Consider the following 57,671-nt stretch of genomic DNA (forward strand, 5'->3'; position numbering starts at 1 on the left):
TTCCTGGTGGTGCGGGGGATTCGGCCTCGTACTGGACGTACTCGGTCGAATCCCCCGTGCCGCCAGGGGCCGCCTGGGCGCGGAGACCGCGAGCAGACTCACCGGACACGACCTCACGAGCTCCGGGGCGGTCATGCGACCTTGATCCGTGGGTCGATGGCGGCGTACACCACGTCGACGACGATGTTGGCGACGACCACCGCTGTCGCGGCGAGCAGCACCACGCCCATCATCATCGGCAGGTCCGAGGCCAGCACCGAGTTCACCGCGAGCTGCCCGACACCGACCAGCCCGAAGGACTGCTCGGTGATGATGGCGCCCGCGAACAGCACGGCGATGTCGAGTCCGAGGATCGTCGCGATAGGACTCATCGCGCCGCGGAACGCGTGTTTGACGTACACCTGGTTCGTCGTAAGACCTTTGGCGCGAACGGTTCTGATGAAATCCTCGTTGAGCACGTCCACCATGGACGATCGCGTCAATCGTGCGTAGTACGCGGTGTGGATGATCGCCAGGCAGATCCACGGCAGGATCAGGCCCTTGACCCAGTCCAGCGGGCTGACGAAGAACGACGTGTACGACGGCCGCGGCATGAGGTCGGTGCTGTAGACGAAGATGTAGAGGAAAAACGGTGCCATGACGTAGATCTGCATCGACCCGCCGAGCAGCGCGAAGGCCATCGAGATCTTGTCGGCGAGCTTTCCCTTGCGCAGCGCGGCGAGCATGCCGAGCCCGACGCCGAAGACGAGGAACAGCACCACCGCGCCGATAGCGAGCGAGACCGTCACCGGGAGCCTGCTGACGACGGTGTCCCACACGGGCTGCTTGTTGACGAACGAATAACCGAGACAGGGCGCGTTGCAGGCGTTGTCGCCGATGACCCGCCCGCCGAAGATTCCGCCGAGATAGGTCAGGTACTGCTGCCAGACGGGATGGTCCAGGCCGAGGTCGTGCCGGATCCCCTCCATGATCGCCGGCGTGCACGACTTCCCGCACGACAGCGCGGCCACTTCGTTGCCGGGCACGGCGAAGAAGAGCAAGAACGTGACGGCACTGATGATCAGCAGGATCACCACGGCGCCCAACAGCCTGCGTGCGAGGAATGCCAGCATCGGCGGGTTTCTCCAAGGGGGTGTGCCGCGCCGGGGGTCGCCCGGCGCGGCACTGCTAGAACATCAGAACTTCAGGATTTGATGAAGAGGTTGTTCAGGTTCATCACGGTGTGGCTGTCCACCGAACCGCCACCGATGTTCGCGCCGGTCATGAGCTGACGCCGCGTGTAGATGTACGGAATCGCCGGGACCTGCTCCATGATCTTCTGGTCGAGCTTCATGAACTCGGCACCCTGCTCGGTGATGTCGGTGATCTTGAGGATCCGGTCGATCTCCGCGTTCACCGCAGGGTCGTTGAAGTGGCTGTTGTTCGGCCTGCCGTCGCCGATCTTCCGGCCGTCGTAGACCTCGGGGTACACGGTCACACCGGTCGGCCAGTCTGCCGCCCACGAGGACCAGTACAGGTCGAGGTTGTTGTTGACGTTGTCCCGGCTGTCGTTGAACGTCTTGGCCTGCATCGGGATCTTCTCGACCTTGAAGCCGGCCTTCTCGAGGCCGTCCGCGATCGCGAGGCCTTCCTTCTCACCGGCCGGGGTCTGGTTGTAGCCCAGCGAGATCGACTGGCCGAGCTTGCCGGCATCGGTCAGCATCTGCTTGGCCTTCACCGGGTCACCCATCGGGTTGACGTCGGTGATACCGGGAAGGTCGTACTTCTTCCAGCCCGCGTTGACCGGAGAACCGAGGGTGGTGGAGAAGTCACCGGCGTACGGGCCGCCCTTGGTCTTACGCGCCTGCTCCTTGGGGAACGCGACGAGAAGGGCCTTTCGCACGTTGAGATCGGTGATCCGGCTCGTGTTGATCGAGTACACCTCGGAGCCCGCCGTGGCCTGGTCGAGGATCTGCGGCTTGACCTTCGGGTCGTTCATGACCTGGTCGAGCCGCTCGGGCGCGACGGCGGCGTACAGGCTCGTCGAGTTCTTGTCGTCGCCCGCCGACGCCGTGAGCCGGTCGGTCACTTCGGCGATCTGCGGGCCGAACTGGAAGGTGAACCCGTCGACGTACTGGTGCCGGATCGAGTCGGTGTTCGGGTCCCACTGGTCGTTTTTGACCAGCGTCAGGCTCTTGTCGACCTCGTGTGAGGCGATCTTGTACGGGCCAGAGGTGATCGGGTTCTGGTCCAGACCTTCCTTGGTGTCCTTCGCCTGCGGCACCGGGACGGTGGTGCCCAGCGCGGCGGCGAACGGGAGATCCGTGCGGGGCTCGGTGAACTTGAAGATCACGGTCTTGGCGTCGGGCGCCTCGACCTTGTCGTTCGAAAGCTCGCCACCTTCGTACGGGCCGGGGTAGAACTTCGAGAACTCCTCGGTGCCCGCCAGCCAGGTCTGGATGTACGGGAAGCCGCGCGAGTACTTGGTGGAGAACGACCGCGCCACCGCGTACTTGACGTCGGCGGCCACGATCGGCGAACCGTCGGCGTACTTGATGCCGTCCTTGAGGGTGAACTTCCAGGTCTTGCCGCCATCGGTGGTCTCACCGGCGTTGGTGGCGAGGTCGCCGACCAGGACGGTCTTGCCATCGACGTTCTTGTACATCGTCAGCCGTCGCTCGAGCAGCTCGCTGATGGTCTGATCCGGCGAGGTCTGGATCTGCGCGGGGTCGTAGTGCGTCTGGTCCTGGCGCCACAGCGGCGTGATGATGCCGCCCTTGCGTGCGCCGGGAATCTCCGAAGCCGGTCCCTTGGACTGGGAGCCGTCCTTGTCGACGGAGACTTTGCTGACCTCGGCCTTGGGCGCGTCGGCCGACGATGTGTTCTGCCCACCGGCGCTACAGCCGGCGACGACGAGCATCGCGACCGCGCTCACGCCCAGAATGATCTTCGGTTTCATCTGTCTCCTTGGTTCACTGCGAACGCCACCGTCGGACGTCGGCGCCGTGGATGTGGTTCAGCGGTGGGATTTCGGGTCGAGCGCGTCACGCACGGAGTCACCGAGCAGGTTGAACGCGACCACGAAGATGATCAGCGCGATACCCGGGAACGTGAGGTAGGTGATGTCCGTCATCAGGTAGTCGCCACCGTCGTGGATCATGCGGCCCCAGTCCGGGGTCGGCTCGACCATGCCGACACCGAGGTACGACAACGCGGCCTCCGTGGTGACCATCGCCGGCACGTCCAGGGTCGCCACGACCAGGATCGGCGTGAGCAGGTTCGGCAGCAGTTCCTTGAGGATGATCCGCCGCGAGCTCGCCCCGGAAACCCGGGCGGCTTCGACGAATTCCCGCTCCCGTAAGGAAAGCACCTGTCCGCGCAGCAGCCGCGCGATCCGCGTCCAGCCGAACACCGACAGCACCAGTACGAGCGACAACGATCTCAACCACGCCGGAGCTTCCTTGCCCGGCGCGATGAACAGCGCCAGCGCGACCGGCATGAAGGCCAGATAGAACAACGTGGACGGGATCGCGAGCAGGACGTCGATGAGCCGTCCGATGAAGTAGTCGGCCTTGCCGCCGAGGTATCCCGCGGCGATGCCGATGACCGTGCCGAGCGCGGTCACGATCGCCACCACCACGAGCGCGATCAGCAACGACGTCCGGATGCCGTAGACCAGCTGCATCAGCACGTCCCGGCCGAGCTTGGGTTCGAGGCCGAACCAGAACTCGCCGTCGATGCCACCGTTGGGTTTCAACGGGATTCCGGTGTCGCTGAGCAGTCCCGGCCGGTCGGCGCCGTAGTGGGTGTTCGGATCCTTCCCATACAGCAACGAAATCAGCGGCGCGCCGAGGCCGACGAGGAAGAAGAACAGCACCACGGAACCGGAGATGATGCCGGCCTTGTCGCGGCGGAACCGCCGCCAGGCGAGCTGTCCCGGCGATCGCCCCGCCGGCGGTTTCTTCGAGCCGGCCGGATTGGCACCGACTATGCCACCGGCGGTCAACTCGGTCGAAAGCAGCTCGGACACGTAACCCCGCTCAACCAATTGACCCAATGAATGGGCGGAATTTACGTTCCGAACAAAGGTTCCGTCAACCTACGACAGTCTGTTTTATGGTCACGAAACGGAATGCTCGGTAGTCGGCCGATTCCTCACCGTGGCCACTCGCTGGCCGGAAGCTGTCACGGACACCCGATTCTCCCCGGCGCGCCCGACACTGACGATCCGAGAAACCGGCCGAAGCGCGCGAACAGGGAGGCCACAATGGACAGATCGTGGTGCCGTCCGGACGAGTTGACCCTCGACTACGGGAAGATCAGGGACGACCTGCTGGCCGTTCAGGGGAAGCTGGCGGCGGTGGAGGCGTCGGCGGAATCCGGGTCTGGGCTGATCAGCGCGTCCGTCGACGGCCGCGGCGAGCTTCTCGAACTCCGGCTCGATCCCCGGATCTACCGCGACACCGACTCCGCCGCGCTCGCGAAGGCCATCACCGCCACGATCCGCGAAGCCGTCTCCCAGGCCCATGACCAGGTCTTCGAGCTCACCAAGCACACACTGTCGCCGGAAAAGACGCGTGAGGACACCGATCTCGGTTTCGACCGGGTCCTGCATGGACTCGATCGCCAACTCGAAAAGAGCCACTGGTCATGAGCAGTCCAGGTTTCGCGCATATCGAAACGACCATGGCCACCCAGCAGTCTTCGATAATCACCGATACCGGACAAAAGCTCGATTCTGCGTGGCAAAGTCGTAAAAGCGACATTTCCGCCAATGAATCCGGAATCGGGAGCGGGAAACTCGGCGCGGCCTTTCGCGCCGGCTACACCGGCGCCAGCGAAACGGTCCGCTCCACCGCGGATCGGATTCCCGGGCAGTTCCAGGACCTCGGCGGCGCGGGCACGATTTCCGCCGCCGGCTACGAAACCCACGACGGCACCGCCGCCGGCGCCTTCTCTCGCTGACCACCAGGAGTTCCGATCATGGCCGTCGCGGAGCCGCCGAGTGATCTCGGCCTGTGGCCCCGGGTCAAAGCCCTCACGGGCTGGCCCGACACCGATGAAGACAGGATGCGCGTTCTCGCCGAGTCCTGGGAGCTCGCCGCCGCGAGCTTCGGCGAGGCGGGGAAGACCACCCCGGCCGGGCTGAGCGAAAGCTGGCAGGACGCCGCCGGTACCGAGTTCCTGGGCAAAACCCAAGAGCTGGCGGCGTCGGCGGGCCGCAACGAGCAGAGCATGCGCGCCCTCGCCGCCCAGGCGAACAGTTTCGCGGGCGCGGTCGAGCAGACGAAGACCTCCATCAGCGGGTTCATCCAACAGAACATCCCGCTCTACGCCCAGCTTTCGGCGATCCCCGGTGGGGCGCAGGCCGGGCTCCAGGACGACTTCGTCAACCAAGTCGCCGCCGCCGTCACCAAGTTCATCGATTCGACGGCTTCGGCTATCGCCGCGTCGCCGGCCGAAGGCACTCCCGGTGCCACTGATGATGCCGCCCCCGAAGAGGAGGGCAACGACGCGGGCAAGCTGTCCTTGTCGGACGAAACCGAGTTCGGCGACGGTGACAGCCCCGTCAAGGACGAGGACAAGAAGCAGTTCGGTGACCAGGATCCGAAGAAGGACGCGGCCGGGGAGGAAGAAGGCGGTCCGAACCTCGGCCTCGATCTGGGCAAGATCGAAGGCGAGCTCAACGCCTTCGAGCTCAAGGGTGCTTCGGAAGCCGCGCTCGGAGACCTCACGCTGTCGAGCGAAGGTTCGCTGAAGGCGGGAGTGAACGGCGAACTGTCGGCGACCCTCGACAAGAACGGGCTGGAGGTGACGGCCAAAGGCGGAGCCGCGGTGACCGCCGCGGGTGAACTGAAGGCGACGCTGGGTCCGGCCGAACCGAAGCTCGCCGGGACAGCGTCCTTGGGAGCCGAAGCCGAAGCATCCTTGGCTGTCGGCAGGGACGGCGTACACGCGGGTGCCTCGGCCTTCGCCGGGGCACGGGCCGAAGTGGAGGCGTCGGCCGACGTCGCCGGCATCGGCGCGGGCGTCAAGGCCGAAGGCTGGGTCGGGGTCGGGGCCGAGGCGAACGTCGATTTCGGTTTCAAGGACGGCAAGTTCACCATCGGCGGCGAGGCCGGAATCGGGCTGGGTGTCGGCGGCAAGATCGGCGGGGAGATCACCATCGACCCCGCCAAGGTCGTCGAAACCGCGGGCGACGTGGCGGACGCGATCGGCGACGGGGCGACCACGGTCGCGAACGACATCGGCGAAGGCGTGCAACAGGCGGGAGACTGGGCCGCGGACCTGTTCGACTGACCGCCACCACGAACGAAAGGATTACTCCGACATGGCCACACAACTTCCCGTCCGCATCGAGTTCAGCCTGCCGGAGGGCTGGACTGCCGCACCGCCCGACGAGGTCGGTGCCCCCGGCGCGGCGTTCGTCGCACTGCACCCGCCCGCCCACGACGGCTTCACCACCAACATCACGATCAGTGGCGACTATCGGGACGACGACGTCGAACTCGAGACCGTCGCCGGAGAATCGGTCGCCAGGCTCAAGAAATCGGTGGGCGAGGTACGGGTCCTGACCAGCACCGCCGTCGACGCGGGCTTCACCCAGACCCTCGAAATCAAGTCCACAATAGAGGGTCAGCCCCACGACCTCGTGCAGTGTCAGGCCTATCTCTCGATGCACGACGTCGACGAACCGGCGAAGCGCGCGATCATCGATCTCGTGCTCACCACCACGGCCGACCGGTTCGACGAGTTCGTCAAGGACTTCCAGAATTTCGTGCGCAGCGTCAAACCTTCCGAATACTTCCCGTTGTGAAGGGGATCGGTGCCGTACTGGCCGCGACAGCGTTGACAGCGGCCGTCACGCCGGGGGTCGCGCTGGCCGCCCCACCCGCCGGGGCGTGTGGCAACCCCACGCCGGGACACCCGCAGATCACCGAACAGCCGTGGGCGCAACAGATGCTGGCCCCCAAAGCCGTCTGGCCGCACAGCACCGGTGAAGGCGTGCTCGTCGCCGTGGTGGATTCCGGCGTCGACGCCGACCATCCGCAGCTCAGCAGGCCGGGGAAAGTGTTGCCGGGACAGGATTTCCACCTGGTCGGCGACCTGCCGGGGAACTTCGACTGCGCGTCACACGGCACCGCGGTCGCGAGCATCATCGCCGCCGACCCGGTCCCCGGTGTCGGGTTCGCGGGAATCGCGCCGGGAGCGCGGATCCTGCCGGTCCGTGTCACCGAGCGGGACGTCACCGACAACGGCACGTCTGCCGCGCTCGATCCCGCTGTCGTCGCGCGGGGTATCTGGTACGCGGCGGACCAGGGCGCGAAGGTCATCAACCTCTCACTGTCAGGTGACATCGACAACCAGTACGTGCGGGACGCGGTCGCGCACGCGCGCGAGAAGGACGCGCTCGTCATCGCGGCCGTGGGCAACGCACAGCAGGGTTCCACTCCCCGGGTGTCGTTCCCCTCGGCCTACGACGGTGTACTCGGTGTCGGCGCGGCCGACGTCGACGGCGCGCGGCTGTCCGGGTCGCAGATCGGCCCGCAGGTCGACCTCGTCGCCCCGGGCGGCGCGGTGCTGGGCGCGGCACGGGTGAGCGGCCACGATTACTGGCAGGGCACGAGTTTCGCGGCGCCGTTCGTCTCCGCGACAGCCGCGCTGGTGCGGGCGGCCTGGCCAGAACTGACCGCGCCACAGGTCGCCGCGCGCATCCTGGCGACGGTCAACCCGGCCCGCGGTGGCGCGAACAGCCCCGCATACGGCGTCGGGATGGTGGATCCGTACCGCGCGGTGACCGACGGCTTGGCCACAGCCGCGCCCGCTCCCATGGGCGCGGTGACCGTGCCGCCTGTCGACGTCGAGCAGGCTCGGGCCGCGGCTTGGTGGGATCGGGCCGGGCTTGGTGCCCGTCTCGCCGCTGGTGGTGTGGCGGTGGTTGCGCTGCTCGGTGTCGCGCTGGCGCTGGTGCTCACCCGGGGGCGACGCTCTGGCTGGCGTCCGCGTTACGCGGCCGCGCTGCCCGCGTCGCGGGCGCTGGACGAGGTGCCCGACCAGGTCTTCCTGCTGTCGCCCCCTGCCACCGAGCAGTAGAAATACGTGAAGGCCCCCTTCACAGCGTCACACGCTGTGAGGGGGCCTTCACGTACAACTAGATAGACGTGCTGCCGACGCGGGAGACCGCGGAGCTGAGTGCCTGCTGGAGTTCGTTGTTGGAGGTGTCGACCCCACCGCGCAGTGCCTGCAGCATCGCCTGCTGCGCGGTCGAGACCTGCTGCCACGCCGCGCTCACCTCGCCGAACTTGCCACCCGCGCCGTCGAGCCAGTCGGCCGAAGTGGCGCCCGCGGTGGACTGCCAGGTGTCCATCTCCTGCTCCACCTTCTTGACCGTCGCCATGATCTGCGAGGCCAGGTCGGTGAGCTGGCTGAAGTTTCCCCTGATCAACATGGTGTTTCTCCTTTCGTGGCAGGGCACTCAGCCCTGGAGTGCGCCGCCGAACGGGCTGTGACCCTGGACGGCGGTGAGGGCGGAAGCGCTGTTCTCGTCGGCCATCGCGTAGGCGTTCGAGGAGAACCTCGTGTTGTCGCCGAGGTTGCCGAGCGCCGCGACAAGCCGCGTGATCCCGGCCTCCCACTGTTCGTGGGCGGGGAGGAACGCCTTGAACGCGGCGCCTTCCCACTGCCCGCGGAGCGCTTCGACCGCCGGCCGGAGCGCGGAGCGGTGGCCTTCGATGTCGGTCGAGACGGTGCCCGCCATGGAGGCCGCCCGATCGAGGCTGGCCAACTCGCCGTGAAGCTGGTCTTGCATGGACATGAGCTGCTATTCCTTCCGGCCGTGCGGTTTTTCCCTGCTGTCACCGAGCTAACCGCACGCGGGAGCGCCGCGGAGTCGTCGAGTCACCTTCCTGCCACGCCCCTCTCAACAGCGGTTTCTTCGGCGACGATCAAGCTCAAGACAATCCGCAGAAGGGGGTCCATCGTGGCGACCGTGGTCGTGAAGAGGCCGCTGCGCCGGCCCGCACCGGAGCTGCCTTCGGGCGAACTCGTGCTCGAAGCGCCACCGGAGATCCCCACTCCGTCCGGGAAGACGTGGACGCAGGCGCTGATGGCCCTGCCGATGATCGCCATGATGGCGGCGATGGCGCTCAGCTTTTCCGGCAGTGCCAACGGTCCGCTGCGCTACGTCGTCTTCGGGCTGTTCGGGGTGGCGATGCTCGGCATGGGCATCGCGGCTTTCCTCAACGGTGGTGGCCCGAGCAAACGCGAGATGGGCAACGCCCGCCGACTGTACTTGCGCAGGCTCGCGCAGCACCGTGTCCGTCTACTCAGGACAGTGAGCAAACAGCGCGACGCGTTGTGCTACCTCCATCCCGAGCCGGACGCGCTGACGTCGATGGCCGCCAGCTTCCGGTTGTGGGAAAGGCGTCCCGACGACGGCGACTTCGCCGTGGCCCGGATCGGCCTCGGCCCGCAGAGCCCGGCCACCGCGCTCATCGCGCCCGACACGCTGCCGCTCGAACAGCTCGAACCGTTGTCGGCACTGGCTTTGCGGCGGTTCATCTCCACGTACACCTCGATCCCCGGCCTGCCACTGGCCGTCGCGATCACCGGATTCGGCCGGATCCACCTCCGCGGTCACCAGGATCGGGCGAAGGGACTCGTGCGGGCGATCCTCGCTCAGCTCGCGACCCTGCAGGCGCCGGACGACCTGCGCATCGCGGTCTGCGCGGGCACGGCGTCCCGGGCGGATTGGGAATGGGTCAAGTGGCTGCCGCACGCGCTGCATCCCCACAAGACGGACGCGCTCGGCCCGCTGCGGCTCGTCGCGCCCGCGGTGACCGCGATCGAGGCGATGCTCGACGACGTCCTCGCGCACCGGCCGCGCTTCGATCCCGGCGGTTCCCGCGGCGCGACCCCGCATCTGGTGGTCGTGCTCGACGGCGGCACCATCGCGGGCTCGGACCATCTCATGACCGGCGGCGGCGTCGAAGGGGTGACGATCCTCGACCTCACCACCGTTCCGCCCCGCGCGCTCGACCGCGCCACCTTGGTGCTCGACGTCGATACCGAAGGCACGCTCAGCGCGCTCACCCTCGACGGCGAAACCAAGCTCGGCCAGGCGGATTCCATGGACCTGATGTCCGCCGAAGGCTTGGCCCGCCAGCTCGCGCCGCTCCGGCTCACCGAAGGCAGCCGGGGCGAACAGCCGCTCAGCGCGGAACTCGGCCTCGCGGAGCTGCTCAACCTCGGCGACCCGTACGCCTTCGATCCCACCGAGGGCTGGGTCCAGCGCCCGAACCGCGACCGGCTGCGGGTCATGTTCGGCATCCAGCCCGACGGCTCACCGATCGAAATCGACCTCAAGGAGTCGGCCCAGGACGGTATGGGGCCGCACGGGCTGCTCATCGGCGCGACCGGCTCGGGCAAGAGCGAGCTGCTGCGGACGCTGGTGCTCGCGCTGGCCGTCACCCATCCCCCGAACTCGCTCAACTTCGCGCTGATCGACTTCAAGGGTGGCGCGACCTTCACCCGGCTCGACAAGCTTCCCCACACCAGCGCGGTGATCACGAACCTCGCCGAGGAGCTGCCGCTGGTCGACCGGATGACCGACGCCATCAACGGCGAGCTGATCCGGCGGCAAGAACTGTTGCGGGCAGCGGGAAACTTCTCCTCGTTGCGGGACTACGAGAAAGCACGGGCGGCCGGAGCTCCGCTGCCGGAAGTGCCGACTCTGCTGGTCATCTGTGACGAGTTCAGCGAGCTGCTCACCGCCAAGCCGGATTTCATCGACATGTTCGTCCAAATAGGACGCGTCGGCCGCTCGCTCGGTGTGCACTTGCTGCTCGCGAGCCAGCGGTTGGAGGAAGGCCGTCTGCGCGGTCTCGACACCCATCTGTCGTACCGCGTCGGCCTGCGGACGTTCTCGGCCATGGAAAGCCGGGCCGTGCTCGGCGCGGGAGACGCCTACGAACTCCCCCGCGCGCCGGGCCACGGCTTCCTGAAGTCCGGCACGGAACCCATGGCGCGCTTCCGATCCGCGTACGTTTCTGGCGTGCACCGCCGTCCCGAAGCCGGGCCACGGCAGATCCGGCCTGAGGACGCGCCCTCGCTCCTCGAGTACTCGACGTCGTACCTCGCGCCACCGGCCGACGATTCCGAAGTGGACGAAGCCGCCAAGGATCTCGACGACGCCATCGGGGAAAGCCTGCTGGACATCCTGGTCGACCGGTTCGAGGGCCGCGGTACGCCCGCGCACCAGGTGTGGCTGCCCCCGCTCGCCGATCCGCCGACGCTCGACGGCCTGCTGGGCAAGTTCCGCGAAGACCCGGCGCGGGGCCTGACCTCAGGCCCGGGCTCGGGTAATCTCTGCGCTGTCGCGGGGATCGTCGACCGCCCGCTCGATCAGCGGCGCGACCCGCTCGTCTTCGACCTCTCCGCCGCGGCCGGGCACCTGCTGGTGATGGGCGCACCCCGCAGCGGCAAGAGCACGGCGTTGCGCACGATCATCACCAGTCTCGCGCTGACACACACACCTCGCGAAGTCCAGTTCTACTGCATCGACTTCGGGGGCGGCTCGCTCTCGGCGTTGCGTGGACTGCCGCATGTCGGCGGCGTGGCCGGGCGGCAGAACACGGCGGCCGTGCGGCGCACGATCGCCGAGACGATGAACCTCCTGTCGGAGCGGGAACGCCGGTTCGCCGAGTACGAGATCGACGGCATCACCTCCTACCGCCGGGCACGCGTCCGCGGCGAGTTCGGCGAAGACCCGCACGGTGACGTCTTCCTGGTCATCGACGGCTGGTCCACGCTGCGCAAGGAGTACGAGGATCTCGAAGCCACGGTGTCCGATATCGCCGCGCGCGGGCTGGCGTACGGCGTCCACGTGATCGCCGCGAGCTCCCGCTGGTTCGACCTGCGGCCGGCGATCCGGGATCTGTTCGGCAGCAAGATAGAACTGCGACTCGGTGATCCGATCGATTCCACTGTGGACCGGGTTTCGGCGTTGAACGTCCCGGAAGGCGCGCCTGGCCGGGGCATCACGACGTCGAAGCACCAGCTGCTCATGGCGCTTCCCCGCGCCGACGGCGTGGAGTCCGATGTGGACCTTTCGCAGGCGTCGGCCGCACTGGTGGAGGCCATCGCCGGAGCCTGGGCGGGCGAACGGGCCCCGGGGATCCGGCTGCTGCCGCCGACCTTGCCCTACGCGGAACTCGCGGTGCGTGATGATCCGGCCGAGGCCGGGCATCGGCTCACCGTCGGCATCGCCGAGCACGATCTCGGACCGGTGCGACTCGACTTCACCACCGACCCGCATTTCCTGCTGCTGGGCGATTCCGAGTCCGGCAAGACGGCGTTCTTGCGCGTGCTGGCCAGGAGAATCGTCGACAGTTACGCCCCGAGCGAGGCCAGGGTGCTCCTGATCGACCACCGGCGCGGGTTGCTCGGCGAGGTCACCTCCGAGCACCTCATCGGCTACGGAACCGACAGCACCACCACGAAAAGCCTCATCGCCGAGGCGGCGCTCGGGATGGCGCAACGAATGCCGGGCAAGGACGTCACCCCCGACCAGCTCCGCAAACGGAATTGGTGGCGCGGGCCGGAGCTGTTCATCCTGGTCGACGACTACGACATGGTGGCCGTCCCGCTCGACAACCCGTTGCAGCCCTTGCTCGAATACCTGCCGCAGGCCCGCGACATCGGGCTGCACGTCGTCCTCACGCGGCGCACGGGCGGTGCCGGGCGGGCGTTGTTCGAGCCGTTCATCTCGCGGCTGCGCGACGTCGGCACGCCGGGTCTGCTGCTCTCCGGCGACAAGGACGAAGGTCCGCTGCTGGGCGGGCTCAAAGCGGAACCGCTGCCCGCCGGGCGTGGCCGGCTCGTCACGCGCAAACAGGCGCCACGGCTCGTGCAGCTGGCGTGGCTGCCGCCCGAAGAATGACGTCGTGGCCGGTTGCTGTCGCGGACGTCCGCGCCCGGCGTCCGGCTGGTTGGCTTGAGCGAAACGCACACACCTGTTGGGGAGGAACGAAATGAGCGTACCGATCGGCGACGGTGTCGACATCGAGACCGATGCGCTGACCACTTTCACCGAACGGCTCATCGGACCCGATGTGGGGGCGGTGACCAAGGCGCAACCGATGGCCTGCGGCGGTGGGATGGCGGAGTGTTCGACCTTCGGCGAAGCGGAAGCCCTGGCCGACGCGGAGACCACGAAATTCCTCACCGAGGAAGCCCAGGGATTCGACGCCTACCGGCAGATCGTCGCCGCCTGCCGGGACGAGTACCTCGACCGTGACTTCACCAGCGCGGCGGCGATCGCCCAGTCCTTCGACGCACGGGAGCGGTGACCACAATGGACTACACGACACTGGACATCGTCGAGCTGCTGCGCCTGGCGACCGTCGAAAACGGGCACGCCGGACGGATCCAGCCGAGCATCGACCGCTGGATCGCCTACGAGGTGGAACTGCAGAACTCCGGGAGGAGCCTGGAGAACGAGTCGTCCAGCGCCGGTTCGCAATGGCCGGACGCCGCTGGAAAACTGTTTCTCCAGCGGACCGGCAAGAGCGTCGCCGCGATCCGGCAGAAGCAAGCCGCGGTGGCGTCTTCGAACGTCGTGGGCAGACTGGGTCTGCTTCGAGACGGCATCGGCACGGCGTATACCGAGGTACTGGATGCCTACAACCAGTACGCGAACCAGACCTATCCCGACCAGGCCGCCATGGACGCCGCCGCAAAACAGGCGGCCCAGGTCGCGGGTGGGGCGCTGAACAAGGTGGCGACGTTGTTCGTCGCCGCCGGGGCCGCGACAAACAAGGCGTCCGGACCGGGGATCGTTTGGGACGGGCCGAAGACCGGGTCGAGCCCGGCACCGGGCGGGCCTGCGGGTGGAGCTGCTCCCGCTGGTGGTACCGCTCCTGCTAGCGCACCTACTGCGGCTCCTGCCGGCGGCCCGGCCGGTGGTGCCCCTGCCGGCGGTGCCAGCCCGGCGGGCGCTCCTGGTGGTGCTGCTGCGGCTCCCTCACCGACAGGTTCCCTCTCCCCCGCGGGCGCAGGACCATCGTTGGCCGGACTCACCGCGCCGACTCCCATCGGCAGCCTGCCCCCAACAGTTGCCCCGATCTCACCGAATCTGCCGACTCCCACGCCGATGTCAGCCACCTTGATTCCCACGGTCTCGGGCCTCGGCGCCATCCGTCCCACAGGCGGGCTCACCCCCGGCGCCATCCGTCCGACCGGCGGCCTCGGCTCGGCCGGGGTGACGTCGATTCCCAAGGCGGGCACGACCGTCGCCGCGTCGGCCACCCCCGCGGCGGGCCAAGCGCCCGTCCGAGCCGAGACCGCCGGCGCACAGACCGCGAACCGCCCATTGGGCACGAGCGGGAGTACGCCGATGATGCCGCCGATGGCGGGCGGACTGGGCGGGGCGGGTGCCGCCGGCGGTGCCCCGAGGGCTGGTACCGCCTCCCCGGCCGCCGGCCGGGGGCGCCCGCTCCGCACGGTCCCCGGTGTCCCGCCGAAACTGCGAGGCCGAGCCGGGAAACTGGACGGGAAGTCGACGTTCCTCACTCCGGCAGGCCGCTCGACGTCCGGCCGTCGCGACGAAGACTCCGAAGCGACCACCGTCCAACTCCTCGACGAAGACCTCTGGCACGTCGAAACCCCCCACCGCCCCCTACCCAGCTAACAACCGCCGCCATCTGTCGACATAACGCGGTCTCTTAGTTCGTAAGAGATCACGTTATGTCGACATCTCGCGGGCACCCGAAACGCCATGAACGGACCCTTCCTCTCGTTTTTTGAGAGGAAGGGTCCGTTCATGGCGTTGGGGGGGGTGACGCTGACCGCGATGGGGGTGGCGCGGTCAGCGGCTAGCGCGAAAGCGCGGCTTGCGGGTCGAGGCCACTGCCCTGCGGCAGGCGTGCGACGAGTGAAGCGGGTATCCGGACCGGAGTCAGGTCGCCGTACCCCAGGATCCCGAGCACCTCCGGACCCGCCATCGCGTACCCGCGCCCCTGGTCGGTGACGATCATCGGTGTGCCCACCGGCGAGACCTCGATCAGTGCGGCCCAGCCCGGCGGGACGACGACCTGGTCGGCGAGCGGGGTGCCGAGTTGCGTGCGCTGCGGGGTCGCCTCCATCGGGTCGGCAGCGGGCATCCGCGGATCGAAGCTGAGGCGCGGGACGGGCGAACCGGGGTCGTAGGTGGCGCAGATCGCCATCTCGTCCCCACTGGTGCCCGCGAATTCGGGACGCACCACGGGAGCGGAGTCCGGACCGGCCAGCACAACAGGATCCTGGCGGGCTTCGGCGACTCCCAGCAGTCCCAGCGGGATCCCCATCGGCTCACCGCCACCATAGGCCGACGCCGTCGGCTTGTAGGCGCGCTGGATGTCGTACTGGAACTCGGAAATCGGCCGCAGACGGTCGGTTTCCGCCAAATAGTACTGTTTCCCGCCTCCGGAGATCTCGGAGACGAGCACCTGCCCGGCCCGCAGATCCGTCCGCCCCGGCACGGCCGTGGACGGGTTCCCGATACCGAAGACGGCGATGGGCGCGATCGGCTGTCCGGCGGGGAGGACGTCCATCATCGCGAAGTCGACACGCGCCCGGGGTTCGGATCGCAGGGCGAGGCCAACGGTGACGGCGTCAGGCTGTTTGATGCGGTGCCGATAGCCACGCCAGATCAGGGACTGCTCCCCCGTTTCCGGTACCTCGACGAGCAGCGCGGTGTCACCGAGAGGATGTCCACCCTCCGGTTCTTCGCCGACCATGAGCACGGATCTGTCCACAGTGGACCCGGTCGCGTCGGCCGCCGGTGCCGAGCACAGCGACCAGGCGCCGGTGAGCATCCTGTCCTTGCCCGGCAAGGCGTCCGGTGCGTCGGCGATGCCGATCCGCGGCCCACGCGGAACGTCCACCAAGGAGTTACTCGACACCGAAACGGTTTCGCCGTGCTCACCGAGGGCGAGCAGAGCCGACGCGTAGTTCATCACCGGATGCAGCCGCCCGTCGAGATAGACGTACCGCGTGCCGGTCTCCTTCTCGACGATGACCGCTTTCCCGCTCTGCCATGATTTGTTGCCACCCGGTACGACGAGCCCGTAGACGCCGACGGCGATCAGCGCGATCACCGCGAGGGCGACACTGGCGAACGCGGCCGTCGACGGGCGGCGGAACGGCGGCTGTTCCGGGTCGGTCTCCCGGCCGACCACCGCGGAGATCACGCGCTGGACGAGGAACTGGTGTGCCTGCAACTGGTCGCGTTTGGACGCCATGTCAGCCGCCCAGCCCGCGCACGAAACCGAACAGGCCGACGATCCCGCAGACGACCGGCACACAGGCGAGCACGATCAGCACCTCCAGCGTTTCGGCATACCGGCCGAGGTAGGCGTTCGGCGTCTTCCTGCTGTACACGAGTCCGATGAGGACGATCAGTCCCGCGCCGACGAGCAGCACGGGTCCGACCATGACGATCAAGTGCGCGGAGTCGGCCATCAGCGGTCCGGCGGCCAAACAAGCGGCGCCGGTCAACCCGGTGGCCAGCATCGGCATTCGATGGCGTATCGCCGGATACAACCGCGCCCGTAGACAGAAACCCAGGCACAGCAAGACAAGCAGCACGACCGCGGTCGTGCTGCCAGCCAAGGCCAACACGATCTGGCACACCACGGTCACGAGCGCGGAACCCGAAATCATGCCGGTGAGCAAGGCGTCCGCGCGCAGCACTGCCGCGTAGACGGCGTGCCGCGGCGGCTGCGGGTCGTCGCGTACGAGGTCGGCCGCGGTGCGCGGGAGGACCGGCATCGGCACACGGCTCAGCCGGATCGCGAGCGGGGTGAACAGCGGCGAGAACACGAGCGTCACCCCGGCCACGATCGCCGCGGCGCCGGCGGCGTCCACCGGTTCGGTGGACGCGGCCCAGGCGCCCAGCGCGCCGAACAGCCCGGCCGTGGCACCGGTCGCGAAGACCGCGGCCCGGTCCGCGACGCCGAGGTACCCCAGCACCGCGACGAGCAGCAACGCCGAACACCCGCCCAGCACCTGGGGCGCGCCGAACTCGGTGAGCGCCAACCCGCCACCGGGCAGCAACGCCCCGCCGGCGAACGCGTGCGGGAGGGCGAGCGCGGCCAGTACCGACCCGGCGCCCGCGTCCCCCATCGCCCGCGACAACGCCGTCCCCGCGGCCAGCAAGGCCAGGGCGAACCCCAGCGCGACATACCCCGGACCCGGCCATGGCGGCCCCGCCCGCAGCACGGCGACCAGCGCGAGCAGCACCCCGATCGCCCCGGCCGCGAGACCGGCTTGGCGGGTTTGGAGCGGCCCCCACAGGCGCCCGGTCCGGCCGGCGCCGGTCGCGATGGCGTCGACGAGGTCGTCGTACTCGAGCTCCGGCCATTCCGTGCGCCGCGAAACCAGGTGCAGCACCTCACCGTCGTGGACGCGGTGCGCGCCCAGCGAACGCGCGCTGTCGAGCGCGGTGCCGTCGGCCCGCCGGAGCAGCCACCCGCCGTCGGCGGCACCGTCGTCGGCCAGGCTCTCACCGCCGTGTCTCAGCAGGGCGGGCAGGATTTCGGCCACCGGCGAGCGCTCCGGCAACGCCATGTCGATCCGCCGTCGCGGCGCCGCGACGGTCACTCTGACCAGGCCTGTGGTCTTCATCCGGGCCTTCCCTCTCGGCGGCAGCAACCTGCCGCGCGGCTCCTGCCTGTTGGCGCGTTTTCTACGATGGGGTAGTCCGCGCGGTCACGGAACCGGGTCGGCAGCTAGATGACACACTCAGTCCCGGACCGACCCCGACGAAGACGAGCACCGATGGCGACGAATCCCGATCACGGCGAACTGGTTCCGCTCGCCCAAGGCCCAGTGGCGAGCGTGTTCGCCTCGGTGCGCCCGGAATCCGGCGACGCCGTCGCGTTCAAGGTCTTTCCCGAGCGGCTCGCGAAGCGGACCCGCACCGAGCTGGATCGCGAGCTGTCCCGGCTGACACCCCTGCGCGCGCAGGCGCCGATCCTGGTCGCCGACGGCGTCGAGGAGCTGCCCGGCGGACGCTCCGCGCTGCGGATGGAGCTGTGCTCGCAGTCGCTGCCGGAGCTGATCGGCGTGTTCGGCCCGCTTTCCGCCGCCGACGCCGTCGCACTGGGCCAGTCCGTGGCGACGGCATTGGCCGCCGCGCACAAGGCGGGTGTCCGGCACGGTGGCGTCACCCCCGGCAACGTGCTGTTCCGGCCGTCCGGCGAACCCGTGTTGTCCGACTTCGGCCGCGCGTTGCGTGATGCGTTCCCCCGCGACCCGATGTACAACGTCGACTACCTGCCGCCGGAGACCGTGCGCGACGGGACCTCGGACGAGCGTTCGGACCTCTACGGCCTCGGCGGCATCCTCCACCTGGCGCTGACCGGCGTCGCGCCGCATCCGCCGAACCGCGGTGAACAGCCTGGCGAGCACGTGCTGCGCGTCCTCGGGACCCCGGTCGCGCCGCTGAGCCGCCCGGACCTGCCCCGTGGACTCGCCGAGCTCGTCGGCGCACTGCTGGCCAAGGACCCCGCCGCGCGGCCCGCCGACGCGGGTGCCGTCGCCGCGCAGCTGGGCGCCATGTTCGCCGCACCGTCCATTGTGGAAAGGCCCGAGGGCTTCGACGATTTCGCCAGTGCGCCCCCACCATCGCCGGCACCGCGCAACCTGGGTCAGCCGCTGGCCGTTTCCGGCCCCCGCAAGCCCGAACGGACCACCACCGGCCGTACCGGGCTCGTGCTCGCCGTCGCCGGGACGGTGGCGGTGCTCGCCGTCGCCGCGGTGCTCCTGATCCGGAACGACCCGGCCGAGATGGCCATCCCACCGGCCTCGGTGAACACCGCGCCCCCGGTTCCGGTGCCGACGTCGTCAGCCGCGCCCGTGGTGCAGATCGAGCTCATGGAGCCCGCCGATCGGGGCAACTCCGTCGATCTGGCTTGGCGCAGCAGCGACGACCAGATGGACTACGCCGTGATCGTCGCCGGGGACGAGATCCCGCAGAAAACGTTGCTGGCGCAGCGGAACCACACACTGAGCGTCCCGGTGGACCCGCTGCGAAAGTACTGCTTCTCGGTCCAGGCGACCAACGGCCTCACCCTCGCCGAAAGCTCGCCGAAGCCCATCCGCGGCGCGACCTGCCGAGGCTAGTAACGACCGCAACTACCGCCATCTGTCGACAGATGGCGAAGGTTGCGCCCTCTCTAGGAGCGCGGCGGGAGCAGGGGGCGCGGGTTGACGGCGGCGCGCAGGCGGGCGCGCAGGCCGCGGTGGGCGAGGCCACGCCGGACGGTCCGCACGGCGGCCCAGGCATCGGCGGCGGCGTAGGCGGACGGATCCTTCCCCGACCACAGCGCCGCGTCCACAGTGGACCCCAACGTACGCAGGCCGTCCGTGGTGGACTTCCCGCCGAGATCCCCGGCCGCGACGGCGAGGTCCCGCACGGTCATCCCGATGGTCACCGGCACGTGGTGCTCCCGCAGCCGGTCACGCGCCTCATGCCACGCGCCGAGCACCGCCCCCAGACCGGGCCGACGACGGCGTCGCCGCGAGCGGGCCAGCTTGAGCAGCGGAATTCCGCAGAACCACAACAGGACCAACGCCGTCACCACGATCGCCACCGTTTCCCACGGGAACGGGCCGTCGTCGCCATCGTCGCCGCCCCTCGCCCCACCGGGGCCGGGCTTCGACACGGGCGCGTCCTTCAGCTGTCCCGCCGGCGGCAACTGCGCACGGGCCTGCGCGGTGGCCGCGGCCAGACCGCCGGCCCCCGCGGCGCCGCCCGCACTGGCCTCACCACTGGGATCCATCGGCACCCAGCCGACACCGGCGACGGCGACTTCGGGCCACGCCAGGACATCGCCGTTGCGGACGGAGTACGAACCGTCAGGACCGGGTGCCGTGGGCGCGCGGTAGCCGACGGCGAGCCGGGCGGGGATGCCCACGATCCGGGCCATCGCCACATAAGCCGCGGCGAACTGCTCGCTCGTGCCTTGTCGGGTTTCGAGCAGGAACTTGCTGAGCTGCGGCCAACTGTGCCCGCTCGGCAGGCCGGAACCCGTTGTCAGGCGGTAGTTGTCGTTGAAGAACTGTTCCAGCAGCAGCGCGGTCTGGAAGCTGGCGCGCAGCCCGTTCACCGACTTCCGCGCGAGCTCACCGACGCCCGGCGGCACCTCGCCGACACTTCCCAAGCCGCCCGGCGCGTACGAGTCGACCGTGGCATCGCGGAGGGCTTTCGGGTCGACCTGCGGTTCCCACCAAGTCAGCGTGTAATCGGCGTCAGCCCGTGGCCGGTTCTGCAGGACCAGCGTGCCCTGCGCCTCCTCGACGAGCGGATCGAGCCCGGTCACCCCGGCGGGCCAGGTCTGGCTGGGCAGCCAGGGTCCGCCGACGTCTTGGGCGCTGACGGTCGCGGTCCGCTGCCGGCTCGGCACTGTGACGGAAGGACCCGGCGCCAATTCGGTGCCCAGACGGCGATAGCTGCCGCCCGGCGTCCAGTTGACGCCGTCGAAGGAGTCGAGGACGACCAGTGGCCAGCGGTCGACCTTGGTGGCGGACCGGAAGCTGAACACCTCGGTTCCCGGATGTTCGAGCCGGTAAGCGATCTCGTTCAACGGGCTGGTCACCCGCGCGGAGTTCAGCGGCGCCGCCTGGTCGTCCTTGAGCGAGTACGCGGGCCCGGAGACGAGCAGCCCGGCCGCGATCGCCGCGGCCAAACCCAGTACCACCGCGGGAACGGCCGTCGCGAACGCCAGTTTCCGCGCCGCGGCGCCATCCGGCCGATCGTGGTCCGAAGCCGGGCGCGTCACGGCCAGCAAAGTCCCGGCGACGACCGCGTAGCCGAACGCGGATCCGAGCGCGGTCGTATCGGACAGCGACGAGTAGAGCTGGCTCAGGATCACGACGGCGAAGCTCGGCGCCAACGCCGGCAGCGGCTTACGAAGTCGTTGCAGCAGCTCGATTCCCAGTGCGATCGCCACCAGCACCAGCAGCGGGACGAACAGCAGCAACGCCGGTTCGGGCCGCGCGGGCCAGGTCGACTGCAGGGTCGACTGCCAAGAATCGGTGACCCCGGACGCCAGTGCCGCGAACGTTTCACCGGTGGGCAGCCCGCCCACGGTCGTCGGGAAGAGCACCGTCTCGGTGATCCCCAAGAGCCCGGCAACCACTACGAGCAGCGGACGCCACGGGACGAGCGATTCCTTGTGCGCACACAGTTCTGTCACGCCGTACGCGAGCAGAACGGTCACGCCGATCGGCAAGAGCAACGGCCCCAAGCCGAACACCGGGCTGAAGAACAGGCCGGCGACGGCGGCGGCGAGCAGGACGCACGCCCAGGACAAGCGGTTCATCCGGCCATCTCGTTCCACTTGCGTACCGCGAGTCCGGCGCCCTCGGCCCGCAGCACCCGCGCGCCGCGGACGGCCGGAGCCGCTCCGCCCGGCGCGATGTCGACGATCACGAGCGAGGAGTACCGCCCCCGCAAACCCGCGAGCGCCCCGAGCTCCGCCGACCCCGAAGTCACCACCGTGAGGCAGCCACCGCCGTTCCGGGTGGCGGACAGGACCTGCGGCACGAGCAAGTCGCCTTTGCCTTGGGCCACTTGGCAAAGCTCGTCGAGCAGACGCCGAGAGGCCAGCGCACCACCGGAAGTCGGCAAGTCGGCACCGCTGGAGGTGACGAGCCGGGTGTGATGCCCGGCGAGTGCCGAAGCCGTGATCAGCGAGCCGGCGAAATCCACGGCCTCTTCGAAGGCCTCGGGTTTGAGCGCGTCTCCGCGGGTGTCAAGCAGGAGGGTGAAGCGCGGTTGCTCGGGATCGGCGTAGTCGCGGACCATGAGCTTCCCGGTCCGCGCACTGGCTTTCCAGTGCAGGTGCCGGACTTCGTCGCCGATGACGTACTCGCGCACGTCCCGAAGGTCGATCGAGCCCCGCAGCGACTCATCGGTGGTGGTGCCTTCGTGGTGGTGACGCGGATGACCGCCGACGAGCGCCCGTGCCGCGTACTTGCGCGGATGGACCCACAGCGTGCCTGTTTCCCCGGTGGACAACCGGTTGCTCGCCAGCCCGAACGGGTCGACGCGGTGCAGGGTGAGCGGCCCGACCGTCATCCGGCCACGCACCTCCGTCGGCAGTTCGTAGTGATAGGTCGCTTTCCCGCCCGGCGCGAGGGCCCGCACGCGCACGGTCCGCGAACCGCGTCCAGCACGGTCGTTGGCCAGCCGGTCATTGGCCAGCCGGTCATTGGCCAAAAATCCACCATGCCGCTTGACTCCCGGATTCTTGACGAGCAGCTTCGCGAGCGCCGGACGGCCGCGTTCCACCCTGTCCGGGTACACCTCACGGCTCACCGTGACGTGCAGCCCGCGCGCGGTGACGAGCACCGCGGCGACGACCGCGCCGAGCAGGATTCCGCCCAGCGCGAGGAAAAGCGGGTAGCTGCCCCAGAACCCACCAGCCAGCAGTCCCGCGGAGACGACGAGCAGGGCGATTCCGCGCGGGGTCAACCGCATGCTCAGCGGCCCAGTGCGTTGGCGGCGGGCGCCGGTGTCGCGGCGAGCACCTCACCGATGATCTCGTCGGTGCCACGCTGGTTGAGCTCGGCCTCGGGCGTCAGGACGAGCCGGTGCGCGAGCACCGGGACGGCGACGTCCTTGATATCGTCGGGCGTGACGAAGTGGCGGCCGTCGGTCGCGGCGAGCGCCTGGGCGGCCCGCACCAGCGCGATGCTCCCGCGGGGGCTCGCGCCGAACCGCACGGCGGAATGCTCACGGGTCGCGCCGGCGAGCCGGGCCGCGTACACGCACACCTCACGGTCCAAATAGGACCCGCGTACTTCGGCGATCGCGTTCTGCAGCGTGGGAATGTCGACTACGGGCGACAGATCGTCCGCGGACACCCCGGCGCAGTCGCTCATGATGACGAACACTTCGGAATCGACGTCCGGATAGCCGACGGACAACCGCATCAGGAACCTGTCGAGCTGGGCTTCGGGCAGCCGGTAGGTGCCCTCCATCTCGATCGGGTTCTGCGTGGCCACCACCAGGAACGGCCGTGGTACCTCGCGCCCGACGGAATCCACCGTGACCCGCCGCTCCGCCATCACTTCGAGCAGCGCGGACTGCGTTTTGGGCGTACCACGGTTGATCTCGTCCGCCACCACGATGTTCGCGAAGATCCCACCGGGGTGGAAGGCGAACCGCTCGTCCTTCTGGTGGTAGACCGTCACTCCCGTGATGTCGCCCGGCAGGAGGTCCGGCGTGAACTGGATCCGGGTCATCTTGCCGCCGATACTGCGGGAGAGACACCGTGCCAACGTCGTCTTACCGAGCCCCGGGACGTCCTCGATGAGCAGATGCCCCTCCGCGAACAGCGCCGCGATGGCCAGCCGCACGACCTCCGGCTTACCGCGGATCACCCGCTGGACGTTGTCCGAGATCAGTTTGTAGACCTCGCCAGCGTTGGACATGCTCATCCGGTCCCCCGAGTCCACGTGATGCGATTGGATGTCATTCCGTCGACGACGACCCAGACCTGCGAGCCGACGATGCCGTAATGGAAGGCTTCAAAGGTGAGGTCACCCTTTTCGTCGGTGTCCAGCGTCTTGCCGGGGTTGCCGTAATCGGTGTTGGTGGAGCGCGGATCGACGTGATAGCTGGTGTTGGGCTTGAAACCCTTCATCATCACTTTGATCAACGCGCAGTTCGCCCCGGTACAGCCTTCGGCGGGATAGGTTTCGGCCCGGCCGCGAGCGATGGTGACGGTCTTGGTCGACGTCGGTGTGATCCGGACGGAACCGGCCGATCCCTGCCCGGCGCTGTTCTCCGCCACCACGGTCACCTGGTACGCCACGCCGCCGGTCAGGCCGGTCAGCACGCGGCTGCGCGTCCCACCGTCCACAGTGGCCGAACCACCGGTGCCGGACGTGGGTTTCCACGTGACGTGATAGGCCGTGACAGCTGCACCGTTCGCGGGAGCCGCACCCCAGTTGATCGTCGCGGTTCCGGGGCCCGCTTTGGCGGTGACGTTCGCGGGCGCGCCCGGCACGCTCGCCGGTTGTTCCTTGGGCGGGGCAGGCGGATCCGGCGGCGGTTTCGGTGTCGACGTCGGTGTCGGCTTGGGTTTGGTCGGCGGTTTCGGCTGAACAGGGGGCTTCGCGCCCTGGTTGCCTTGGGATTCCTGCCCGGGCTGGTTCGCCGGCTGGCCGGTCGGCGTATCGGGTTTCTCGACGGGCGGTGCCACCGGTGAGCGGGATTCCACCGGCTTTTCGGGGCCCACCACGGGAACCTGACTGACAGAACCGTCGGGATCGACGACCACGACGTGCTTGCCCTCGGCGCCGTCGACGTAGACGCGCTCGTCCTCGCCCCGGGTCAGCCGCGGGTCACCGGACTCGACGGGGATCGCCGTCTCTTTGCGGTCCTTGCCGTCGCTGCCGTAGGTCAGCAAGGAGTTCTTCCCGCGGTCGAGCAGGACGACCGACGATCCGGCGGCGGCCGGGCCCGAGTACTCCCCGGCCGGGAGGTCGATGGTCACCGGAGCGACGCGGGGGCGGTCCTTCGACAGCCCGGCGGTGTCGATGAGGTGCATGCGATGCGCCGCGGGGTCGAGGATCGCGACCCGGCCGGCCACGTCCGAAGACGCGAGCTTGGCCGTCGGCGGCACGTCGAGGCCGATGTCGGCGGAGTCACCGAGCCCGGCCGCCCCGATGCTGATGAGCTTGTCCGCGGCGGTGTCCACGAAGACCGGCTTGTCGCCGACGATGGTGAGGCCACCGGTGTGGCCCTGCGGCGCGACGGCCGGGCACGAGAACGCCTCGGCGTCCTTCGGCAGCTGGCACAGTGAGCCGGTGTCGAGCCGGTTCACCCACAGCGTGCCGTCACGGGAGGCGACCGGATCGCCGAGGCTGCCGCTCGCGGAGATGGTGGCGCCGTGCTCGCCGAGGCGGACGACCCGGCCCGCCTGGCGGAAGACCAGGTACGGCCCGCCCGCCACCTCGATGGCCACGGGGAGTTCGCCCGTCGGCAGCTCGGTGGACTTCTCCACCGCCAGGCTCGACTTGCCGAACTCGAGCACCTTCGCGCCGCCGACGACGTAGCCGTTGGTGTCCCCCTGGACGACCTGGCTGCCCGGTTCGAGACCGGGCACCGTCGCTTGGACGTCGACGTCCTTGCTCGCGCCGTTGATGTGGAAAAGCAGCCCGAGCGCGGGATTGGCGATCCAATGGCCGGCTTGGCTGAATTCGATTCCGCGGACCGGGGCGGCCGCGCCGGACAAGGCGACCGTGACGGCCGCCACACAAGAAGCGACCAACAGCACCAGCGGTAAGCGCGCGAAGCGCGAACCCGTCCCGGTGCCGCCGGATCGTGGAAGAATGGCCGTCCATTTCACGTGATCAGCGTAAAGTACGGCATACAATTTCGGTTCATTATCCGTACACAGGAGGTCGGCGGTGCTCCGTTCACGCCGGGCTTCGCTGGTCGTCGGCCTGCTCGCGATCCCGGTCCTGATCGCCGCGTTATGGTTCGCCGTCACTCGAACGGGTGAACCGGAATTGCTGGAACCCACCGCGAACGGGCCGTTGACCATTCTTGGTTCCCTCGCGATAGAGCCCAAAGCACCTGTCGCGGGACAAGTCGTGACAGCGCGAGCGCGAATCTCCGCCGACCGGCCGGTGCGCCTGGAAACCCTGGTGGTCAAGGTGCGCGACGAACTCGGCGCCTTTCACGACTTTCAGCCGTCGATGAATTACGACCTCGGCACCGCGGACCAGGATTTCGTGGTGACCCAGCAGTTCACCCGGCCCGGGCTCTACTCCTACTACCTGTCCTACCGGACGGCGTCGGGCTGGACGAGTCTGCCGCCGTGGCAGGGTTTCACGGTCCGCTGACGGGCAGCACCAGTTCGAAGATCGCGCCGCCGTCCTCGGCGTTGTAGACCCGCAGCACCCCGCCGTGGGCCTGGGCCACCCACCGGACGATCGAAAGGCCCAGACCACTGGACCCGCCACTGCCACTGAACCGGTCGAAGGCCTGCTCGGCGAGCGCCGCGTCGATCCCCGGCCCGTGGTCGGCCACGGTGACCCGGCCGCCCGCCACGGTGATGTGCACGATGGCGTCAGCGCCGGGCTGGCGCCCGTAGCGCAGGGCGTTGTCCAGCAGATTGGCGATGGCGCGCTGCACCAGCACCGGGTCGGCGTCGACCTTGGTCGGGGCCGCGGTCAGCGTCACCTGGGCACCTTCGGTCTGGGTGTCCTCGACGACCCCGGCGACGAGCTGGTCGAGCCACACCGGCTGGATCGCGAGCTGTTCGACACCCGCCGCGAGCCGGGCGCGCACGAGCAGGCCGTCGATGATGCTGCCCATCCGGGAGGCGAGCCGGACCGTCCGCGGCAGGAGATCCGCGCGCTGGGCGGGGTTGCGCAACGCCGTCTCGGCCAGTGCCCGCAGCGCGGCGACCGGCGTGCGGAGGTCGTGCGCGGTCTCGGCGAGCAGCACTTCCTGTTGTTCCAGTGCGGCGACCGCGGGCCGGATCGCGCGGCCGGAGATCACGTGCCCGGCCGCGGCGACCACGCCGATCAGCACCACGCACGCGCCGACGATCAGCAGCGACCGCTCGTCGTGCCGGGACTCCTCCGGCCCCGCGTCACTCGTCGCGACCACCGCGCCGATGTACTGCAGCGCCGGGTTCCGGAACGGCTCCGCGTACACCCGCACGAACTCACCGCCGGTCCCCCTGATGAAGCCGTTGACGAGGTTCCCGCTGCTCACGGCCATGCTCGCGATCCGGGTGAGCTCCGAATTGTCCACCGCCACACAGCGATTCGCGCTGACGTGGCCTTTGAACGGCGTGGCCCCGCCGGGGAGGATCGCGAACTGCGGGCACTGGCCGTTGAGTTCGTCCTCGCTGACGCGCGCGGTCACGATCGCACCGCTGTCGTATTCGATCAGCCGCTGGACCGTGGAGGTCACCGTGCGCAGGTCGGCGTCGAGCCGCTGCTCCCCCTGCCGGGCGTCGTCGCGGATCACGAGCCAGGCGAACAGGATCAGCCCGGCCGCGTTCATCGCGGTGAACAACAGCGTCAGCAGCAGCCTGAGCCGGCGCAGGCCGTCCGCGGAGGAGCCCTTCACGAAGCCGCCAGCCGGTAGCCCCGGCCGCGGACGGTGTGGATCAGCTCGGGCTCGCGCAGTTTCTTGCGGAGTCGTTTGACCACGACGTCGACCACATTGGACATCGGATCGGTCTGGGTGTCCCAGCAGTGCTCGATCAGGTCGGTGCGCGCGATGGCCTCACCAGGCCGCGCGATCAGGCACTCCAGCACCGCGAACTCCTTGTCGCTCAAGGTGAGCAGCACGCCCGCGCGGCGAACTTCCCGGCGCGCGCAGTCGACTTCGAGGTCGGCGTGGCGGAGCACGGACGGGCGCCCGCTGCCCGCCCGGCGGCACAGCGCGAGCACGCGGGCGGTCATCTCCGCGACGGCGAACGGCTTCACGAGGTAGTCGTCGCCGCCGTGGTCGAACCCGGCGACGCGGTCGGCCAGGCTGTCGCGCGCGGTCAGGAACAGTACCGGGACGGCCCAGCCGGATTGGCGGCGCTGGTGGACGTAGGTGATGGCGTCGCCGTCCGGCAGCATCCTGTCGAAGACCACGCAGTCGTAGTGCTCGCGCGCGAACGCCGTGTCGGCCGCCGCGATGCTCTCCGCGCCGTCGACCACGAGCCCCGCCGAGCCGAGTTCGGCCGTGACGGCGACACGCAGATCTTCGTCGTCCTCCACCACCATCACCCGCACGGGCGTCCTCATCCCGGTCATGTCATCAAAACCTCATATGTCGGGAGGGATGGTAGGCGCAAGCAAGGGGACGGCGCCGCGCGAGCGGCTCGACGACGGGGGTGTGGACAAGGTGCTCTTCCACGTTCTGGGACCGCTCGAGGCACGCGGCCACGAAGGCGCGGTACTCGAACTCGGCGCCGGCAAGCCCGCCACGGTGCTCGCGACCTTGCTCCTGCACCCTAACGCGTGGGTGCGCGCGGATCAGCTGATCGAGGCGACATGGCATGAACAGGTCGCGCCGGCCTCGGCGGAGGCGAACCTGAAGACGTACGTGTCGAACCTGCGCCGGGTGCTGCCGACGCCGATCGACAGCCGTCCTGGCGCGTATCGCCTGCGGGTGGAGCCCGCTGAGCTCGACGCGCGCTGGGTGGAGGAGCAGGCCGTGGTGGCGCGGCGCGCGATCGCGCGGGGCTCGTGGGCGGCGGCGGTGCCGGTGCTGGAGGAGTCCCTCGCGCTGTGGCGTGGCAAGCCGTATGAAGGTCTCGCCGGTGAGACGGCTTGGGCCGCCGCCGATCGGCTCGGTGAGCTGCACCGGGAACTGCGGGAGATGCTCGCCGAAGCCCGGTTGGCGCTGGGGCAGCCGCTCGAGGCGATCGACGCCTTGCGGGAGCTGACCACCGAGGACCCGTTGCGCGAGGACGCGTGGACTCAGCTGGTCACGGCCTTGCAGCTGGCTGGACGTCGTAGCGAAGCGCTCGCGGCCTACCGGCGGGCCCGGTCGGTGCTGGCCGAGGAGCTCGGCGTCGAACCCGGTCCGGCGCTCGTCGAGGCGCATCGGAAGGCGCTTGCCGGTGCGCCTCGGTTCGTGGCTCAGCGGGAATTGCCGCGCGAGGTAACCGAGTTCGTCGGCAGGGCAAGGGAGATGGCGGTCCTGCGGTCGGCGCCGGTAGTGGTGATCGACGGGATGACGGGCGTCGGGAAGACCGCGCTCGCCGTGCACGCGGCCTACCAGCTCGCTCCACGGTTCCCGGACGGGCAGTTCTTCGTGGACCTGCGGACGTCGCCGGAGCCCGGCGAGGTGCTCGGCCGGCTGCTGCGCGGGATCGGGGTCGCGAGTGTTCCATCCGATGTGGACGAACGTGCCGCGCGGTGGCGCTCGGAGCTGACCCGGCGGCGGGTGCTGCTGGTGCTCGACGACGCCGTGGACGACCGCCAGGTGCGGCCGCTGCTTCCCGGGGCTTCCGCGAGCTCGATGCTGATCACGACCCGGAACCGGGGCTGGCGTCTGGAGTGCGCCGAGCAGATCTCCCTTGCGCCCCTTGATGACCACGATTCCGCTGAGCTGCTTGGTATGGATGCCCGGAGCTGCGTTGACGACGTCGTGCGCGCGTGCGGCGGGCTTCCGGGTGCGTTGCGCGCGGCGGCGACCCGACTCCAGACTCGTCCTTTGTGGACCGGAGCCGATCTTGCCGAGTGGGTCGCCGAACTCGGCCTGTTCGAAGAAGTGAGTGCCCAGCTCAGCCCGGCGGAGCTGAACGCGTTCCGCGCGCTCGGTGAATTGCCTGCCGAGTTCGACGTCCGGCTCGCGGCGAGAACGCTCGGTCTCGGTCACGCGGAAACGCGCCGGCTGCTGGAGAGTCTCGTCGACCGGCACCTGCTCGACGTCACCGTCCGGTACCGCACGCATCCGCTGGTCCGGGCGCAGGCCTGTCAGCTCGCGGCGCTGCCGCGGGTGGTGAGGATCGCGTGATGACCCAGGAATCAGCGGTGTACACCCTGTCCCAGGCCGCGCCCGCGCCGGCTCCGGCTCTGGCGGCAACCCGGGTGACTCCGGTCGCGACCGTGGTCGCCGCGGCTCCCGCGCAGGCTGCTTCGGCTCCCCGGGCCGCCGCACCATCGCGGATGATCGTCTCCGCCGCGGTGCGGGCGGGCGGGGTCCGGCCGACGCAGACCGTCGAAGCCGCGCCTCGACCGGCCGAGTTCGTCCCACCGGTTCAGGAAACCGTTGCCCGGAGGCGGATCCCGGTGCTGCGGATCGTCTGCTGGCAGCTCGCGCTCGTCGCCGGCGGTCTCGCCGTCGACCGGCCGTGGCCGGTCGCCACCGCGCTCGGTGTGACGGCCGCGGCGCTGATCGGCGTCAGCGCGGTCCGGTTCCGCGGAGAGTGGCTGTCGTCCTGGTTGGCGCGAGGCACCGGGTATTTGCTGCATCGGCGGCGCCACGACCTCGAACAGCGCGAGCAGAACGCGCTGCTGCCGATGTTCGCCCCCGGGGCAATGCTGGGCACCGGTGAGATCGGCGGGATTCCCACCGGACTGCTCAGCCGCCCCGGCGAGGTCATCGCCCTGCTGCGGCCGAGGTCGACGACCTCGGAGTTCGTCGACGCGGCCGCGTCGAACTCCCTGCTGCCCGAACAGGATCCGTCGATGCCGGAGTTCGGCGGGCAGCTGGTGCTGCACGCCGGTCCGCAGCGCGACCGGCCGCCACGGGCGTGGTACGCCGTCCGCGTCCGGCGCGATGTCAGCACCTTCCACGACGACGAGCTGAAAACGGCTCTCGCCAACGCCGTCCGGCGCACGCTGCGCCGGCTTTCCCGCGCCAATCTTCCCGCCGACGCACTGTCCGAAGAGGACTTCCAGACCACGCTGGAGGCGCTCACCCACACCGGTTCCGATCGTGGTGCCATCAGTGAAGATTGGCGGTTCTGGCGGGCCGGGCCGGTGGCACAGGCGGGATTCCGGGTCGTCGGACTCCCGGGAACGGGACACGGCCCGGTGTTCGGACGTCTGCTGTCCGCCGCGCCGGGCACCGCGATCACCATCGGTGTCGCCGGAGCCACCACCGTCCTGCGGATCGCCGCGACCTCGGAACACGCCGTCGACACCGCCGCCGGAGAACTGCAGCGGCTGGGCACGAACTTCGGCCTGCGACTCGAACGACTCGACGGGCAGCACGGTTTCGCCGTCGCCGCCACCTTGCCCATCGGAGGGAATCCACTGTGAACACACTCACCGCTCCTGCCCGCCTTTCCCTGCTGCGTCCCGCCGACGGCACCCAGACGCACTCCGGTATCGACGCGAAACTGGCGTCCGCGACCCGCGAGGTGCTGGTGGCCCGCACGTCGTCGACGGCGTTTCCCGGGCCACTGGCCACGTTCCGCAAGGTCGACCACGACAACCTCCGCCGTGGCGTGCGATACCGGGTCGTCGTCCCGGACCGGGCCCGCACCACGCCGGGCCTTTCGACGCAGCTGGGCAGCCTCGCGCTGGCGGGCGCGGACGTCCGCACGATGCCCGAGGTACCGATGGACGCGCTCGTCATCGACGGCACGCTCACCGTGCTGCCGTCGGACCGCTCCGGCGGCGTCGCGATGTTCCGGCTGCCAAGCGTGGTCACGACGACGATCGAGCTTTTCGAGCGCGTGTGGCCCTCGGCCGTACCGCTGATCGCGTCGGAGCTGCCGGACGCGGCCGAGCTGAACCTGCGCGAGCGTGAATTGCTCACCCTGCTTTTCGGGGGCAGCACGGACGAATCCGCCGCCGCACAGCTCGGTATTTCGGTGCGGACCGTGCGCCGGACGGTCGCCGACATCATGAACCGGCTCGGCGCGCGCAGCCGGTTCCAGGCCGGAGCCAAGGCCGCCGACCGCGGTTGGCTGATGGAACGGGCGGGCTGATGCCGTCAGCGGCCACCGGGCGCACGGTGCTCGTCGACGCCCAACGCCACGGCGCTTACCCGACCATTGGCGAAGCGCTGACGGACTGTCCTGATGGGACGGTCGTGTCCATCGCCGCCGGGACCTACGCCGAGACGCTCGAACTCGTCGGGCGTGACCTCACCTTGCGCGCGGCCGAAGGAAGCGAGGTGATCCTCGACGCGACCAGTGGCGACCGGCCCGTGCTGCGCGCTCAAGGTGGTGAGCTGACCCTGCACGGGCTGATCCTGCGTGCCGGGACCGCCGCAGCGGTGTCCACAGAGGACACTTTGCTGGCCGTTTCCCGGTGCACGCTCAGCGCCGCGCTGGGTCCAGGGATCGTCGTGCGCGGCGCGGGGAAGTTCACGATCCGCGGGTGCACGATCGCCGACGCCGAACACGGCATCATCGTCGAGGGCGCGTCCGGAACCATTGAGGACACGAAGATCGACAATGTCGCCGGGGACGGGATCATCGTCGGGCTCGGCGCGGATCCGACGATCCGTTCGTGCCGGATCTCCGGCTGCGGTCAGCGTGGGCTCTACGTCTACCAGTACGCGCGGCCGATCGTCGAACGCTGCTCGATTTCCCATACCGCGCAAGAAGGAATCGCCGTCGCACACCACAGCGCGCCGGCGATCGACCGGACCACGGTGTCCGATGTCCGCGGAGTCGGGATCGCGTTCGGCACCGGCTGTAACGGTTCCGTGCGCGCGTGCCGGCTCGAAAACACCGCCGAGCCAGGGATTTCCGTGGCACCCGGCGCTTCTCCTGAGATCGAAGCCGCTTCGGGTGTCGGAGAAGTCGATGGGCTGCTCGCGGAGCTCGACGGCATGGTCGGGCTGCCCGCCGTGAAGGACGAAGTCCGGGGGCTCGTCGACGAAATCCAGGTCAACACCTGGCGCCGACGAGCAGGCCTGTCGATCGGCTCGGTGAGCCATCACCTCATTTTCGCGGGCGCGCCGGGCACCGGGAAGACGACGGTCGCGCGCACGTACGGCAAGTTGCTCAAGGAACTCGGCGTGCTGCCGCGCGGGGAGTTCCTCGAGGTGTCCCGACGCGACCTCGTCGGGCAGTACATCGGGCACACCGCCGAAAAAACGGCCGGGGTGTTCGAGCGGGCGCGCGGTGGCGTGTTGTTCATCGACGAGGCGTACACACTCTCGCGCGGATCCGGCGGCGACTTCGGTCAGGAAGCCATCGACACGCTCGTGAAGCTGATGGAAGACCATCGCGACGACGTCGCCGTGATCGTCGCGGGCTACACCGACGAAATGCTCGATTTCCTCGCCGCGAACCCCGGTCTGGCGTCCCGTTTTGCGAAAACCGTGCGGTTCGAGGACTACCACCCGGATGAACTCGTCGGCATCATCGGCCGAATGGTCTCCGCAGCCGATTACGAACTCACGCCGGACGCGACGCCGATGTTCATCGAGTTCTTCACCCGGATCTCCGCGCAGCCCCACTTCGGCAACGCCCGCGACGCACGGCGGCTCTTCGAAGCGATCCGCAAGGCGCAATCCCAACGGCTGCGCACGCTCGGCCGTATCCCGGACGTCACGGAATTGCGGACGCTCACCGTCGAGGACGTACTCGCCGCCATCCAGTGAGCTCCGCGGATGCCGGGCTGTTCGCGGCCCGCTACTGTCTGCGTTCGTGCGTGTGTTGGTCACCGAGGACGACGAGAACCTGCGCGTGGCCGTCGAGGCTTCGCTGCGGAGTGCGGGATTCGCCGTCGACGTCGCCGTGGACCTGCCGCAGGCCGACGAGGCGCTGAGCGTCAACACCTACGACTGCGTGGTGTTCGACAGGATGCTGCCGGGCGGGGACTCCCTGGACTACGTCGCCCTGCGACGCCGCGAGGGCTGGGGCGTGCCGGTGCTGTTCCTGACCGCGCGCGACAGCGTCGCCGACCGGATCGCCGGGCTCGCGAGCGGTGGTGACGACTACCTGGTCAAGCCGTTCGCCGTGGTGGAGATGGTCGCGCGGGTGCGCAGCCTGTGCCGCCGCACCGGTACCGCGCCGACGCCCGTGCTGCGGCGATCGGGCCTGGAACTCGACATCAGCCGTCACGAAGCCCGCCGGAGCGGCGTGCTGCTGACGTTGACGCGCAAGGAGTTCGCCGTGCTGCACCGGCTGCTGGCCGCCGACGGCCGCAACGTCACCCGCGCCGAACTGACCGCGGCCGCTTGGGATGAGCTCGTCGCGCCGACGTCGAACGTCCTGGACGTCCTGATCGCCCAACTTCGCCGCAAACTCGGCCCACCCCCTTTGGTCCACACCGTCCGAGGCATCGGCTACGTCCTCCCCTGACCCACCCCGAACTTCCGAACATGTCGACATATTCGGAAGCTTGACGGTCACAAAGGGGGCGACATATCTAGCGCGCGAGCTGGCCGAGGACGAGTTCGACGCTGGCCTGGAGCTCGTCAGCGGCGTCCTCGATGCCCGAAAGGTGCCGGAGCAGGCCCTGCTGGAACAGGCCGTCGAAGACGCCGTACGCCGTCCCCGATCCGACGGCCAGCGGCAAGCCGGACAGCTCGCTGTAGCGGCTGACGATCCGCCAGATCATCCGTTCGAGGCTCTGGTCGATGTCGAGCACGTCCACCCGGAACGCCTCTTCGAACAGGCTCTGGTTCCGCAGGTCGTACCAGAGCCGGTGCAGCGTCGCGTCCTCGCGCAGCGTGCCCGCCATGGCCGCGCCGAAGCCCTTTCGGAGTTCGTCCGCGGTCTTGGCGTCGGCCACGATCTCGTCGTAGCGCTTGACGCATTCGGCCTTGTACTGCCGCACGCAATGCGTGATCAGCTCGACCTTGTCGCGGAAGTAGTAGTGCAGCACCCCGTGGGAGAACTCGGAGTTCTGCGCGATCTCACGCAGGCTCGTCCGGGCATAACCGAGCTCGGACAGGGTCTGGAGCGCGGCCGCGGCGAGCTGGGTCCGCCGTTCGGCGAACTTGTCGACCTGGCGGCGTGAGATCCGGTCTTCGACTTGGGGCACCGGGAGAGTCTACCCGGGACTCACCCGGCTCCGGCAAAAATCTTGACAGTCGTCCAGAAAAGTCTTGACGACTGTCCAAAGAAAGCTATGGTGAGCCATACGTCACAACGGCCGCGTCCGTTCGGCGGAGTGGCGACATCGCGGTCGCCCACGATCTCAAGGAGGAGATGCCCGATGAGCGTGTACGACCTGACCGGCCGGAAGGCCTTAGTGACAGGTGGGGCCCAGGGACTCGGCGCCGGGATGGCCGAAGCATTGGCCCGCGCGGGCGCGTCAGTCGCCATCGGCGACATCCGTGAAGACACCGGCAAAGCGACCGTCGACGCTCTTCGCGAATCCGGCGCGACGGCGGCGTTCGTCCCCCTCGACGTGACCGACGACGCGAGCTGGGAAGCGGCCGTCACCCGCACGGTCGACGAGATCGGCGGGCTGGACATCGTCGTCAACAACGCCGGGATCGAACTGTCCGGCCTGATCGCGGACCTCGATCCGCGGGACATCCGCCGGATGCTCGAAGTGAACATCCTGGGCACCTCGCTCGGCATCAAGCACGCCTTCCGCGCCATGCGTCCCGGCGGCCCGGCCGGCAACGGCGGCGCGGTCGTCAACATCTCCTCGGTGGCCGCGACCATCGCGTTCCCCGGGATCGCGGGCTACTCCGCGACGAAGTCCGCGGTCGATCGGCTGACCCGAGTCGCCGCGATGGAATCCGGCAAGCTCGGTTACGGCGTGCGCGTGAACTGCGTCTATCCCGGCCTGGTCCCCACCGAAATGGGCGCCAAGCTGGCGCAAGACGTCGTGGACCTCGGCCTCTTCCCGACCGTGGAAGACGCCATCGGCGGGGTCGTCGGCCTGACGCCGCTCGGCCGCCTCGGCGAGGTCGCCGACATGGCCGACGTCGTGGTCTTCCTGGCCTCGGACGCCGCCCGCTTCATCACCGGTGCGGGTCTGCCGGTCGACGGCGGCATGGGCATGTGACGGGCTCCTCCCCCTCCTTCAGAAAGGCGTGAACCCTTGAGCACCGACAAACCCGTCGTCGTCTACGGCGCTTCCGGCTACACCGGCCGTCTCGTCTGCGAATACCTCCGCGAGTTCAACATCCCGTTCATCGCCGCCGGCCGCGACAAGGCCCGGATCCAGGAAGTGCTCGACAAGGTCCCCGGGATCGACACCGTGGACCACGAGGTCGTCGAGGTCGCGCATGACGTCGACGAGCTGACGAAACTGTTCAGTGGCGCCAAAGTCGTGAGCAACATGACCGGCCCGTTCATCAAGTACGGCCCCGAGGTCGTGGAAGCCAGCCTCGCGGCCGGGTGCCATTATCTCGATACGACCGGCGAACAGGACTGGGTCCTCGACGCGCAGGCCCGCTGGGGCGCGCAGTATGCCGAAAAGGGCCTGCTGCTGTCACCGGGTATCGCGCAGATGTACACGACCGGGGAAATCGCGGCGAACATCTGCCTGGAGAAGCCCGGCCTCGATACGCTCGACATCTTGGTGCTGTGGAAGGGATTCCCGACCTACGCGTCCACGCAGACGATCTTCACGATCCTCGCCGCGGACTGGCACTACCTCGAGCAGAACGAATACAAGAAGTGGGATCCGATGACCACCTTCGAGGTCGCGGTGCCCGGGCAGCACGAGACGGCGATGGCCGTGCCGTGGGGCGGCACCAGCCACCCGGTGTGGTTCAAGAGCGATCCACGCGTGGCGAACGTCAAGGTCGCGGGCGGGGTCTTCGACCGCACGGTCATGCAGGGCGTGGTCGACACGGTGAAGATGTTCGAGTCGCAGATCAAGACGCTGCCGCCCGAGCAGCAGGAAGCCGCGCTGGCCGAGGTGGCGAGCTCCGTGCAGGCGGGCATGCCGCCGCGCGAGAACCCGCGCATCAACACGACCGTGGATTCCGTCTACGCTTCAGGTCCCTTGGGGCGCGCGCACTGCGTGATCCACGGGAACAGCAACTACAAGCAAACCGGGTTGCTGCAGGCCTACGCCGCGTACTCGCTGCTTCAGCAACCGCCGAAGCGCGCGGGGCTGGCGTCGGCGTGCCAGGCGTTCGGGCACCGGGAACTGCTGGGCGTGCTGCGGAGTTTCGGGCTGGTGCTCGAGCCCGTGCTCACCGTCCACGGTTGACAACCGGGGGCTTCCGGGCGTCGCCCGGAAGCCCCTTCCACCACCGAGAAACCGAGGACCTCGCTGTGCGTCTGATGGACTACCTGGACAAGGGCGCGTCACTGGGCGCCGATTCGCCGTGCCTGACCATGGGCGGGGACACGCGCACCTACGGCGAGGTCCAGGCGCTGTCCTGGAGGGTCGCGCGGGCGTTGGATCGGTCCGGCGTCGGTCCCGGTGACAAGGTCGCGATCCTCTCGGCGAACGACCCGACCGCGTTCACCTGCGTGTTCGGCATCGCGCGCGCCGGGGCTGTGTGGTGCCCGGTCAACCCGCGCAACGAAGCGGCCGAAAACCGTGACCTGCTGGACTTCTTCGACACCAGCTGCCTGATCTTCCAGGCCGCGTTCGCGCCGCTGGTCGCGAAGATCTTGCCGGACCTGCCGAAGCTGACGACGTTGATCTGCCTCGACGGCCCCGCGCCCGGTGCGACGGCGTTCGACGTCTGGCTGGACGGATTGCCTGCCGAGCCTTGGGAAGCGACGCCCGCCGACGAGATGGTCGGGCTGGTGGGCACCGGCGGCACCACGGGAAAGCCGAAGGGGGTGATGCTGACCGAGCGGAACCTCGAGACGATGTCGGCGTTGACCCTGATGGGCTACCCGTTCGAGGGACGTCCGGTGTATCTCGCGCTCGCGCCGCTGACGCACGCGGCGGGGGTGCTGTGTTTCCCGATCCTGTCGCTCGGCGGCGAGGTCGTCATCATGCCCGCGCCGGATCTCACGTCGTTCCTCTCACTGGTCGAGCAACACCGTGTGACGCATACGTTCCTGCCGCCGACATTGATCTACATGCTGCTGGGGCACGAAAACCTGGCGTCGACGGACCTGAAGTCGTTGCAGTGCTTCTGGTACGGCGCCGCGCCGATGTCGGCGGCCAGGCTCGAAGAGGCGCTCGGCAAGATCGGGCCGGTGATGGCGCAGCTGTTCGGGCAGAGCGAAGCGCCGATGATGATCTCGACCATGGCACCCGCCGATCATTTCCACGCGGACGGAACGCCCGCGCGGGAACGCTTTTCGTCCGCCGGGCGGCCGGCGCCGCTCGTGCACGTCGCGATCATGGACGACAAGGGAAATCTCCTGCCGACGGGCGAACGCGGCGAGATCGTCGTGCGGAGTTCGCTGGTGATGGCGGGGTACTACAAGAACCCGGCCGCGACCGAGGAAGTGAGCCGGTTCGGCTGGCACCACACGGGCGACATCGGGTACCTCGACGCGGAGAACTACCTGTTCATCGTCGACCGGGCCAAGGACATGATCATCACCGGCGGGTTCAACGTGTACTCCGCCGAGGTCGAGCAGGCGCTGATGGCGCATCCGGCGGTGCAGGACTGCGCCGTCATCGGATTGCCAGACGACAAGTGGGGCGAGCGGGTCACCGCCGTCCTGCAGCTGCACGCCGGTCAGACGGTGACCACCGACGAGATCCGCGCGTTCGTGAAGGAGCGCGTCGGTAGCGTCAAGACGCCGAAGCAGGTCGAGCTCTGGCCCGACCTGCCGCGCTCGAAGGTCGGCAAAGTCCTGAAGACCGAGGTCAAATCCCGCCTCCTCCCCTGACCCACCCGGAATATGTCGCCCCCTTTCCGACCGTCAAGCTTCCGAATATGTCGACATGTTCGGAAGTTCGGGGCGGGGAATGCGTCGACATATTCCCCGGGCAGGGGTCAGGAGCGGGTGGTCGGCGTGAACTCACACTGGACGACCGGCTTCTCCGTGGCCTGAGCGGCAACGGCGGGCGCCAAAGTGGCGAGGAGGATCGTGATGGCGACAACGGCGATACGTTTCATGCGGCGAACGTACCGGCCCGGAACTGCCGACGCCGAAGTTGTTGGTGAAGAACTACCCTTAGCCGGTGGAGGACAGCTCGATCCGGATCATGGACGTCCTGAGCGACGATCAACGCACCATGCTGGAGGCCATCGGCACCCCGGTCCATTTCCCCCCTGACCAGGCGGTTTTCTGGGAGGGCCAGCCATCGCACTCCGCGCTGCTCATCCTGCGCGGCAACGTCAAAGTCACCCAGGAAGCCGCGGACGGCACGGAGACCATCCTCGCGATCCGCGGTCCAGTGGAACTCATCGGCGAAGAGGGAGTCCTCCTGGCCGCGGTCAGGTCCGCCAAGGTCACCACGATCACCGAGGTGGACGGCCTGGACATCGCCGCCGAAGAGCTGCTCGGTTTCGTCGAGAGCCGGTCACTGTGGCCGCTGATGTACCGGGCCGTGGTGCAACGCCGCCGCCAAGCCGACCGACGAGCACTGCAGGCACGCCTGGACGTCAAGACCCGGCTGACGCACTGGCTGCAGGAACTGGCCGAGGAACTCGGCGAAGAAACCGAAGAGGGCTGCGTCATCGAATCGACGCTCTCCCAACAGGACCTGGCCGCGCATATCGGCGCCTCGCGCGACGCCGTGGCCATCGAACTGCGCAAACTCCGCGAGGCGGGCTTGCTCAGCACCGGCAGGCACCGGATCGTCCTGCACGACGTCAAGGCACTTCGAAGCACGGACTAGTACGGTGGCTCCGATGGTGGACCATTTAGGGCCGTTCCAAGACATCTGGAACGCCTGGGACGAGGCACATGACGAAATCCGGGCGAAGCCGCTCTCCCATTTCCGGCGTGCGGCCGAAGAACAGTTCACGGAACTCGAACATCACCTCGCCGCGGGAGACCGTGAGGCGGCCGCGCGGGAGGCCGTCGACGTCATCAGCGTGGCACTGAACTGCCTGCGCTGGCTCGGCCATCAACCGGACGAGGTCGCCGAGATCGCCCGCTCCCGCGCCGAACTCCGGATGCGCGGACAGGCGTTGGAGATCCTGGAGAAGTACCGGCGCCTTCACGGCATCTGAGCATCCAGCTTGGCCTGCACCCGATCCGCACCGGAATGCCGGAGATCCCGGTAGACGGCCACGGCTTCCCGCCACGACTTCTCAGCCGACAGCTCGTCGCCCGTCGCGAGGTAGGCGTCACCGAGGCGATCGAGCACCACTGCTTCCCAATAGCGGTCGCCCAGCCACCGGTCGATCTCGAGGGCGCGCTGATAGCAGGACACCGCTCGCGCATGCCGCCCGATTCGGTGCTCGACATCGCCGAGGTTGACCAGAACCACCGCCTGTCCCTCCACGTGATCCAGGCTCGTATGGTTCGCCAGCGCTTGTTCGCACAGCGGCAGCGCTTCGGAATGCCTGCCCAGTGAGGAAAGCTCTTTGCTCATGGTGGAGAGAACGTCGCCTTGGCGGAGGCGGTTGCCGCTGCGCCGTGCCAGTTGCCACGCCTTTTCGGCGTAGACAAGCGCGTCGGCATAGCTCTCCTGCCCCTCGAACACCCCGGTGAACGCCAGATAGACGCCGATGGCTTCCATGTCGTCATCCAGCGACTCGACCAGTTCGGCCGCTTCCCGCAAGAGACCGAGAGCTTCGTCGTACCGGCCCAAGCGCGCGACCGCGGGCGCCAGGTGACGCAATACCGCGACCAAACCCGCCTGGTCTCCGGATCGGCGCGTCACGGCAAGTGCCGTCCGGTGGACCATCGCGCGCTCCTGCCACCGGCCGGAACGCCGCAGATAAGTGGTGCAGGCCCACGCCAAGTGCCTGGCCTGCCCGGCGTACCCGTGTTCGGCCGCGAACCTGATCTGCGCCAGCAAAGTCGTGGTCTCCGCCACGAACCAGTCGATCGCGTCGGCGTAGGTCGTGATCGCCGGAAAGCCCGCCCGGAGTTCGTCGTCCGGGACCCGGACGACGCCGTCACGGCACGGCTGGATCGTGAGATCGGCAAGCACGGCGAGACGGGAAGTGAAATCGAGAAACCGCTCGATTCCCTCCGCCCGCTCGGACACGTACTTTCCCTGCGCCGCTCGCTCGGTGGCATACGCTCGCAGCAGATCGTGGAACCGGAACCTGCCCGGCGCGTGTTCCACGAGCAGGTGTGCGCCGATCAGTTCGTTGAGCAGCTCCCGAGAGCTCGTCCCCATCAGCGCGTCGCAGGCGTACCCGTCGATATCCGGCCCCGGATGCACGCCGAGCAATCGGAAAAGCTTCGCGGCAGGCGGGGAAAGCACGTTGTAGGACCAGGAAAACACCGCGCGGACACTGAGATCGGTGTCGCCGAGATCAAGGATGTCGAGGCGCTTGCGTTCATCCCGCAGCTCCCGGACAAACCCGCGGAGCGGCCACGTCGGCTGCCCGGCCACCCGGGCCGCCACTATGCTCAACGCCAGCGGAAGCCGGACGCACAACTCGGCGAGTTCACCCGCCGCCAGCGGATCGGCGTCGAACCGGCTGGCCTCGACCCGCTCCGCGAGCAACGCCATCGAGTCCTTTGTGGACATGACGTCCAGCGCGATCCGGTAGGCACCTTCCCTTACCGTCAGCCCGTCAAGACGTCGGCGGCTGGTGACGATCGCGACGCAGTTCGGGCTCGCCGGAAGCAACGGCCGGACGTGCTCCGACGAACTGGCGTTGTCCAGCACGATCAACATGCGCCGCTCGGCAAGCAGGCTGCGATAGAGCGCGGCCCTGGAATCCAGGTCGACAGGGATGGCGTTCGCGTCGACGCCCAGCCCCTGGAGGAAACCGTGCAACGCCTGGCCCGCGTCCATCGGCTCGCCCTGATCGAACCCTCGCAGGTTGACGTGCAACTGTCCGTCCGGGAACCGGTCCTTGACCTGATGGGCCCAATGCATGGCCAAGGCCGTCTTGCCGATCCCGGCGCTCCCGTCGATGGCGGTGATGACCACCGTGCCCTCGCCTGCCGCGCTGTCGAGCAGATCCATCAGCCTGCCGAGTTCCTCCTCACGGCCGACGAACTGCCGAATGTTGGCGGGTAGCTGATGCGGCACGTCCGGGCCGGGAAGCGGAGTTTGCGAGGGACGCACGGTGGAATCGGGCAAACAGATCCAGGCGACCGCGTCGGTCTCCTTGGCCGCCACACGGACCTGGACGTAGGTCTCCCTTTTCGCCGATGCGCTGTGCCACACGACCTCGTCGTAGAACCACGAGGAAGTGATGACCGCGAGCAGACCGGACGACTCCGCCAAGGCGTCCTTGAGCACCGGCGCGTCGAGCAGCCGGAAAGCAAGATTGACCGCTCCGCCGACCACGCCGTGTTTGTCGTAGTGGATCTCCCCGGCGTGCAGCGCCAGCCGCAACCGGATCTGCTCCTCGACCCCTCGACCCCGATTGTGGCCGAGCAGAGCCGAAACAAGCTCCTGCGGCAACGACTCGGCGAACACACTCTTAGGCACGTTCGCCGGCACCATGACCAGTACTCCGTCGCCGCGATCCTCGTGGTCGCAGTCGTCCCACGGGATGCCCGAGCGGAGGAACGCCAGCCGCAACAGCTCGTACAACCCTTGCCGGACGGCGACCCGATGCAGGTTCGTCCGCCGGGGGTCGCCGAACCCGGCGACGTCCACCACGAGGATCGTCCGATGCACTGCAGTCACGAGACCGCGACTCTACCCGCCCACAGTCCGGCACCCGCCGCTCGCCGTAGACGGTGGGTCGGGGGCGTTGGGCGTGCCCGTCGCGAAGCGGCGTGCCATCTGTCGACAGATGGCGGTCTCTTAGTTCGTAAGAGACCGTGTGATGTCGACATCTCGCGAGGCGGTGAAGGGCAGGGCGCGACCAGCGGAGCGGTCGGGTTAGCTGGGAGTGCCGAAGTCGCCCAGTAAGCCGGTGTAGGGCTTCGGCAAAGGCGCGGCGAACTCGCCTCGAGCGCCGGTCCGCAAGCCCATGGTCACCAGCGACTGCACCATTAACGTCGCCGCCTGCACACCATCGACCACCGGAACGCCGATCTCGGCGGAGATTTCCGCGCACAGGTTCGTCATCCCAGCGCAGCCGAGGACGACAGCATCCGACCCGTCCTGTTCGACGGCGGTCCGGCAGGCGGTGGTGAGCTTCTTGACGGTTTCGGGGTCGGATTCGAGGTCAAGTACCGGAATCCCGCACGCGTGGACGCCGCGGCAGAAGCGGCGGGCGCCGTAGCGGTCGGCGAGGTCCCAGGCGCGGCCTCGGGTGCGGTCGAGGGTGGTCACGACGCTGAAGCCGCCGCCGAGGTAGCTCGCGGCGCGCATGGCGGCTTCGGCGATGCCGACGACGGGGCCGTGCGCGAGTTCGCGGGCGGCGTCGAGGCCTGGGTCGCCGAAGCAGGCGATGACGTAGCCGTCGGCTCCTTCCTGTTCGCCGGACGCGATTTCGGCCAGGATTCCGGGGACGCTCAGCGCTTCGTCGTAGTGGCTTTCGATCGACGCCGGGCCCATGGCGGGGGACACCGCACGCACAGTCGTGCCCGGGCCGGCGACGGCCCGGGCGAACTGCTCGATCACGGCGGTCATGCCCTGGCTGGTGTTCGGGTTGATGACCTTGATGAACACGGCTAGTTCACTGCCTCCTCGATCCGGCTGCGGGTGGCGACGTGCGTCCGTGGCGCGAGGACCCGGTAGACGACCAGGCCCAGTGCCATGCCGATGAACCAGCTGTACTGCGCGGTGGTCGCCATGCCGGGGCCGTTCGTCCACAGCACGGGGACCATGGCGACGGCGGCACCGATGGCCGTGGCGATGATGGCGGGCGGGTTATAGCCCTTGCGGTAGAAGTAGCGGCCTTCCGGCGACATCGTGAAGAGATCGTCGACGACGACCTTTTGCTTGCGCACCAAGTAGTAGTCCGCGATGAGCACGCCGAACAGCGGGCCGATGAACGCGCCCAGCGTCTCGAGGGTGTAGTGGATGACATCCGGGTTGTTGTACAGGTTCCACGGCGTGATCAGCACGGAACCGACCGCCGCGATCATGCCGCCCGCGCGCCAGCTGATCCTTTGTGGACTGACATTGGAGAAGTCGAACGCGGGCGAGATGAAGTTCGCGACGATGTTGATGCCGATGGTGGCGATGGTGAACGTCAGCGCGCCGAGGACGATCGCGAACGTACTGTCGATCCGTGCGACGGTCTGCACCGGGTCGGTGATCAGCTCGCCGAACACCGGGATGGTGAGCGACGCCGTCACCACCACGAGGATCGAGAACATCAGGAAATTGACCGGCAGCCCAAGCAGGTTCCCACGCTTCACGGCCTTGAAAGACTTGCCGTAGCGGGAAAAGTCACCGAAGTTCAGCATCGGCCCGGAGAAGTACGACACCACGAGCGCGATCGCGCCGAGCATGATCGGCACCGCGTCGAACCCGGAGTACTTGACCTCGCCCAGATTCAGGTTGACCGCGCCCCAGCCGGCTTTGAAGATCAGATAGCCGACGAGCAGGAACATCACGACGTAGACCGCGGGGCCGCAGAAGTCGATGAACCGCCGGATGGTTTCCATCCCGGTCCAGAAAACCGCCGCCTGCAACACCCACAGCAGCGCGAACGAGCACCAGCCGAGCAGCGACAACCCCATGAACCCGTACTGGTCGACGATCGCGTACGGCATCAACCCCGGGAAAAGCTTGAGCAGCACGATATCCAGCGCGGCGGACGCGAGGTAGGTCTGGATTCCGTACCACGCAACGGCGATGAGCCCGCGGATCACCGCCGGGACGTTGGCGCCGAGCACTCCGAAGACACTGCGGCAGATGACCGGGTACGGGACTCCGGTGACCTGGCTCGGTTTGGCGACCAGGTTGCAGAAGACGTACACGATGGAAATGCCGACCAGCAAGGAGATCAGGACCTGCCAGCTGCTCAGCCCCAGTGCGAACAGGCTGCCCGCGGTGACGTAGCCGCCGACACTGTGCACATCGGACATCCAGAAGGCGAAGATGTTGTACGAGCCCCAAGACTGCTTCGCGAGCGGGGCCAGGTCTTCGTTGGTGAGGCGGGGATCGTAACCGGGTTTGACCAGGCCGCTGCCAACCGGCGTGCCCGCTGCTTCGACCAGGTCCTGGGCGTGCTCGCGTGATGCTGTTTCGGTCATCACTGCTCCTCGGTGCGTCGATCGCCGGTGACCCGGCGGAATCGGTACCCCAGGAAAGGTAGGAGCGAAGTATTACGTGCCCATGACGTGAATCATATATTCTCGTGCGTCACTCCGGGTCGGCGAACAACCCGGTGTCCGTCGGCAGCCCGGCGAGCGAGGACCGCAGCCGCCCGTGGTGTGTGCCCGCCGCGCGCAAGAGCGCCGCGGTGTCGCGAGCGACGAACGCCGTCAGCATCTCGTTGTGGTCCAGGTGCAGGGTTTCCCGCTCGGACTCGGCCACGTGCGCCATCGGCTGCACGGGCTCGGTGACGTTCCAAGCGGACTCGAGCATCTTCAACAGCCGTTGCATCCCACAGGAACGCACCAGCGCGAGATGGAAACTCCGGCTCTCCCGGTGATAGCCGCGGACGTCGTTGGCGAGGATCGCGTCTTCGAGTGCCTGGTGCGCCGCGCGGGCTCGGGCGTCGTCTGATTCATCGGCCGACGTGACAGCGGCGGTGAGCGCCGCCGTCTCCAGGACTTCCCGCACGAGGTACATCTCGCGCAGCTCCGCGACAGTCAGCTTGGCGACGGCGTAGCCGGCGTTGGGGCGATGCTCGACCAGTCCCTCACCGATCAACGTCTTCAGTGACTCCCGCACCGGGATGACACTGACGCCGAACACCGCGGCGACCTCGTCGAGCGGGATCGGCGTGCCCGGCGGGACCTCGCCGTCGAGCAGGCAGCGGCGCAGCTCGTCCAGGATCGCGGCCTGTGAGCTGTGCGGGTGCTCGCTCACCAGCCGCGCGATGAGCGCTGAGCGGCGTCTGGGTCCCGGCATGCGAGCAGGCTACGGCAGACCTCGTGAGTGTTTACAAGTGTTAGAACACTCGTAGCCACTCACGAGCCTCGGCCCGCGCCACCGGATAGGCCGCGTCCTTGCTGCCGTGCAGCACCAGGATCGGCGCCCGGATCTCCCCCAGCCTGGCGAGCAGGTCATCGCGGCCGACCAGCGTTTCCAGGTTGTTCTTCAACCGGGCGGCGGGGACGGTTCGCCACTTGTCCTTCCACGTCGACGCGTCGGTCTCGCCGAGGCAGATCGCCGCGTTGACGTCGAGCAGCGCGTCCACCGGGCCCTGGGCCTCCCACATATCGGCGAAGCCCCGGTACGCCGTGGCGACGTCGGGATCCTCGACCGCGGCCGACGTCCCGAGCACGGCCAGCGCGGTGATGCGTTCCGGCGCCAGCAGTGCCGCCCGCATGGCGACGAACCCGCCTTGGCTGGTGCCGATGATCGCCGCCCGCTCGATCCCGAGATGATCGAGCAGCGCCAGCACGTCACGGGCGACGTCCCAGTAGTCGAACGTGCCGTCGGTGAGGCTGCCACCGTGGCCGCGCTCGTCCATCGCGATCAGGCGGAAGTCCGCGCCCAGCGCCGCGACCTGCGGCGCGAACATGTCGGTGTCCATCAGGTACGCGTGCAGCATCAGCACGACGGGCCCGTCGCCGCCGTGGTCGACATAGTTCAGCTGCTGACCGCCGTTGGTCGTGGTCGAACTCATGGAGACTCCCTCGCGCTCATGGAGACTCCCTCGCGCCGGATACATGATCGACTTTAGCCCACCACCGTCCACTCCGGCGGAAACAGCCATTTTCCCCTTTGTTTCCCGCACCGAAACAAAGGGCGGAAAACGCCCGTCGATTCCACTCTTTCAGGGACTTTCGCTCGCGAGTTTGTCACGAGGACGAAACATCAGAACCCACCCGGGTTTCGCTAGGCTGTCCGGAAAGACCCGCCCCGCACCGGCATTGACAGGCACGAACACGCCTACCTCATTTCGGGAAACGGAAAATGCGCCCTTACCGACCTTTGGGTACAGCGAGGAGGAGCCGTGAGCCCACGCCATCGCTCGCTGTCTGACTACGACGGTGAGGAAGAAGACCGATCCGGCCAGCTGTTTCAGCGCTTGTTCGGTTCCGCCACCATCCGCGGCAGGCTCGTCCGCATCCTCGTCGTCTCCGTGGCGCTCGTCGTCGCGCTGCTCGGCGTGACCATCGCCGCCGAAGTGCGCGGCTACACCGCCGCCGGGGACACCCGCGACGCGGTCGCATTGGCGCTGACTGTGCAGGACACCACCCAGGAACTCCAGCGTGAACGTGGTCTCACCAACGGCATGCTCGGTGGCGAAACCCGGTTCGACTCCGTCATCGGCCCGCAGCGAGCCGCGACGGACCGCGCGCTCAGCACGCTCAACCAGGCCATCGCCGACGAGAGCGTGCCCGGCGCCGACCGCGTCAAGACCGCGCTGAACCGGCTGAGCGACCTGCTCTCCACCCGGCAGAACGTCGACGCCGACCGGGCCGACCGCACGACCACGTTCCAGTACTACAGCGCCGCGATCACCGCGCTGAACCAGATCGACCTCGGTTTCGATCAGGCACAGGACACCCAGCTGCGGCGCGGGCTGCTGGCACTGGGCGCGCTCGCCGACGCCAAGGAAGCCACCGCGCAGGAACGCGGGTTCCTCAACGGCGTATTCGCCGCGGGACGGTTCAACTCGGGCGAGTACATCAGGTTCACCGAGATCCGCGCCGCGAAGCAGAACGGCCTCGCCGCGTTCGCCCGCAACACGACCGCGCCCCGGCAGTCCCAATTGGACGCCAGCCTCAAGTCCGAAGCGGCGACGAAGGCCGCGGGTTCGGAGAACATCGCGATCACCGCGACCTCCGGCCCGATCCCCCAGCGGATCGACCCGGTCGACTGGTGGGCCCAGATGACCACCGTCATCGACCAGATGCGGGACACGCAGCGGTCCGTCGGTGACGACCTGCGCGTGCGCGCCGAGGAACTCCGGTCCAACGCCGCCACCGCGCTCGTCCTCTTCCTGGTGCTGGCCCTGCTCGCGGTGGCACTCGAAGTCACGCTCGTGGTCGGCGCGCTGCGCTCGATCGTCCGGCCGCTGGCCGCGCTAGCCGTCGAGGCCGACGACGTCTCGGCCCGGCGGCTCCCGGCCGCGGTGGCCGGCTGGCACTCCTCCGGTGGCCAGGCACCGGATCGACCGGCCCGCGTGCGGACGCCGGCGCGGGCGGGCAGCGAGATCGCGTCGGTCGCCGCGGCGCTCGACCGCGTCCAGACCACCGCGTTCGACCTCGCCGGCGAGCAGGCCCTGCTGCGCCGGAACACCACCGAGTCACTGGCGAACCTTGGCCGCCGCAACCAGAACCTCGTCCGCCGCCAGCTCGGCTTCATCAGCGAGTTCGAGCGCGAGGAGCTCGACCCGACCGCACTGGCGAACCTGTTCGAGCTCGACCACCTCGCCACCCGCATGCGCCGGAACGCCGAGAGCCTGCTGGTCCTGGTGAGCGAGTCGGGGCCGCGGCGCAGCGCGAAACCGCTGGCCGTCACCGAAGTCATCCGCGCGGCACTGTCCGAAGTGGAGGATTACCGCCGGGCGGCGCTGCGCCGGGTCGACGAGATCCAGATCACCGGGTCGATGGTCAACGAGCTCGCGCATATGCTGGCCGAGCTGATGGAGAACGCCCTTTCGTTCTCCCCGCCGGACCTGGAAATCGAGATATACGGCCGGAAACTCGGCTCGAAGTACATGCTGGCCGTGGTGGACCACGGCGTCGGGATGACCCGCGAGCAACTGGAACGGGCCAACGCCCGGCTGCGCGGCGAAGAAGACTTCATCGTCGCCCCCACCCGGTTCCTCGGCCACTACGTGGTCGGCCAGCTCGCGCAGCGGCTCAACGTCGAGGTCGAGCTGACCGTGTCACCGGTCAACGGCATCGTCGCGCGGCTGCTGCTGCCCGAGGAAATGCTCGTCACGGAACCCGTGCCGGAGACGCCGAAGCCTTCGCCCGTACCGAAAGCAGCGCCGATCGTCTTGCGAGAACCAGTGCCCGAACCCGAACCCATCCTGTGGCCGGTCGCGGACGAAGAAGCCGAGCCCTCCGCCCCGCCAGTCGAACGAACCCGCAACGGCTTGGTCAAGCGGACCCCGAAACGATCTTCGGGTGTCGGCAGGCCCGCGCCGGCACGACCGGCCGCACCGCGGACCTCCGCCAACGAGGTCCGGTCCCCCGACGAGGTGCGGACGATGCTTTCCAACTTCCGTTCCGGCCACGAGCGCGGAACGGCCGACAAGGAGGAGTCCCGGTGACGGCCGACGTACAGCACGCCGACCCCCAGACCTTCAACTGGATGCTGGCCAACTTCGTGCGCAACACCGACGGTGTGCGCGACGCGGTGGCGGTTTCCTCGGACGGGCTGCTGATCGCGATGTCCGACGGCGTCGACCGGACTTCCGCGGACAGGCTGGCGGCCATCGTTTCCGGCCTGTCGAGCCTGGCCAAGAGCGCGGCCCGTAGCTACGAGTTCGACGGCCTCAAGCTGATCATGATCGAGATGCGGCGGGGTTTCCTGCTGGCGTCGGCGATCGCGGACGGCAGCTGCATCGGTGTCATCGCCGACGACAGCTGCGATGTCGGGCTGGTCGGCTATGAGATCGCGAAGCTCGCGGACCGAGCCGGTACGCTGCTGACCCCCGCACTGATCGGCGAGCTTCGGGAGAGCTTGAGGAGATGAACGCCGACGAGCCGCACCGGCTGCCCGACCCACGGATGATCCCTGCCCACCGGCCGCAGTCCTGGTTCCAGCCGCAGGTCGAGCCCGAACCGCCCCGCCGGGACGAGCATCCCGACGGCGAGCACCGGGCGGTCCGGCCGTTCATCATGACCGGCGGCCGTACCTGGCCGCTGGTGGACAACCTGCGGATCGAAACGCTGGTCGTCGCGGCCAGCGCGGCGCTGTCGGCACCGCTGAAGTTCGAAGAGCTCACCGCGGTCCGGCTCTGCCAGCGGCCGAACTCGCTCGCCGAGATCGCCGCTACGCTCGGCGTCCCGATCGGTGTGGCCAGGGTGATCGTCGCCGACCTCGTCAGCGCGGGCCACGTGTCAGTCCAGGAATCGGCGGAGCTGCCGATTTCCGTCATCGAAAGGATGCGTGACCTTGTCAGGGCCCTCTGAGTCCCGTGCGCCGTCGTCGGTCAAGATCGTGGTCAGCGGCGGGTTCGGGGTCGGCAAGACCACGTTCATCGGCGCGGTCTCCGAGATCGAACCGCTCACCACCGAAGCGGCGATGACCGAGGTTTCGGTCGGCGTGGACAACACGGACCAGCTGCCCGACAAGGCGACCACCACGGTGGCGCTGGACTTCGGCCGCATCACGCTGGACGACTCGCTGGTCCTCTACCTGTTCGGCACGCCCGGCCAGGAACGGTTCGTGTTCCTCTGGGACGACCTCGTGGACGGCGCGCTCGGCGCGGTGGTCATGGTGGACACCCGCCGCATCGACGACTGCTACCCGGTTCTCGACTACTTCGAGGAGCACCAGACGCCGTTCATCGTCGCGGTGAACCACTTCGACGACGGCCGTGAGTTCGACCTCGACGAGGTCCGTGAGGCACTCGGTGTCGACGACCCGATCCCGCTCATCGCTTGTGACGCAAGGGATCGGGACTCCGTCAAGGAGGTTCTGGTGGCCGTGATCGAGCAGGTGCTGATGCAGCGGCTGGCCGAGTCCGTCGGCTGAGTTCAGCGGCTCGCCAGATACGCCGATATCTCGACGGCGACCGTCGAACGCTGATGGGCGCCGTACTTCTTGAGAATATTGCCGACGTGGGTCTTCACCGTGGGCAATTCGATATGGAGCCGGGTGCGGATCTCGTCGTTGGTCAGCCCTTCGGCGAGCAGCTTGGCGACTTCGCGCTCCCGCCGGCTCAGCAGGCCGAACCGATAGGCGGCTTCGCGATAGTCGTCGAATTCGAGTTCGGCCGAATCGATTTGCAGGCGCTCGCATTCACGGACGACCTCCCGCGCGGAATCGAGGAGAGGATGTCCTTCCCGTTCCAGCGCGTCCGCGACCCTCGCCGCGGACCGCCGCACGACGTCGACGCGCTCGATGACCAGATCGCTGATCGCCTTCGTGGCCGTCCTGACCGGGGACGAGCGCCGGTAGTCGAGTGAGCGGATCAGATAGCGCTGCTCGTCCTCCGCGGACAGGATGCGCGCGAGCAGTTCTGTCAGCCATTCCAAGGCCGCGAGCTCAGCGGGGCCGTAACTCCCGGCGGCGTAGGCCTGCGCGGAGACCACGCCGATGATCTCGTCGGAGTTCGTCCGCCGCATCGGGACGAACAGCGCGTCGAGTGACGGGCGGTCCTTTTCACCCCAGCGGACGCCGCGGTTCAGCACCTTGCCGCCGTCGAGACCGTAGGTGTACGAACGTTTGTTGACATACACCCAGCCGGTCGGGCCGTCGGGATTCAGCTTCCGGACGCCGGGAAGCGCGTACACCGCGCCGTCGTATTGGTAGGCGAAAAGCACGTGATCCTCGTCGCGAAACAACGCGACGAGAAAAGCGTCGGCCGTCATTACCCCGCTGACCACTCTTCTCAAGCGGTCGTAGAGCGCGTAATGCCCGTGGCCGATCTCCGCGGACAGTAACACTTGCCCTGCACGCAGTTGCCGTACCAAGTTCTCGTCGAAGTGGTACACGGGAGCTCCCAGCCTAGGCCGTGTCTGGAGGATCACCACTCGTTAATCGGTCCGCGGGCCGCAAATGTTAGTGGGGCATGGCGCCCTTGAAGTCAGCCGATCGGCACTTCGGGTGCGGGTTCCCAGAGCTCGAAGCGGTTTCCCTCGGGATCGGCGGCCCAGGTGAAGCGTGGCGTGGCTCGGGATGTCGCAAACGGCCCGTCAGCGACGTTGAGCGTCCTGCGGCACGCCACGTTTGCCCTACCCGGCGATAACACCCCAATGAGCCCCTTCGGCTCATGTGCGCGGCATGGAGCCGAACCCCGCGACGATGAGCGTGCCGACGATCGGCGGGCGCTCTACGCCCATGCGGACGGTGTTGACGGCGTAGACCGCGCGGCGGCTGCCGTCGGCGGTGGTGCCGATCGCGGTGCTGTAGCCGGGCCGGTCGCCGGTCTTGCCCCAGACGACGACGCCGTCGAAGTCGAACCGCTGCCAGGCCATGGCGAACTGGTCGGGCCGGCCACTGGCCGCGGCGGGCACGGTCAGCATCTGCTGGAATTGCGCCGGGCGCAGGAGACGCCCGCCGAACAACGCGGTCATGAATCGGTCGAGGTCACGGGCGCTGGAGATCATGGCGCCCGCCGCGCCGGACACCGACGGGTCGTGCTCGGTGATGTCGACGAGGGCGGTCTGACCGTCGGCATCACCGACTTGGACCTGCTCGTAACCGTGGGCGTGCTTGCCGGGGATCCAGAACTCGTGGTCCGGCGCGCTGGTCTGGGTGAGGCCGAGCGGGCGCACGATCCGCGCTTCGATCGCGTCCTGGTAGCTGCGCCCGGTGATCTTCTCGATGAGCGCGCCGAGGACGTTGTAGTGAATGTTGCCGTACACCTGCTGCTTGCCGGGCTCGCCTGCCATCGCGGTCTGGCTGGTCGCTTCCCGGACGAGCCGCTGCGGGCTCCAGTGTTCGTAGCGGTGTTCGAAGAACCACGCGGGGTCCTTGGAGTCGATGGTCCCGCCGGGGAGGCCGCTGGTGTAGTCGAGCAGCGTCCGGACCGGGATGGGCGGATACGTCGCGGGCAGCAGGTCGGGCAGGTACCGCTGCACGGGCGCGGCGAGGTCGATCTTGTTCTCCCCCACCAGTTGCAGCACCACGGTGGCCACGAAGGTCTTGGTGACACTGCCGATCCGGAACAGGCCGTCGGCGGGCACCGGTTGCCCGGTGTGGATGTTCCCGACGCCGGAAGTCCCCACCCAGCGCAGGCCCGGGCCGTTGACGGCGGCGAGCAGCCCGGTGCCGTCAGCCGGCGAAAGACTGTCGACGGCTTGGCGCATGGCGGCCGGGTCGAACGGCGGCAGTTGGGATGCCGTGGCGGACGCCGGGGCCGCGGTGCCGATGACCGCGGCCACGCAGGCGACAGCAGTGAACCAACGAGTTTTTGTTCGCATAGCGGGAAGTCTGTCGACGGCGCGGCCGCGCCGGTATCGGGTGAGACCCTGGCATCTCCCCTAGGGAAGATCGGCGATCCGTGCCTTCAGCACCCCGACCCACCGCTCCCGCGCGTCCTGTTCCCCGTGCAGCCACTCGACTTCGGCCGCGTGTTCGACGTCGGCGCCGAGCTCCGCGAGCCACCACGCGGTGATCGCGGCCCAGAAACCGAAAGCCGGGCCGCGCAGTTTGGCGACGAGCCGGTCCCGCGCCCGCTGCGCGGCTTTGACGTCACCTTCGATGCACCGGACGAACACCTCGCCGACGTCGGCGTGCACCGCACCGCTCGCGTGCAGCCGCGAGACCACGGCCTCCGCCGGGTCGAGTCCCGCCCTGGCCACCGCTATCGATTCCCGGGCCTCCGCTTCGCCGACCGTGTTTCCCAGTCGTACGTAGATTTCCACCGCTTCGAACGAACCGCTCTCGTAGCCGGGAACGGTGAAGCACCGGAGTTCGCCCCGGGTGCGCAGGGCATGTGCGACGAGCTCGGGCGAACCAAGGCGTTCGGCGGTCTGGAGCCTGGCCTCGAACAGCTCCTCGGCTTCGTCGAACCGGCCGAGGATCCACGCGACCCGGCCGCGGATTCCCGCCGCCCAGAAGGACTGCGACGGGTCGCTTTCGTCGAATTCCCACGTCAGCGCGCGCTCGAGCCGCCCGCACATCCAGTCTTCCTGGCCGAGCGTGTGCCGCACCTCCGCCGCGAACGGGCCGTCGCGCAGCGCGACCTCCAGCCGGACGCGCTCCGCTTCGCCGGACCGGCCGTCCGCCTCCAGCATCCGGCCCAGCCAGCTGCTCACGTAGTCCCAGCCCGCCGGGTCCAGCCGGACGTCGTCCAGGCACGCGCTCAGCACGGACGCCGTGCGTGCCGGGGTGCTCTGGAACCGGCGCGCGATCGCGGTCAGCGCGGTGGCCGCGGGGCGGAACACGCTGCCGGACGGGGTGACCACGTCGGTCCAGGCGAGCACCTCCCAGTGCCCAGACGCGAGCAGGCGCGCGGCCAGCTGCCACAACCAGTGCGGCACCGACATCACGCGCAGGGTCAGCCCGACGGCGTCCTTGAACAGCCCGGCGAGCAAGGCGCTGTCGACCGAATCGAGCGCTTCTTCGGTGCGGCGGTGGACCTCGTCTCGCAGCCTTCCGGCCGCCAGTGCCCATTGCCGCCCCTTCCAGCGGTCCTCGGCGACGTCGTAGCGGCGGACAGCCTCGCGCAGCGATTCGTGCAGGCTGAACGACGCGGGCGCGCGGCGGACGAACGGACTCGCGAGGAATCGCAGCATCGCCGCGTCGTCGGCGTCGGGCGCGCCGGCGCGCAGCATGGCTTCGTCGAAACAGGTCATCAGCGACGCCGTGCGCAGGAGATCGCGCTGGACCACGTCGAGCTCCCGGATCAGCCCGGTGACGATCTCCGCGAACGGCTGTCCGGCGTCGCCGGGTCGGGTCCCGCCCGCGGCCGCCTGCTCGAAGCGGATCGCCGCGAGCTCCAGATACAACGGGAGCCCGTCGGCGGCGCGGGCGATGGTGTCCCGGACCGGCGGCGGGATCGCCGGTTCGACGCCCCGGATGAGCCGCTGCCGCAGGAACAGGCCCGCGTCCTTCGACGACAGGCCACGCAGGAGATGTTGCGCGGGCTCGACGTCGCCGGAGAGCGTCGGCCAATGCTCCGGGCCCGACCACTGCATGATTCCCCGGCATTCCTCACCCGCCCAGCCGAGCCGATTGCGGCCGGTGATCACGAACAGCGCGTTGGGCATCAGGTGCACGAGCCGGGAGAGCAGGTCCTCGGTGTCGCCACGGCAGGGCGCGCTGTTCTGGACCTGCTCCCAGGTGTCGAAGAAGACGACGAGCCTGGTCCGGATGCCACCGCGCAACTGGTTCCGCTGGTACCGCGCGAGTTCCCAGGCCAGCAGCGACACGAGGTAGCTGCGCATCGCCGCCGGGTCCGTCTCCTCGACGATCGGCGGAAAGAACGGGCAGTCGATCTCGAGCCCCTGGTGGGTCAGCCGTTCCTTGACGCCCTGGCGCGCCAACCGGACCGCGCTGGTGAAGACGTCGAGCACCCCGTCGGGGCTTTCGAGGAGGTTCTCGACGGTCTGTTGCAGCTGGGTGCCCAGCGCCAGTCCGCGCGCGGCGGAGGAGTCGTCGACGGCGGTCTGCAGGGGCACGCCAGGATGCGCCCGTTCCCAGTAGACCGCGAAAGCGAGGTCGAACGCGGGCCACGCCGGTTTCCAGAGGCCGAGCGTCGCACGCAGGCCGAGGAGCAGTCCCTCCAAATCGGACGAACCGCCTTCGTCGAAGTCCAAGCGGAAACAGGCTCTCTGCTCGTCCTGGAACTCCGTGGCGAGGTAGCCGTCATTCAGCTCCAGCGACAGGCGCGTCTTCCCGATCCCGCCGGGGCCGTGGAACACCAGCACGTTGCGGCGCGGTGAACGCAGGTCCTCGACCAATCCGACCGGATCGCTGAAGTCCTGCTGTGCCAGCGCATTCTCGAAGATTTCGAGCTCGGTCCGGCGACCGGCGAAGAGAACGCGCGCGGACACGGCGGAAGACAGCCCGATGGAGAAGAGCGACTCCGAATTCACCTCATGACCGTAGTCATCAAAAAGCCCAGGTCCGCTGCTCCATAGGGAGTAATCAGTTCTCGCGGGGGGCCTGCTGCAGCGCGCCCATGGCCAGCACCTGGTCCGCCTGATCCTTGGTCAGCCTGTTCTCGACACCGCAGAACGTGCACTGCGTGAGGTACTTGGTACTGACCGGGAACAGCGGGATGAAGAACAACGTGAACTTGGTGACCACCTTGCGCAGCGCCTGCGCCGCCTGGTTCGAGCAGTTGCCGCAGACGAAGGTCACCATCGCCAGCTGGAACACCTTGCCCCGAAACCCAAAAATGATCATCACGCGCTCCCGGTTCGACTTCGCTACTCCGACCCTGTCACAGGTCCGCGCCCCGAGTCGCCCCGAGTGCAGTCTGTGCACACTCAAGCGCGTTCTGTGCACGGATTCGCGGAAATTCGACGTCACCGTCGCGACCGGACGGCTGGACCGGCGCGGCATGCTCTGTGCGTTGATGCTCCTGCTCGCGCTGGCCGACTTCCTCGCCGCGATCGCGCCGTCCTATCCGATCATGATGATGTCGCGGACCCTGGTCGGGTTCGTGATCGGCGCGTTCTGGTCGATCGGCGCCGGACTGGCGGCGCCGCTGGTGAGCCCGGAGCTCGCCGGACGGGCGACGGCGGTGATCTTCTCGGCGGTCCCGCTGGGTTCCGTGACCGTCGCCGTGTTCGCCGCGCTGCTCGCGTTCCTGCCGCCGTTGCCCACCGTCCACGTGACCCGCCTGGCCGTCCTGCGCGACATCGTTCGCCAGCCCGCTACGAGAATCGGCCTGGCACTGACGTTTCTCATCGTGCTCGCGCATTTCGGGACCTATACTGCCCGTGTTCGGCCGCGAGGCCGCCGGGGCGGTCGTGCTGCTGATCGTCTGGGGGCTCGCGTACGGAGCCGTTCCCGTCTGTGCCCAAACCTGGTTCGCCCGGGCCGCACCCCACGCGCCGGAAGCGGCTTCGGTGCTGTTCACCTCGTCGTTCCAGGCGACGCTTTCACTCGGCGCGCTCGCCGGCGGCGTGGTGGTCGACGCGACTTCGACGTCGACGGTCATGTTCCTGGGCGGCGTGGCCGCGCTGCTCGCGGTACCGCTCGTCGTCAGCACGTCGAAACTCCTTGCCAGGCACCGAATATCACGTTCCGCGGCTCAGTAGTTGAAGGCGAGCTTTTCCATTTCGTGGTCGAAATCGAACCACGCCGATTCCTGACCCGCGAGCACGAGGTCATAGGTGCTGTCGAGGAAAGCCGCGAGCTCCTGCGCGGGGGCTTCGAGCACCGCGGCACCGTCCGGCGCCTCCAGCTCGAACACGACCATCGAAAGGTCGGCCGCCGGGCTGATACGGACATCGCCCTCACCGGCGGGGGCGAGCAGGCCGTCGGCGAGCAGGTCCCGGCCGAACATCCAGCGCACCGAACCGGCACCGGTGTGATAGGTCGTGGCGACCGCGTACGGGTCGAGAGTGTCGTATTCGAGCTCGACGTGAACAGGCAGCGGAGCGGCCCCGAAGGTACGCAGTCCAAAGGTGATCGTCGCGCGGGTGACGTTGCGCTCATTGCGCATGTCATCGCCCCTTCCGTGATGGTCTGGGTGGATCTTCGCTTATTGATAACGCGTTGTGACTCCAAACCACTCATCACAGAGAAACTTTCACACTATCGGTGGAGGACTATGCCCGTTCTTCTTACCGAACGACACAGAAACACTATGACCGGGGTCACAGGACTGAGTGGTGTGAACCAGTGGCCGCCGCGGTGGTTTGAACCACTCACGCGCCAATGCCAGTGCCCTCGTGAGTGCCTACGAGTGTTCTAACACTCGTAGGCACTCACGAGCCACCCACTCAGCCGCAGCCACCGTACTCAGGGCTCGGCTCTAGTCGACGTCCATCCAGTCGCGGTTCTGCCGCTGCTTCTCGATCATGTCCGCCATCCGCTGACGCTGCTTGTCGGCGGCCTCCTGCACGGCCTTGTCGGACATGTCGACGTCCTTGGTGTCGTTGTCGACAGTCTTCCAATTTTCGGCGTTCGGCTTGTCGTAGAGCCGGTCCATCTGCTTGTCGTGCAGGAAGCCCGGCATATCGTCCTTGGACACGTTGGCGCCGTCGCGGACGACATCGCGGGCCACGTGCATCTCGACGACGTCGTCCTTGCTCATCGGCGGCGTGTGCGTGGTCCCGCCGTGGCCGTCGCTGTACTCCACCGGGCGGCCTTGCATCTTGTCGACCATGTGGTGGTAGGAGTCGTCGGCGACGTTGCCCTGCGTCGTCCCGGCTGTCGGGCGGAAACTGTCCCGATCCGGGGCAGGGGTGATCCCGTCGTTCTTCATGTGCTGGTTGGCGTAGCTGAGCTGGTTGAGCTGGACGCCGTCGCTGGGCCTGCCGTCATGCAGGGTCTGGTTCAGGTCTGCCCGGTAGCTGTCGGCGTTCCACCCGGACCCGTCCGGTTCCTTCCGCACGCCGGTGCCGATGTTGTCGCGGTGGGCCTGCTTCGACTCCTGGTAGGCGGGAGCCTTGTCCTCCAGGCGC

General features: G+C 68.4%; 52 protein-coding genes (1 of these 52 running past the window's edge). 25 read left to right on the top strand and 27 right to left on the bottom strand.

The features are described 5' to 3' along the window. Window positions 1-131: 131 nt before the first annotated feature. From VGP60_RS04295 to VGP60_RS04305, 3 genes are all read right to left on the bottom strand, one after another. Window positions 132-1,112: an ABC transporter permease gene (locus tag VGP60_RS04295; protein WP_327546521.1), complete on the bottom strand. Its 981-nt coding sequence runs from the start codon at window positions 1,110-1,112 to the stop codon at window positions 132-134. A gap of 71 nt (window positions 1,113-1,183) precedes the next feature. Further along, window positions 1,184-2,938: an ABC transporter substrate-binding protein gene (locus tag VGP60_RS04300; RefSeq protein ID WP_327546522.1), complete on the bottom strand. Its 1,755-nt coding sequence runs from the start codon at window positions 2,936-2,938 to the stop codon at window positions 1,184-1,186. A 57-nt stretch (window positions 2,939-2,995) separates the two neighbouring features. Beyond that, window positions 2,996-4,009 (bottom strand): ABC transporter permease, encoded by a 1,014-nt coding sequence (locus tag VGP60_RS04305; RefSeq protein WP_327546523.1) that lies wholly within the window; start codon window positions 4,007-4,009, stop codon window positions 2,996-2,998. A gap of 237 nt (window positions 4,010-4,246) precedes the next feature. Here VGP60_RS04305 and VGP60_RS04310 point away from each other — a divergent pair, with 237 nt between their 5' ends. From VGP60_RS04310 to mycP, 5 genes are read left to right on the top strand one after another with little or no spacing between them, the layout of a single operon-like run. Next, entirely contained in the window at window positions 4,247-4,633 is a 387-nt protein-coding gene (locus tag VGP60_RS04310; protein WP_327546524.1) for a YbaB/EbfC family nucleoid-associated protein, read from the top strand. Then, the gene (locus VGP60_RS04315; protein ID WP_327546525.1) at window positions 4,630-4,944 is read left to right on the top strand and encodes a hypothetical protein; all 315 of its coding nucleotides are present in this window, start codon (window positions 4,630-4,632) and stop codon (window positions 4,942-4,944) included. Before VGP60_RS04310 ends, VGP60_RS04315 begins: the two co-directional genes overlap by 4 nt. An 18-nt stretch (window positions 4,945-4,962) precedes the next feature. Continuing rightward, window positions 4,963-6,279 carry a hypothetical protein gene (locus tag VGP60_RS04320; protein WP_327546526.1) on the top strand — a complete coding sequence of 439 codons (1,317 nt, stop codon included), beginning with the start codon at window positions 4,963-4,965 and terminating at the stop codon, window positions 6,277-6,279. Between the two features lie 31 nt (window positions 6,280-6,310). Continuing rightward, window positions 6,311-6,796, top strand: coding sequence for a hypothetical protein (locus tag VGP60_RS04325; RefSeq protein ID WP_327546527.1), 486 nt, complete (start codon window positions 6,311-6,313; stop codon window positions 6,794-6,796). Next, a complete protein-coding gene (gene mycP, locus VGP60_RS04330; protein WP_327546528.1) occupies window positions 6,793-8,073 on the top strand; it encodes a type VII secretion-associated serine protease mycosin in 1,281 nt (426 codons plus the stop codon). The genes VGP60_RS04325 and mycP overlap by 4 nt, the downstream gene beginning before the upstream one ends. A 58-nt stretch (window positions 8,074-8,131) precedes the next feature. On the opposite strand, the gene VGP60_RS04335 is transcribed toward mycP, so the two are convergent. Both VGP60_RS04335 and VGP60_RS04340 read right to left on the bottom strand, forming a co-directional pair. Continuing rightward, window positions 8,132-8,428 carry a hypothetical protein gene (locus tag VGP60_RS04335; protein WP_327546529.1) on the bottom strand — a complete coding sequence of 99 codons (297 nt, stop codon included), beginning with the start codon at window positions 8,426-8,428 and terminating at the stop codon, window positions 8,132-8,134. A 27-nt stretch (window positions 8,429-8,455) separates the two neighbouring features. Then, complete coding sequence (locus VGP60_RS04340) at window positions 8,456-8,794, bottom strand: WXG100 family type VII secretion target (protein ID WP_327546530.1); 339 nt, start codon at window positions 8,792-8,794, stop codon at window positions 8,456-8,458. Window positions 8,795-8,959: 165 nt separating this feature from the next. Between VGP60_RS04340 and eccCa the strand changes: the two genes are divergently transcribed. The 3 genes from eccCa to VGP60_RS04355 all read left to right on the top strand — a co-directional run bounded on the left by eccCa (window position 8,960) and on the right by VGP60_RS04355 (window position 14,668). Further along, window positions 8,960-12,919, top strand: coding sequence for a type VII secretion protein EccCa (eccCa, locus tag VGP60_RS04345; RefSeq protein WP_327546531.1), 3,960 nt, complete (start codon window positions 8,960-8,962; stop codon window positions 12,917-12,919). Between the two features lie 91 nt (window positions 12,920-13,010). After that, window positions 13,011-13,328 carry a hypothetical protein gene (locus tag VGP60_RS04350; protein WP_327546532.1) on the top strand — a complete coding sequence of 106 codons (318 nt, stop codon included), beginning with the start codon at window positions 13,011-13,013 and terminating at the stop codon, window positions 13,326-13,328. A gap of 5 nt (window positions 13,329-13,333) precedes the next feature. Then, window positions 13,334-14,668, top strand: a complete 1,335-nt coding sequence (locus VGP60_RS04355) for a hypothetical protein (RefSeq protein WP_327546533.1) — start codon at window positions 13,334-13,336, stop codon at window positions 14,666-14,668. Between the two features lie 184 nt (window positions 14,669-14,852). Here the strand turns inward: VGP60_RS04355 and eccB are convergent, their stop codons facing one another. After that, on the bottom strand, window positions 14,853-16,259 hold the full coding sequence (gene eccB, locus VGP60_RS04360) for a type VII secretion protein EccB (protein ID WP_327546534.1): 1,407 nt from the start codon (window positions 16,257-16,259) through the stop codon (window positions 14,853-14,855). 1 nt (window position 16,260) lies between these two features. After that, window positions 16,261-17,643, bottom strand: coding sequence for a type VII secretion integral membrane protein EccD (gene eccD, locus VGP60_RS04365; protein WP_327546535.1), 1,383 nt, complete (start codon window positions 17,641-17,643; stop codon window positions 16,261-16,263). A 153-nt stretch (window positions 17,644-17,796) separates the two neighbouring features. Between eccD and VGP60_RS04370 the strand changes: the two genes are divergently transcribed. After that, window positions 17,797-19,143, top strand: a complete 1,347-nt coding sequence (locus tag VGP60_RS04370) for a serine/threonine protein kinase (RefSeq protein ID WP_327546536.1) — start codon at window positions 17,797-17,799, stop codon at window positions 19,141-19,143. Window positions 19,144-19,196: 53 nt separating this feature from the next. Here the strand turns inward: VGP60_RS04370 and VGP60_RS04375 are convergent, their stop codons facing one another. From VGP60_RS04375 to VGP60_RS04390, 4 genes are read right to left on the bottom strand one after another with little or no spacing between them, the layout of a single operon-like run. Continuing rightward, complete coding sequence (locus tag VGP60_RS04375; protein WP_327546537.1) at window positions 19,197-21,344, bottom strand: transglutaminaseTgpA domain-containing protein; 2,148 nt, start codon at window positions 21,342-21,344, stop codon at window positions 19,197-19,199. Continuing rightward, window positions 21,341-22,504: a DUF58 domain-containing protein gene (locus VGP60_RS04380; RefSeq protein ID WP_327546538.1), complete on the bottom strand. Its 1,164-nt coding sequence runs from the start codon at window positions 22,502-22,504 to the stop codon at window positions 21,341-21,343. Before VGP60_RS04380 ends, VGP60_RS04375 begins: the two co-directional genes overlap by 4 nt. A gap of 2 nt (window positions 22,505-22,506) precedes the next feature. Further along, complete coding sequence (locus VGP60_RS04385; RefSeq protein WP_327546539.1) at window positions 22,507-23,466, bottom strand: MoxR family ATPase; 960 nt, start codon at window positions 23,464-23,466, stop codon at window positions 22,507-22,509. Next, complete coding sequence (locus VGP60_RS04390; protein ID WP_327546540.1) at window positions 23,463-25,382, bottom strand: fibronectin type III domain-containing protein; 1,920 nt, start codon at window positions 25,380-25,382, stop codon at window positions 23,463-23,465. Before VGP60_RS04390 ends, VGP60_RS04385 begins: the two co-directional genes overlap by 4 nt. 61 nt (window positions 25,383-25,443) lie before the next feature. Between VGP60_RS04390 and VGP60_RS04395 the strand changes: the two genes are divergently transcribed. Beyond that, window positions 25,444-25,881 carry a hypothetical protein gene (locus VGP60_RS04395; protein ID WP_327546541.1) on the top strand — a complete coding sequence of 146 codons (438 nt, stop codon included), beginning with the start codon at window positions 25,444-25,446 and terminating at the stop codon, window positions 25,879-25,881. On the opposite strand, the gene VGP60_RS04400 is transcribed toward VGP60_RS04395, so the two are convergent. Further along, window positions 25,868-27,121: a HAMP domain-containing sensor histidine kinase gene (locus VGP60_RS04400; protein ID WP_327546542.1), complete on the bottom strand. Its 1,254-nt coding sequence runs from the start codon at window positions 27,119-27,121 to the stop codon at window positions 25,868-25,870. The genes VGP60_RS04395 and VGP60_RS04400 overlap by 14 nt on opposite strands. Then, complete coding sequence (locus tag VGP60_RS04405; protein ID WP_327546571.1) at window positions 27,118-27,792, bottom strand: response regulator transcription factor; 675 nt, start codon at window positions 27,790-27,792, stop codon at window positions 27,118-27,120. Before VGP60_RS04405 ends, VGP60_RS04400 begins: the two co-directional genes overlap by 4 nt. Before the next feature lie 37 nt (window positions 27,793-27,829). Between VGP60_RS04405 and VGP60_RS04410 the strand changes: the two genes are divergently transcribed. Genes VGP60_RS04410 through VGP60_RS04430 form a run of 5 tightly spaced genes read left to right on the top strand, consistent with a single transcriptional unit; the run spans window position 27,830 to window position 33,767 of the window. Next, complete coding sequence (locus tag VGP60_RS04410) at window positions 27,830-29,512, top strand: AfsR/SARP family transcriptional regulator (RefSeq protein WP_327546543.1); 1,683 nt, start codon at window positions 27,830-27,832, stop codon at window positions 29,510-29,512. Next, a complete protein-coding gene (locus VGP60_RS04415) occupies window positions 29,512-30,762 on the top strand; it encodes a type VII secretion protein EccE (protein ID WP_327546544.1) in 1,251 nt (416 codons plus the stop codon). Before VGP60_RS04410 ends, VGP60_RS04415 begins: the two co-directional genes overlap by 1 nt. After that, complete coding sequence (locus VGP60_RS04420) at window positions 30,759-31,436, top strand: LuxR C-terminal-related transcriptional regulator (protein ID WP_327546545.1); 678 nt, start codon at window positions 30,759-30,761, stop codon at window positions 31,434-31,436. The genes VGP60_RS04415 and VGP60_RS04420 overlap by 4 nt, the downstream gene beginning before the upstream one ends. Continuing rightward, window positions 31,436-33,064: a right-handed parallel beta-helix repeat-containing protein gene (locus VGP60_RS04425; RefSeq protein WP_327546546.1), complete on the top strand. Its 1,629-nt coding sequence runs from the start codon at window positions 31,436-31,438 to the stop codon at window positions 33,062-33,064. Before VGP60_RS04420 ends, VGP60_RS04425 begins: the two co-directional genes overlap by 1 nt. Before the next feature lie 46 nt (window positions 33,065-33,110). After that, window positions 33,111-33,767, top strand: a complete 657-nt coding sequence (locus VGP60_RS04430) for a response regulator transcription factor (protein ID WP_327546547.1) — start codon at window positions 33,111-33,113, stop codon at window positions 33,765-33,767. Between the two features lie 67 nt (window positions 33,768-33,834). On the opposite strand, the gene VGP60_RS04435 is transcribed toward VGP60_RS04430, so the two are convergent. Next, complete coding sequence (locus VGP60_RS04435; protein WP_327546548.1) at window positions 33,835-34,452, bottom strand: TetR/AcrR family transcriptional regulator; 618 nt, start codon at window positions 34,450-34,452, stop codon at window positions 33,835-33,837. Between the two features lie 174 nt (window positions 34,453-34,626). On the opposite strand from VGP60_RS04435, the gene VGP60_RS04440 reads away from it, so the two are divergent. The 3 genes from VGP60_RS04440 to VGP60_RS04450 all read left to right on the top strand — a co-directional run bounded on the left by VGP60_RS04440 (window position 34,627) and on the right by VGP60_RS04450 (window position 38,183). Continuing rightward, window positions 34,627-35,430 (top strand): SDR family NAD(P)-dependent oxidoreductase, encoded by an 804-nt coding sequence (locus tag VGP60_RS04440; protein WP_327546549.1) that lies wholly within the window; start codon window positions 34,627-34,629, stop codon window positions 35,428-35,430. A gap of 36 nt (window positions 35,431-35,466) precedes the next feature. Further along, entirely contained in the window at window positions 35,467-36,588 is a 1,122-nt protein-coding gene (locus tag VGP60_RS04445; protein ID WP_327546550.1) for a DUF5938 domain-containing protein, read from the top strand. A gap of 65 nt (window positions 36,589-36,653) precedes the next feature. After that, window positions 36,654-38,183, top strand: coding sequence for an AMP-binding protein (locus VGP60_RS04450; protein ID WP_327546551.1), 1,530 nt, complete (start codon window positions 36,654-36,656; stop codon window positions 38,181-38,183). A gap of 107 nt (window positions 38,184-38,290) precedes the next feature. On the opposite strand, the gene VGP60_RS04455 is transcribed toward VGP60_RS04450, so the two are convergent. Further along, entirely contained in the window at window positions 38,291-38,413 is a 123-nt protein-coding gene (locus VGP60_RS04455; protein ID WP_327546552.1) for a hypothetical protein, read from the bottom strand. Window positions 38,414-38,478: 65 nt separating this feature from the next. Between VGP60_RS04455 and VGP60_RS04460 the strand changes: the two genes are divergently transcribed. Together VGP60_RS04460 and VGP60_RS04465 are read left to right on the top strand one after the other, a co-directional pair. Continuing rightward, window positions 38,479-39,138: a Crp/Fnr family transcriptional regulator gene (locus tag VGP60_RS04460; protein ID WP_327546553.1), complete on the top strand. Its 660-nt coding sequence runs from the start codon at window positions 38,479-38,481 to the stop codon at window positions 39,136-39,138. Between the two features lie 13 nt (window positions 39,139-39,151). After that, entirely contained in the window at window positions 39,152-39,475 is a 324-nt protein-coding gene (locus VGP60_RS04465) for a hypothetical protein (protein WP_327546554.1), read from the top strand. Here VGP60_RS04465 and VGP60_RS04470 read toward each other — a convergent pair. The 5 genes from VGP60_RS04470 to VGP60_RS04490 all read right to left on the bottom strand — a co-directional run bounded on the left by VGP60_RS04470 (window position 39,463) and on the right by VGP60_RS04490 (window position 46,081). After that, complete coding sequence (locus VGP60_RS04470; protein WP_327546555.1) at window positions 39,463-42,069, bottom strand: tetratricopeptide repeat protein; 2,607 nt, start codon at window positions 42,067-42,069, stop codon at window positions 39,463-39,465. The two genes, VGP60_RS04465 and VGP60_RS04470, sit on opposite strands and share 13 nt — an antisense overlap. Before the next feature lie 198 nt (window positions 42,070-42,267). Then, on the bottom strand, window positions 42,268-43,002 hold the full coding sequence (locus VGP60_RS04475) for an aspartate/glutamate racemase family protein (protein WP_327546556.1): 735 nt from the start codon (window positions 43,000-43,002) through the stop codon (window positions 42,268-42,270). 2 nt (window positions 43,003-43,004) lie between these two features. Further along, on the bottom strand, window positions 43,005-44,537 hold the full coding sequence (locus tag VGP60_RS04480) for an NCS1 family nucleobase:cation symporter-1 (protein ID WP_327546557.1): 1,533 nt from the start codon (window positions 44,535-44,537) through the stop codon (window positions 43,005-43,007). A gap of 109 nt (window positions 44,538-44,646) precedes the next feature. Beyond that, entirely contained in the window at window positions 44,647-45,360 is a 714-nt protein-coding gene (locus VGP60_RS04485; protein ID WP_327546558.1) for a GntR family transcriptional regulator, read from the bottom strand. A gap of 40 nt (window positions 45,361-45,400) precedes the next feature. After that, window positions 45,401-46,081: an alpha/beta hydrolase gene (locus tag VGP60_RS04490; protein WP_327546559.1), complete on the bottom strand. Its 681-nt coding sequence runs from the start codon at window positions 46,079-46,081 to the stop codon at window positions 45,401-45,403. A 330-nt stretch (window positions 46,082-46,411) separates the two neighbouring features. On the opposite strand from VGP60_RS04490, the gene VGP60_RS04495 reads away from it, so the two are divergent. The 4 genes from VGP60_RS04495 to VGP60_RS04510 are packed head-to-tail and all read left to right on the top strand — an operon-like array spanning window position 46,412 to window position 50,115. Then, window positions 46,412-48,685, top strand: a complete 2,274-nt coding sequence (locus VGP60_RS04495; protein WP_327546560.1) for a nitrate- and nitrite sensing domain-containing protein — start codon at window positions 46,412-46,414, stop codon at window positions 48,683-48,685. Between the two features lie 41 nt (window positions 48,686-48,726). Then, window positions 48,727-49,110, top strand: coding sequence for a roadblock/LC7 domain-containing protein (locus VGP60_RS04500; RefSeq protein ID WP_327546572.1), 384 nt, complete (start codon window positions 48,727-48,729; stop codon window positions 49,108-49,110). Further along, a complete protein-coding gene (locus VGP60_RS04505; protein ID WP_327546561.1) occupies window positions 49,107-49,550 on the top strand; it encodes a DUF742 domain-containing protein in 444 nt (147 codons plus the stop codon). The genes VGP60_RS04500 and VGP60_RS04505 overlap by 4 nt, the downstream gene beginning before the upstream one ends. Then, window positions 49,528-50,115, top strand: coding sequence for a GTP-binding protein (locus VGP60_RS04510; protein ID WP_327546562.1), 588 nt, complete (start codon window positions 49,528-49,530; stop codon window positions 50,113-50,115). The genes VGP60_RS04505 and VGP60_RS04510 overlap by 23 nt, the downstream gene beginning before the upstream one ends. 2 nt (window positions 50,116-50,117) lie before the next feature. Here VGP60_RS04510 and VGP60_RS04515 read toward each other — a convergent pair whose 3' ends face one another. From VGP60_RS04515 to VGP60_RS04535, 5 genes are all read right to left on the bottom strand, one after another. Beyond that, window positions 50,118-51,029, bottom strand: coding sequence for a helix-turn-helix transcriptional regulator (locus tag VGP60_RS04515; RefSeq protein ID WP_327546563.1), 912 nt, complete (start codon window positions 51,027-51,029; stop codon window positions 50,118-50,120). Window positions 51,030-51,353: 324 nt separating this feature from the next. After that, window positions 51,354-52,508, bottom strand: a complete 1,155-nt coding sequence (locus tag VGP60_RS04520) for a serine hydrolase domain-containing protein (protein WP_327546564.1) — start codon at window positions 52,506-52,508, stop codon at window positions 51,354-51,356. 60 nt (window positions 52,509-52,568) lie between these two features. Next, the gene (locus tag VGP60_RS04525; RefSeq protein ID WP_327546565.1) at window positions 52,569-55,127 is read right to left on the bottom strand and encodes a hypothetical protein; all 2,559 of its coding nucleotides are present in this window, start codon (window positions 55,125-55,127) and stop codon (window positions 52,569-52,571) included. Between the two features lie 52 nt (window positions 55,128-55,179). After that, window positions 55,180-55,440 (bottom strand): zinc-ribbon domain-containing protein, encoded by a 261-nt coding sequence (locus tag VGP60_RS04530; RefSeq protein ID WP_327546566.1) that lies wholly within the window; start codon window positions 55,438-55,440, stop codon window positions 55,180-55,182. Between the two features lie 219 nt (window positions 55,441-55,659). Next, a complete protein-coding gene (locus VGP60_RS04535; RefSeq protein ID WP_327546567.1) occupies window positions 55,660-55,899 on the bottom strand; it encodes a hypothetical protein in 240 nt (79 codons plus the stop codon). 80 nt (window positions 55,900-55,979) lie between these two features. On the opposite strand from VGP60_RS04535, the gene VGP60_RS04540 reads away from it, so the two are divergent. Continuing rightward, entirely contained in the window at window positions 55,980-56,300 is a 321-nt protein-coding gene (locus VGP60_RS04540) for a hypothetical protein (protein ID WP_327546568.1), read from the top strand. On the opposite strand, the gene VGP60_RS04545 is transcribed toward VGP60_RS04540, so the two are convergent. Both VGP60_RS04545 and VGP60_RS04550 read right to left on the bottom strand, forming a co-directional pair. Next, window positions 56,294-56,707 (bottom strand): SsgA family sporulation/cell division regulator, encoded by a 414-nt coding sequence (locus VGP60_RS04545; protein ID WP_327546569.1) that lies wholly within the window; start codon window positions 56,705-56,707, stop codon window positions 56,294-56,296. The two genes, VGP60_RS04540 and VGP60_RS04545, sit on opposite strands and share 7 nt — an antisense overlap. Window positions 56,708-57,019: 312 nt before the next feature. Next, on the bottom strand, window positions 57,020-57,671 hold part of the coding region annotated (locus tag VGP60_RS04550; RefSeq protein WP_327546570.1) for an RHS repeat-associated core domain-containing protein (this coding region is incomplete at its 5' end). The annotated region continues 3,771 nt past the right edge of the window; 652 of 4,423 annotated nt are visible.

The organism is Amycolatopsis sp. (genome assembly GCF_036008905.1).
Classification (GTDB): Bacteria; Actinomycetota; Actinomycetes; order Mycobacteriales; family Pseudonocardiaceae; genus Amycolatopsis.

Bases quoted from the DNA above. Each gene is read 5' to 3' on its own strand.
- VGP60_RS04375 (WP_327546537.1), bottom strand. From the start codon at position 21,344: ATGAACCGCTTGTCCTGGGCGTGCGTCCTGCTCGCCGCCGCCGTCGCC.
- VGP60_RS04325 (WP_327546527.1), top strand. From the start codon at position 6,311: ATGGCCACACAACTTCCCGTCCGCATCGAGTTCAGCCTGCCGGAGGGC.
- VGP60_RS04440 (WP_327546549.1), top strand. From the start codon at position 34,627: ATGAGCGTGTACGACCTGACCGGCCGGAAGGCCTTAGTGACAGGTGGG.
- VGP60_RS04315 (WP_327546525.1), top strand. From the start codon at position 4,630: ATGAGCAGTCCAGGTTTCGCGCATATCGAAACGACCATGGCCACCCAG.
- VGP60_RS04405 (WP_327546571.1), bottom strand. From the start codon at position 27,792: ATGAGGACGCCCGTGCGGGTGATGGTGGTGGAGGACGACGAAGATCTG.
- VGP60_RS04350 (WP_327546532.1), top strand. From the start codon at position 13,011: ATGAGCGTACCGATCGGCGACGGTGTCGACATCGAGACCGATGCGCTG.
- VGP60_RS04520 (WP_327546564.1), bottom strand. From the start codon at position 52,508: ATGCGAACAAAAACTCGTTGGTTCACTGCTGTCGCCTGCGTGGCCGCG.
- eccD (WP_327546535.1), bottom strand. From the start codon at position 17,643: ATGAAGACCACAGGCCTGGTCAGAGTGACCGTCGCGGCGCCGCGACGG.
- VGP60_RS04335 (WP_327546529.1), bottom strand. From the start codon at position 8,428: ATGTTGATCAGGGGAAACTTCAGCCAGCTCACCGACCTGGCCTCGCAG.
- VGP60_RS04455 (WP_327546552.1), bottom strand. From the start codon at position 38,413: ATGAAACGTATCGCCGTTGTCGCCATCACGATCCTCCTCGCCACTTTG.
- VGP60_RS04295 (WP_327546521.1), bottom strand. From the start codon at position 1,112: ATGCTGGCATTCCTCGCACGCAGGCTGTTGGGCGCCGTGGTGATCCTG.
- VGP60_RS04380 (WP_327546538.1), bottom strand. From the start codon at position 22,504: ATGCGGTTGACCCCGCGCGGAATCGCCCTGCTCGTCGTCTCCGCGGGA.
- VGP60_RS04535 (WP_327546567.1), bottom strand. From the start codon at position 55,899: ATGTCGCGCAGGACGGCCAGGCGGGTCACGTGGACGGTGGGCAACGGC.
- VGP60_RS04480 (WP_327546557.1), bottom strand. From the start codon at position 44,537: ATGACCGAAACAGCATCACGCGAGCACGCCCAGGACCTGGTCGAAGCA.
- VGP60_RS04310 (WP_327546524.1), top strand. From the start codon at position 4,247: ATGGACAGATCGTGGTGCCGTCCGGACGAGTTGACCCTCGACTACGGG.
- VGP60_RS04530 (WP_327546566.1), bottom strand. From the start codon at position 55,440: ATGATCATTTTTGGGTTTCGGGGCAAGGTGTTCCAGCTGGCGATGGTG.
- VGP60_RS04355 (WP_327546533.1), top strand. From the start codon at position 13,334: ATGGACTACACGACACTGGACATCGTCGAGCTGCTGCGCCTGGCGACC.
- VGP60_RS04370 (WP_327546536.1), top strand. From the start codon at position 17,797: ATGGCGACGAATCCCGATCACGGCGAACTGGTTCCGCTCGCCCAAGGC.
- VGP60_RS04385 (WP_327546539.1), bottom strand. From the start codon at position 23,466: ATGAGCATGTCCAACGCTGGCGAGGTCTACAAACTGATCTCGGACAAC.
- VGP60_RS04490 (WP_327546559.1), bottom strand. From the start codon at position 46,081: ATGAGTTCGACCACGACCAACGGCGGTCAGCAGCTGAACTATGTCGAC.
- eccB (WP_327546534.1), bottom strand. From the start codon at position 16,259: ATGGCGTCCAAACGCGACCAGTTGCAGGCACACCAGTTCCTCGTCCAG.
- VGP60_RS04545 (WP_327546569.1), bottom strand. From the start codon at position 56,707: ATGCGCAATGAGCGCAACGTCACCCGCGCGACGATCACCTTTGGACTG.
- VGP60_RS04320 (WP_327546526.1), top strand. From the start codon at position 4,963: ATGGCCGTCGCGGAGCCGCCGAGTGATCTCGGCCTGTGGCCCCGGGTC.
- VGP60_RS04505 (WP_327546561.1), top strand. From the start codon at position 49,107: ATGAACGCCGACGAGCCGCACCGGCTGCCCGACCCACGGATGATCCCT.
- VGP60_RS04500 (WP_327546572.1), top strand. From the start codon at position 48,727: ATGCTGGCCAACTTCGTGCGCAACACCGACGGTGTGCGCGACGCGGTG.
- VGP60_RS04340 (WP_327546530.1), bottom strand. From the start codon at position 8,794: ATGTCCATGCAAGACCAGCTTCACGGCGAGTTGGCCAGCCTCGATCGG.
- VGP60_RS04465 (WP_327546554.1), top strand. From the start codon at position 39,152: ATGGTGGACCATTTAGGGCCGTTCCAAGACATCTGGAACGCCTGGGAC.
- VGP60_RS04300 (WP_327546522.1), bottom strand. From the start codon at position 2,938: ATGAAACCGAAGATCATTCTGGGCGTGAGCGCGGTCGCGATGCTCGTC.
- VGP60_RS04425 (WP_327546546.1), top strand. From the start codon at position 31,436: ATGCCGTCAGCGGCCACCGGGCGCACGGTGCTCGTCGACGCCCAACGC.
- VGP60_RS04410 (WP_327546543.1), top strand. From the start codon at position 27,830: ATGGTAGGCGCAAGCAAGGGGACGGCGCCGCGCGAGCGGCTCGACGAC.
- VGP60_RS04485 (WP_327546558.1), bottom strand. From the start codon at position 45,360: ATGCCGGGACCCAGACGCCGCTCAGCGCTCATCGCGCGGCTGGTGAGC.
- VGP60_RS04415 (WP_327546544.1), top strand. From the start codon at position 29,512: ATGACCCAGGAATCAGCGGTGTACACCCTGTCCCAGGCCGCGCCCGCG.